Source organism: Cognatishimia sp. WU-CL00825 (assembly GCF_040364665.1).
In the GTDB taxonomy this organism is placed as follows: domain Bacteria; phylum Pseudomonadota; class Alphaproteobacteria; order Rhodobacterales; family Rhodobacteraceae; genus Cognatishimia.
In genome coordinates, this window is the sequence record NZ_BAABWX010000006.1 from 55,590 (window position 1) to 96,908 (window position 41,319).

42 protein-coding genes (1 of these 42 cut by a window edge) are annotated in these 41,319 nt (G+C 54.9%); 16 read left to right on the forward strand and 26 right to left on the reverse strand.

All coding sequences use genetic code 11. From position 1 onward, the window contains the following. The 3 genes in view from ABXG94_RS15935 to ABXG94_RS15945 are tightly spaced (at most 34 nt apart) and all read right to left on the reverse strand, a layout consistent with a single transcriptional unit that may run on beyond the window. Positions 1–173: the beginning of a flagellar biosynthesis protein FlgI gene (locus ABXG94_RS15935; RefSeq protein WP_353535866.1), read on the reverse strand. It extends 328 nt beyond the left edge of the window; the window shows 173 of its 501 coding nt (coding positions 1–173); the start codon lies at positions 171–173; the stop codon falls past the left edge of the window. A 34-nt stretch (positions 174–207) separates the two neighbouring features. Next, positions 208–504 carry a rod-binding protein gene (locus tag ABXG94_RS15940; RefSeq protein ID WP_353535868.1) on the reverse strand — a complete coding sequence of 99 codons (297 nt, stop codon included), beginning with the start codon at positions 502–504 and terminating at the stop codon, positions 208–210. Then, positions 504–1,607: a flagellar basal body P-ring protein FlgI gene (locus tag ABXG94_RS15945; protein WP_502901724.1), complete on the reverse strand. Its 1,104-nt coding sequence runs from the start codon at positions 1,605–1,607 to the stop codon at positions 504–506. The genes ABXG94_RS15940 and ABXG94_RS15945 overlap by 1 nt, the downstream gene beginning before the upstream one ends. 195 nt (positions 1,608–1,802) lie before the next feature. Between ABXG94_RS15945 and ABXG94_RS15950 the strand changes: the two genes are divergently transcribed. Then, positions 1,803–2,552 (forward strand): winged helix-turn-helix domain-containing protein, encoded by a 750-nt coding sequence (locus ABXG94_RS15950; RefSeq protein ID WP_353535870.1) that lies wholly within the window; start codon positions 1,803–1,805, stop codon positions 2,550–2,552. 10 nt (positions 2,553–2,562) lie between these two features. Here the strand turns inward: ABXG94_RS15950 and ABXG94_RS15955 are convergent, their stop codons facing one another. The 4 genes from ABXG94_RS15955 to ABXG94_RS15970 all read right to left on the reverse strand — a co-directional run bounded on the left by ABXG94_RS15955 (position 2,563) and on the right by ABXG94_RS15970 (position 8,390). Continuing rightward, the gene (locus ABXG94_RS15955) at positions 2,563–3,654 is read right to left on the reverse strand and encodes a flagellin (RefSeq protein WP_353535872.1); all 1,092 of its coding nucleotides are present in this window, start codon (positions 3,652–3,654) and stop codon (positions 2,563–2,565) included. A gap of 9 nt (positions 3,655–3,663) precedes the next feature. Next, positions 3,664–5,082 (reverse strand): flagellar hook-associated protein FlgK, encoded by a 1,419-nt coding sequence (gene flgK, locus ABXG94_RS15960; RefSeq protein WP_353535873.1) that lies wholly within the window; start codon positions 5,080–5,082, stop codon positions 3,664–3,666. A 26-nt stretch (positions 5,083–5,108) separates the two neighbouring features. Next, positions 5,109–6,410 (reverse strand): flagellar hook protein FlgE, encoded by a 1,302-nt coding sequence (locus tag ABXG94_RS15965; RefSeq protein ID WP_353535875.1) that lies wholly within the window; start codon positions 6,408–6,410, stop codon positions 5,109–5,111. 147 nt (positions 6,411–6,557) lie between these two features. Then, positions 6,558–8,390 carry a hypothetical protein gene (locus ABXG94_RS15970; protein ID WP_353535876.1) on the reverse strand — a complete coding sequence of 611 codons (1,833 nt, stop codon included), beginning with the start codon at positions 8,388–8,390 and terminating at the stop codon, positions 6,558–6,560. A gap of 139 nt (positions 8,391–8,529) precedes the next feature. On the opposite strand from ABXG94_RS15970, the gene ABXG94_RS15975 reads away from it, so the two are divergent. From ABXG94_RS15975 to ABXG94_RS15995, 5 genes are read left to right on the forward strand one after another with little or no spacing between them, the layout of a single operon-like run. Further along, positions 8,530–9,273, forward strand: a complete 744-nt coding sequence (locus ABXG94_RS15975) for a flagellar hook basal-body protein (RefSeq protein WP_353535878.1) — start codon at positions 8,530–8,532, stop codon at positions 9,271–9,273. 32 nt (positions 9,274–9,305) lie between these two features. After that, complete coding sequence (gene flgG, locus ABXG94_RS15980; RefSeq protein WP_353535880.1) at positions 9,306–10,091, forward strand: flagellar basal-body rod protein FlgG; 786 nt, start codon at positions 9,306–9,308, stop codon at positions 10,089–10,091. Continuing rightward, on the forward strand, positions 10,092–10,775 hold the full coding sequence (gene flgA, locus ABXG94_RS15985) for a flagellar basal body P-ring formation chaperone FlgA (RefSeq protein WP_353535882.1): 684 nt from the start codon (positions 10,092–10,094) through the stop codon (positions 10,773–10,775). It abuts the gene before it with no gap. Further along, positions 10,772–11,563, forward strand: coding sequence for a flagellar basal body L-ring protein FlgH (gene flgH, locus ABXG94_RS15990; protein ID WP_353535884.1), 792 nt, complete (start codon positions 10,772–10,774; stop codon positions 11,561–11,563). The genes flgA and flgH overlap by 4 nt, the downstream gene beginning before the upstream one ends. 9 nt (positions 11,564–11,572) lie before the next feature. Further along, entirely contained in the window at positions 11,573–12,043 is a 471-nt protein-coding gene (locus ABXG94_RS15995) for a flagellar biosynthesis protein FlgH (protein ID WP_353535886.1), read from the forward strand. Positions 12,044–12,045: 2 nt separating this feature from the next. On the opposite strand, the gene ABXG94_RS16000 is transcribed toward ABXG94_RS15995, so the two are convergent. From ABXG94_RS16000 to ABXG94_RS16020, 5 genes are all read right to left on the reverse strand, one after another. Then, positions 12,046–12,717, reverse strand: coding sequence for a flagellar hook assembly protein FlgD (locus ABXG94_RS16000; RefSeq protein ID WP_353535887.1), 672 nt, complete (start codon positions 12,715–12,717; stop codon positions 12,046–12,048). 9 nt (positions 12,718–12,726) lie between these two features. Beyond that, positions 12,727–14,268: a flagellar hook-length control protein FliK gene (locus ABXG94_RS16005; RefSeq protein WP_353535889.1), complete on the reverse strand. Its 1,542-nt coding sequence runs from the start codon at positions 14,266–14,268 to the stop codon at positions 12,727–12,729. A 3-nt stretch (positions 14,269–14,271) separates the two neighbouring features. Then, the gene (locus tag ABXG94_RS16010; RefSeq protein WP_353535891.1) at positions 14,272–14,979 is read right to left on the reverse strand and encodes a sigma-70 family RNA polymerase sigma factor; all 708 of its coding nucleotides are present in this window, start codon (positions 14,977–14,979) and stop codon (positions 14,272–14,274) included. Positions 14,980–15,110: 131 nt separating this feature from the next. Continuing rightward, positions 15,111–15,578, reverse strand: coding sequence for a hypothetical protein (locus ABXG94_RS16015; protein WP_353535893.1), 468 nt, complete (start codon positions 15,576–15,578; stop codon positions 15,111–15,113). Between the two features lie 324 nt (positions 15,579–15,902). Next, on the reverse strand, positions 15,903–16,601 hold the full coding sequence (locus ABXG94_RS16020; protein WP_353535895.1) for a response regulator transcription factor: 699 nt from the start codon (positions 16,599–16,601) through the stop codon (positions 15,903–15,905). 273 nt (positions 16,602–16,874) lie between these two features. Between ABXG94_RS16020 and ABXG94_RS16025 the strand changes: the two genes are divergently transcribed. From ABXG94_RS16025 to ABXG94_RS16035, 3 genes are all read left to right on the forward strand, one after another. After that, positions 16,875–17,069, forward strand: coding sequence for a hypothetical protein (locus ABXG94_RS16025; RefSeq protein ID WP_353535897.1), 195 nt, complete (start codon positions 16,875–16,877; stop codon positions 17,067–17,069). 170 nt (positions 17,070–17,239) lie between these two features. Further along, positions 17,240–17,707, forward strand: coding sequence for a Ros/MucR family transcriptional regulator (locus tag ABXG94_RS16030; protein WP_353535899.1), 468 nt, complete (start codon positions 17,240–17,242; stop codon positions 17,705–17,707). Positions 17,708–17,854: 147 nt separating this feature from the next. After that, a complete protein-coding gene (locus ABXG94_RS16035) occupies positions 17,855–19,162 on the forward strand; it encodes a flagellar motor protein MotB (RefSeq protein ID WP_353535900.1) in 1,308 nt (435 codons plus the stop codon). 25 nt (positions 19,163–19,187) lie between these two features. Here ABXG94_RS16035 and ABXG94_RS16040 read toward each other — a convergent pair whose 3' ends face one another. Then, entirely contained in the window at positions 19,188–20,495 is a 1,308-nt protein-coding gene (locus tag ABXG94_RS16040) for a hypothetical protein (RefSeq protein WP_353535902.1), read from the reverse strand. 230 nt (positions 20,496–20,725) lie between these two features. Between ABXG94_RS16040 and motA the strand changes: the two genes are divergently transcribed. Continuing rightward, the gene (gene motA, locus ABXG94_RS16045; RefSeq protein WP_353535903.1) at positions 20,726–21,592 is read left to right on the forward strand and encodes a flagellar motor stator protein MotA; all 867 of its coding nucleotides are present in this window, start codon (positions 20,726–20,728) and stop codon (positions 21,590–21,592) included. Positions 21,593–21,594: 2 nt separating this feature from the next. Next, entirely contained in the window at positions 21,595–22,032 is a 438-nt protein-coding gene (locus ABXG94_RS16050; RefSeq protein ID WP_353535905.1) for a hypothetical protein, read from the forward strand. Here ABXG94_RS16050 and ABXG94_RS16055 read toward each other — a convergent pair. The 5 genes from ABXG94_RS16055 to ABXG94_RS16075 all read right to left on the reverse strand — a co-directional run bounded on the left by ABXG94_RS16055 (position 22,029) and on the right by ABXG94_RS16075 (position 28,999). Then, positions 22,029–22,424 (reverse strand): response regulator, encoded by a 396-nt coding sequence (locus tag ABXG94_RS16055; RefSeq protein ID WP_353535906.1) that lies wholly within the window; start codon positions 22,422–22,424, stop codon positions 22,029–22,031. The genes ABXG94_RS16050 and ABXG94_RS16055 overlap by 4 nt on opposite strands. 28 nt (positions 22,425–22,452) lie before the next feature. After that, positions 22,453–25,758, reverse strand: coding sequence for a PhnD/SsuA/transferrin family substrate-binding protein (locus tag ABXG94_RS16060; protein WP_353535908.1), 3,306 nt, complete (start codon positions 25,756–25,758; stop codon positions 22,453–22,455). Further along, on the reverse strand, positions 25,748–26,104 hold the full coding sequence (locus ABXG94_RS16065; RefSeq protein WP_353535910.1) for an Hpt domain-containing protein: 357 nt from the start codon (positions 26,102–26,104) through the stop codon (positions 25,748–25,750). The genes ABXG94_RS16060 and ABXG94_RS16065 overlap by 11 nt, the downstream gene beginning before the upstream one ends. Before the next feature lie 205 nt (positions 26,105–26,309). After that, positions 26,310–27,269 carry a response regulator gene (locus ABXG94_RS16070; RefSeq protein ID WP_353535912.1) on the reverse strand — a complete coding sequence of 320 codons (960 nt, stop codon included), beginning with the start codon at positions 27,267–27,269 and terminating at the stop codon, positions 26,310–26,312. A 461-nt stretch (positions 27,270–27,730) separates the two neighbouring features. Continuing rightward, positions 27,731–28,999 carry a replication initiation protein gene (locus ABXG94_RS16075; protein WP_353535913.1) on the reverse strand — a complete coding sequence of 423 codons (1,269 nt, stop codon included), beginning with the start codon at positions 28,997–28,999 and terminating at the stop codon, positions 27,731–27,733. Positions 29,000–29,578: 579 nt separating this feature from the next. On the opposite strand from ABXG94_RS16075, the gene ABXG94_RS16080 reads away from it, so the two are divergent. Then, positions 29,579–30,955, forward strand: coding sequence for an AAA family ATPase (locus tag ABXG94_RS16080; protein WP_353535915.1), 1,377 nt, complete (start codon positions 29,579–29,581; stop codon positions 30,953–30,955). 1 nt (position 30,956) lies between these two features. After that, positions 30,957–32,012, forward strand: a complete 1,056-nt coding sequence (locus ABXG94_RS16085) for a ParB/RepB/Spo0J family partition protein (RefSeq protein WP_353535917.1) — start codon at positions 30,957–30,959, stop codon at positions 32,010–32,012. Between the two features lie 45 nt (positions 32,013–32,057). On the opposite strand, the gene ABXG94_RS16090 is transcribed toward ABXG94_RS16085, so the two are convergent. Genes ABXG94_RS16090 through ABXG94_RS16105 form a run of 4 tightly spaced genes read right to left on the reverse strand, consistent with a single transcriptional unit; the run spans position 32,058 to position 35,788 of the window. Further along, the gene (locus tag ABXG94_RS16090; protein ID WP_353535919.1) at positions 32,058–32,612 is read right to left on the reverse strand and encodes a DUF3833 domain-containing protein; all 555 of its coding nucleotides are present in this window, start codon (positions 32,610–32,612) and stop codon (positions 32,058–32,060) included. Then, entirely contained in the window at positions 32,605–33,762 is a 1,158-nt protein-coding gene (locus tag ABXG94_RS16095; RefSeq protein WP_353535920.1) for a class I SAM-dependent methyltransferase, read from the reverse strand. Before ABXG94_RS16095 ends, ABXG94_RS16090 begins: the two co-directional genes overlap by 8 nt. Then, positions 33,759–34,511: a DUF1365 domain-containing protein gene (locus ABXG94_RS16100; protein ID WP_353535922.1), complete on the reverse strand. Its 753-nt coding sequence runs from the start codon at positions 34,509–34,511 to the stop codon at positions 33,759–33,761. Before ABXG94_RS16100 ends, ABXG94_RS16095 begins: the two co-directional genes overlap by 4 nt. Beyond that, entirely contained in the window at positions 34,508–35,788 is a 1,281-nt protein-coding gene (locus tag ABXG94_RS16105) for an NAD(P)/FAD-dependent oxidoreductase (RefSeq protein WP_353535924.1), read from the reverse strand. Before ABXG94_RS16105 ends, ABXG94_RS16100 begins: the two co-directional genes overlap by 4 nt. A gap of 233 nt (positions 35,789–36,021) precedes the next feature. On the opposite strand from ABXG94_RS16105, the gene ABXG94_RS16110 reads away from it, so the two are divergent. After that, positions 36,022–36,543: a sigma-70 family RNA polymerase sigma factor gene (locus tag ABXG94_RS16110; RefSeq protein WP_353535944.1), complete on the forward strand. Its 522-nt coding sequence runs from the start codon at positions 36,022–36,024 to the stop codon at positions 36,541–36,543. Beyond that, entirely contained in the window at positions 36,540–37,196 is a 657-nt protein-coding gene (locus tag ABXG94_RS16115) for a ChrR family anti-sigma-E factor (RefSeq protein ID WP_353535926.1), read from the forward strand. The genes ABXG94_RS16110 and ABXG94_RS16115 overlap by 4 nt, the downstream gene beginning before the upstream one ends. On the opposite strand, the gene ABXG94_RS16120 is transcribed toward ABXG94_RS16115, so the two are convergent. The 4 genes from ABXG94_RS16120 to gap form a co-directional block, all read right to left on the reverse strand. After that, the gene (locus ABXG94_RS16120; RefSeq protein WP_353535928.1) at positions 37,193–38,050 is read right to left on the reverse strand and encodes an SDR family oxidoreductase; all 858 of its coding nucleotides are present in this window, start codon (positions 38,048–38,050) and stop codon (positions 37,193–37,195) included. The genes ABXG94_RS16115 and ABXG94_RS16120 overlap by 4 nt on opposite strands. 25 nt (positions 38,051–38,075) lie before the next feature. After that, positions 38,076–38,651: a TetR/AcrR family transcriptional regulator gene (locus ABXG94_RS16125; RefSeq protein ID WP_353535930.1), complete on the reverse strand. Its 576-nt coding sequence runs from the start codon at positions 38,649–38,651 to the stop codon at positions 38,076–38,078. A 77-nt stretch (positions 38,652–38,728) separates the two neighbouring features. Then, on the reverse strand, positions 38,729–39,064 hold the full coding sequence (locus ABXG94_RS16130; RefSeq protein ID WP_353535932.1) for a cupin domain-containing protein: 336 nt from the start codon (positions 39,062–39,064) through the stop codon (positions 38,729–38,731). Between the two features lie 137 nt (positions 39,065–39,201). Then, positions 39,202–40,203 carry a type I glyceraldehyde-3-phosphate dehydrogenase gene (gene gap, locus ABXG94_RS16135; protein WP_353535934.1) on the reverse strand — a complete coding sequence of 334 codons (1,002 nt, stop codon included), beginning with the start codon at positions 40,201–40,203 and terminating at the stop codon, positions 39,202–39,204. Between the two features lie 182 nt (positions 40,204–40,385). Between gap and ABXG94_RS16140 the strand changes: the two genes are divergently transcribed. Beyond that, positions 40,386–41,319: LacI family DNA-binding transcriptional regulator (locus ABXG94_RS16140; RefSeq protein WP_353535936.1), on the forward strand; the 934-nt coding region annotated here is incomplete at its 3' end.

The following is a 41,319-nucleotide window of genomic DNA, read 5'->3' on the forward strand; positions in this document are numbered from 1 at the left end:
TTGATGGCGTCGATCTCTTGTTGCAACAGCCCGATGGCATCTGAAAGCTTGGCGGCAAAGGCATCGAGATTTTGCACATCGCGTTCGGTCAGGCCCGCAGACAGCCCACCAGCGGCGGCCGTGGACCGCGCTTTTTGGCGCTCGCCAAACCGAAATTTACGTTCTGCAATCATCGCGCGTCACTCCTGTCGCATCTGGCCTGTCACATCAGGGCTTTTTATAGGCCGCCATCATTTGTTCGATATTGCCGGCCAACCCAAGACCGCCGCGTTCGACCAGGCTTTGGGACAGGGCTTCGGACATAAAGCTGCGCCACATCTGGCTGTCTTTGCCGCCCGACGCAGACCCCATATCGACGGTTTTCATCATCTCATCCACAAATTGCGATAAAAACACTGCCTCGAAATCCTTGGCGGATTGCAGCTCTTTTTCGGTCAACTTGGCGGTTGGCGCGGCTTGCTGCGCAGGTGACCCAATCGCGTTAAGACTTGGGATATCGCTCATCAGATGATCTCCAGATCTGCGTGCAACGCGCCCGAGGACTTGATGGCCTGCAAGATTGAAATCGTCTGGCGGGCCCCCACGCCGATGGCATTCAACCCGTCCACCAGGTCTTGCAGGCTGACATCACCGTCTAGAATGGTGAACTTGCTGTCTTTTTCTTCGACATCCAAATCGGTGTCGGGAATGACAACTGTGGTGCCGCCAATCGAAATCGGGCTGGGCTGGCTGACGTTAAAGCGTTCGCGCACCCGCACGGTCAGCCCGCCTTGGCTGATCGCCACTTGGCCGATACGCACATTTGCCCCAATCACGATGGTGCCTGATTTTTCATCCACCACCACCCGCGCAGTCACGTCTGGCGTCACCGTCAGGTTTTCGATCACCGACATGAATTCGGCCACATTGGCTTTGTTTTCGATGCGGATTTCCACCGTGCCCGGATCAAGCACTTGGGCGAATTGCGCCCCGAGTTCGACATTCACCGCGTCGCGCATCCGGGTGGCGGTGGTGAAATCCGGCACGCGCAGGGCCACACGAAAGTTGGTTAATTCGCTTAGACGAAAGCCCACTTCGCGTTCAACAATGGCGCCGTTGTCAATGCGGGCGATGGTGGGCACGCCTTCGGTGACCGTGGCGGCGTTGCCTTCGGCGCGAAAGCCCGAGACCGCAACCGCGCCCTGGGCCACAGCGTAAACTTCGCCGTCTGCACCTGACAGCGGTGTGACCAATAGGGTGCCGCCGCGCAGGCTGGACGCATCGCCCAACGAAGACACGGTGACATCAATTGGCGCGCCCCGGCGGGCAAAGGGTGGCAATTTTGAGGTGACCATGACAGCGGCCGTGTTGCTGGTTTTCAACAGGTTTGCGTCGATATTAGCCACGCCAAGACGTTCCAGCATGCCGCGCATGGATTCACGGGTGAAGGGGCTGTTGGCCAATTTGTCACCGGTGCCGCCCAAGCCAACCACAAGACCATAGCCAATCAAATGGTTTTCGCGCACGCCTTCGAAGGTGGCGATATCCTTGATCCGCACCTCTGCACTGGCCACTGTCGCACAGGCAAGCGCGCCCAACATCGTCAGCAAGCGCGCACACCATAGCATCAGGCCTTTGGGAAATTTTTGGTACTGCTCCATAGGTCTTTCCTCTTGCCCTGCACTAAGATTAGCCATTTATCTTTGCCTCGTCCACATTAACTCGCATTTAATCTTGGTTATTTTTCTTTTTATTATTGAAACCCTCATTTATCCTTGCTAGCGATAAAGGATAACATGAACAATGTGGGAACGGGGGTAGCGATGCGCGCCTATGTTTTCGAACCACGAGAGAAACGCCGGGCTTCTTTGGCGGCAGAGCTGGAAAATGCCGGCTTGCAACCCCTCTTTGTTGGCGAAGAATTCTTTGAGACGGGGCTTGCGCCTCTGTTGCAGCCTGGCTGTGAACATCGAGCAATCCTGATCGGAGAGTCACCCAACACCCATCAACAAATTCGCGCCGTTCGCAGCGCGAGTTGTGAAAACCCCATGATCGTACTGCGGGATTTCCGAAATTCGCAAGACACCGCTGCGGCGCTGGATCGCGGTGCGGATGATGTGATTGTCAGCCCGATCAAAGGCGGTGAAGTTCTGTCGCGGATCAATTCCGTGGTGCGGCGCTTTCATGGTCATGCCTCTGAAAACGTGGTGGTTGGCGAAGTGACGGCTTATTTTGATGGCCGCGATCCGATTGTGTCGGGCGCGCGTATCAAGCTGAGCAAACGCGAACATTCGATTTTTCAGCACCTTGCGTTGAATTCCAACAAGGTGATTTCCAAGAACGCCATCTATGATGCGGTTTATGGCATGAGCGCGGATCAACCGTTTGACAAGGTGATCGACGTTTACATCTGCAAGCTGCGCAAAAAGATTGCGGCAGCAGCCGAAAGCGGTGCGCAGTATATCGAAACCATCCATGGGCGCGGCTATAAGCTGAGCGCACCGGAAGAGACCGATGTACCACCGGTAAATGGCTTGCGCGCCCGTTTGGGAATGGAAGCACGCGCCAATTAGGCGCGTGTGATTATCTGAGATAATTCAGAATGCTAAGACCTGAAAGGCGGGCTGACACGGTGTAGCTCGCCTGCAATTGCGTTTCCATATTGGACACACGCGTTGCGGCCTCGTAGGGGTCAGCATCTTCGATTGTGGCGATTTGCGTGCGTTGCAAGATCGACAGGTCGGACAGGCGATCGTTGGCACGTTCGACGATTTGTTGATCAAATCCGATAGACGACGAGATATCCAGCATGCCCTGGGTGCCTGCGGCGAGCGCGTCGGTCGCGGTCGTCATCCAAGCGGTATAAGCCGCCTCATCGGTGATCGCGTTCACATCCACAGATGCCAGCATCGACAGGCCTTTTAACAAATCGCGTATACCTTGATCGTTGGCTTGTACGCCATAATCCAATTGCTGCCCTTGACTGACACGCGCGACCACGCGGTTGTTGGGCTGTGCACTTCCGTCCAGCTCTGGCGTGCCATTGTAAAAGGTGGCTTCAAAATTATAGTTTGGATTGCCGCTGTGACTGGACGCAAAGATCTGATCAAGTTCCGCTGCCATCGAAGCCGCCTCGGCGGCGGTTGTGGGGCCGGTGCCGACCACCGCGCTCAACACATCTTCGGGTGACAGGCCCGTGGCAGCATTTGCCTCGGACCAGCGGTTCAACGGTGGGGTATTGCTGGCGGTGCCGCCAAACATAAATTCACCGTTATAGCTGCCATTTAACCCCCCCAATATGGCTTCGATGGCGGCCCGCGCTTGTGTTTGCAACACAAAGGTCGAATTGGATTTTTCATCCTTGCTGAGCAAAGCCGTGGTTGTCACGTCACTGACGGATTCCCGGATGCCATCAATGGAATCCAGCATGGTTTGCAGCTTGTTATCCAGCAACTTGTTGGACAGCATATAGGCCTGGGTGTTGTCTTCTAAAGTGCGCATCGAAAAGGCGATGGCTGCGCGGGATCCCATGTCGCCAAACAGATCGGCGCGCTTGCCGGTGGCCAGTTCGTGACCCGCCCTTTGCAGGGCAATTTGCGCCGTGCTGACATTGCTGCGCTGAGACTGATTAAGCTGCATCGTCGACATGCGGGTGATATTGGCCAACCAGGTCATACGCGCCTCCTAAACAGCGGCCAGCAGCGTATCGAGCATCTCTGCCACCGCTGTCAGCATCTTTGAATTTGCCGCAAAACTTTGTTCGATCAACAGCAGCCGTTGCATTTCTTCGTCAATATTCACGCCTTCGACGTTTAAACGCGAGGCCTGCACCACTTCGGCAGCGGATTTCGCGGCATTATAGCTGCGTTCAGCGCGCGAGGTTTCCGTGCCCTGGCTGGTGACCATTTCAGACATATATTGCCCAAGGGTCACATCCGGATGAATGCCGGTCGCCGGATCTGCGCCCAGGGCTCCGCCAAGCGCATCAATAAAGGATTGAATTTGCGTTGAATCCGAAGCCGCTCCGGGGGCGGTTGCCCCAAGCCCATCGCGGATCAACCACGGGCTGCCCCCTGCCCCGGCATGCACCGCGTCATTCACCCGCAAGCGCGAGGCAAGACCATCCAAGTTCGCCGCATCAAAGGCAAAACCATTGTCGGTAAACAAACCCGCCTGACCCGCGGCCAAGGTGCTGTCTGCGGCCTCAAAGGATTGGATCAACCCGCGGGCAAATTCATCCAGCTGCAGCTGAAATTTCGGCACTGTGTCGCGTTTAAGCGTCGTAAGACCCGCTAGACTGCCATGTTGAATGCCGCGCACACCGTCTTTGTTGGGGGTGATTTCATTGTCCCCGGCCATGATGGTGCCATCGCCAGCCTCAAAGGTCACATCATGAACCCGGTCGCCTTCAAGCAGTGCGGCGCCGCCCGTGGTGTAAACATTGACCCAGCCATCGGCGTTATAGGTCACGCGGATGTCTGCAATGCCCGAGATCTGATCCAGCACCTGATCGACCTGATCATGATAACCTGCGGCTTCCAGACTGCCCGGCTCAAAATCACTCAGCCGTTGATTATAATCATGCAGTTTATAAAGCGACTCGTTGAGGTCCGCGATTTCATAGCGGATTTCCATATCCAGATCATTGCGCACCCCAGCCAAACGATTGCTGGTTTCCCGGATCGAATTGGCCAGATCTTCGGCGGCAAACACCGCCCCTTGTTGCGCGCCCATCGACGAGGGCAGGTTGACCAAGGTGGTCAGCGAGGAATTGAATTCTGAAAACTTGCCATTCAGCGAGGACTCTGAGGATGGATCCCCCAAAAACACCGTATAATCACGCAGCCCCTCGTGCAGAGCCTGATATTCGGCCATTTTGGAGTTTTCATTGCGCGACATGCGCACCAAAGCGGCGTCTACTTCGCGGCGGATTTCGCCGATGTGAACGCCGCCGGTCCCCAGCGCGCTGCTGACCAGAATTGCTTCGCGGCGCACATAGCCCGGGGTCATCGCATTGGCGACGTTGCCCGATGTGACGCGCGCCATGCCCTGAGTTGCGCTTAAACCAGATGCAGCGGCATAAAGGGACCCCGAAAGGCTCATGTGATGCGCCTCTTACTTACGTTCCACTATCGTTTCAGACGGGTGGTTTCATCCATCATGTCATCCACGGTGGTGATGACTTTGGCGTTGGTCGAAAAGGCCCGTTGTACCCGGATAAGGTCGGTCATTTCCTCGGCCACGTCCACATTAGAACCTTCGAGCGCGCCAGCGTTGATGGCCCCGGTAGAGCCAGAATTGGCCTCGTCAGCGACAAATGTGCCAGAGTTGCCAGACAGGGTATAGGCGTTGCCTTTCATCTCGATCAAACCATTCGGGTTGGCGACAGTGCCCACCGGAATTTGATACAGCGCGCGGCGCATACCGTTGTCAAAGACGCCAAAAAGCGTGCCTTTTTCATCAATTTCCGTACGGATCAATTCGCCTACGCTGGAACCATCCCGGTCAAAGGACTGCGAAAAGTCACCTGCAAATTGCGTGATGCCGTCAAAAGTGCCCGGCGCGCCAACGTCAATAGTCATGGTTTGCGGCGAGGTACCGTTATTGAGCGTAATAGTGGCCTGACCTGTGGTCGCATCAAAGGAAAACGCGGCGGGTGCCGTGGCAACAGAGGTGATATTTGTATAGGCCGCGGGTGCGCCAGACAGCGAACCTGAATCGGTGAAATCAACCGTCATGGAGCCAAGCGGATTGCCCTCTTGGTCATTGATAGTCACATCCCATTGATTGGCCGTCGAGGTCGGCTGCCAGCTGAATTCGATGCGCTGGGATTCCCCCAGGCCGGTGAAAATCTCGGACGAGGTTTCAAACGGCGCACCGGGCGTTGCAAGACCTGTGTCTTGTGAGGGCAAGTTGCCCAAGACGGTCATTTCGGAAGTTTGGTCTGCGGAGAGGCTGATGTTGCCGATGTTTACAGTTTGCATCGAGCTAAAGGAACTGCGGTCGATATTACCAAGTGAGCCATCGACGTCATAAGGAAAACCCGAAAGATAAAATCCGGCGGCGTTTACCAAATTGCCGTCTTTGTCCGGCAAAAACGCGCCCGCGCGGGTCAACATATAATTGGTTTGAACGGTTTCATTTGGATTGGCCGAGACCACGAAGAACCCATTGCCACTGATCGCCATATCGGTGGCTTTGTTAGTGGAAATCAAACCACCAGATCGGTTCATGTCCAACTCGTCCACCGCAGTGACCGACAAAACGCCAGATCCATTGCCGCTGGAGGCGGTGGTTGTGACCATGTGGGCAAAGCCACGACGATAGCCGATGGTGTTTGCGTTTGCGATGTTTTCTGAAATTCCGCCGACAGCGTGAGAGTTTGCCTGTAGGCCACTCACCCCGGTCTGAAGCGCACTAGAAATGCTCATAACAACTGCCTCATTATTATTTTTATGGGTTACCCCGTATCCATGACATACACGAAACTATTTTAAGGAGAGTTAAAGAATTCATTAAAAATGCAAAGATAGTCAAATTTATTCTTAGATTTAGCTAAGATAACACAGTTTTAACCATCAAAGCCCCTGACCGGACAGGCGATCCAAGGATTGATTAAGGCTTTCTATCCTTTGATCAGCGCCCTGACGGGTCAATGGAAAGACATCTGCGGGTTGGGTTAAAAAGCTTTGGGCGATGCGCAGCCAGTCTTGCGACTCTGTTAGCGTGGGGAAGGCACGCACCACCTTTTGCGAGGTGATCATGTCGCCGGAGCGGTGAGAGGCAATCAGCAGATAGGTGGCATCATCCACGTCAAAATTTCCGGGGAATTCAGCCCATAACCGATTGTAGAATATCGCAGATTGCGCCCATTCCTGTTCTTGCCAAAGCGCCTTGCCCACATCGCGCAAATTCCCCGGCCCCGGTGATTTGACATGGGTGCTGAGCAGACCTTTGCTGTCGCCAAGCCGCGCCATGACATCCGCTTTGATGCGGTTCACCTTGTCGCGCAACTCTGCGTCATCTGGGGCATCCAAGGCCAACAGCAGGTCGCGAGATTTGTGCAATTGCCCGCCCTTGGCATAGGCCTCGGCCAGCTTTAGCGTCACGGCAAATTCGGCCTGCACATCCTTGGTTGCTGGATCGAAAATCGCCAGATCGCGGTGCAGATCCAGCGCGCGTTGATATTCCTTGGCCGCCATGGTTGTGCCGCCAATCGACAGCATATAGTCGCCCATGTTTTCGACGTAGCCGGGAAAGGCCGCATAGTAACGAAAGGCCGGAACCAACTGATAATGCACGCTTAACCAACGCGATAAAGGCAGCTCGCCCCGCACGCCTTTGGCATAGACCTCTTCCAGCTCCTCGGCGGCCAGCTGCTCTGCTTTGGCGGCAGCGTCGCTGTTTGGAAACCGCATCATGATTTTGCCGTTGGTTTTCAGCGCCCCGATGCTTTCGCGATTAGACTGATAGACCTGCGCCAACTTTTGCAACGCGATCAATTCCAACCGATCCCCACGCCAGGCGTCCGCGCCAAATTCCAACACGTCTTGCGCCGCCAACAGCGCGCCGCGTCCGCCATCGTCCAGCGCCATATCCGCCAAGGCCAACCGGCCCCGCACCGCATATTTGTCCCAACCCTTGGCCGCCTCAAAGTAAGATTCAAGCGCGGTGCTGGCATTTTTGCGCACCTCGGCCGCGCGGCCCCGCAAATAATAGCCCGCCGTGCCTTCGGACAGTTCCGGGAAATCTTGCAACAAGCGCAGCGACTGGCGTGCCACCGCGTGATTGCCCACCTCGATCATCGCCTCGGTCAGCAGCGGCAACACCACGCGCGCCACCGGGCGGGTTTGATAGATCAACCCCAGCAACCCAGCTTCGAGATTGTTGGTGAGAAGTGCGGCATCTGCATCAGCAATGCCCTGCATCGCAGCCCAAAACGCTTGATCCGGGCGATTGGGATTGGCCAAAGCCGAGGCCTCAAAATCCTCGATCGGAATTCCCGACAATAGATTTCGGGCATCTTGAAGCGCCTGAAGCCGCCGTTCCTGGCCCAGACCCGTCGGGGTGATGGCATCCAGAACCGACCCAGCCTCGTACATCATCATTTGCCCCAAATAGAGCTCGGCGGTGTCCATCAGGATCATCGCGGTTTCTGGCCCGTGCGAGGAGGACAACGTATCGATATGCGCTGTCAGGTTTTCGTAAAACCGCTCTTCGGGCCAGCGCCGCAAATCCAAATCCCACAACTGCTGCACGCCGCGCCGTGGGGCGGTGATTTCCTGCTTCTTTGGCTGCGCGGCAACCTCGGCTTTGGGGCTTTCCTCTTTTGGGGCCGACGCGCCGTTGATCGCGGTTGCCCAAACAACCAGCGCAGCAGCAAAGACCGAAGAGCCCCAAACCTTATTCATCTTTTCTTATCTATCCTTGATAAGCGGCAATTAAACCTTGTTTTAATCTTTATATTGATGGATAGTTTAACAAGCAATAAGCAAGATTTTCCTAATTCGCGCGATCTATTCTTGAGGATCGTCTCAACGAGGCTCTGGCATGGGAACCACAAATTACGTCTCCCTTTCGCTCGCAACTGCGCTGCAGCGCAGCTTGGACATTGCAGCGCATAATATGGCCAACGCCTCGACCGCCGGATACAAAGCCACCCACCCGCTGATGGAAGCGGTGGATCCCACAAATTCCGGCGACGCGACCCAAGCCGTAAACTATGTGCGCGACAAGGGGGTCTATGTGGACGCCACCCAAGGCGCGTTGGTGCCCACGGGCAATCCGCTGGATGTTGCAGTTTCTGGCACCGCATGGCTGGGGTTTGAGGCCGAGGGCGGACAGGCCGCATATGGACGCGATGGCCGGCTGGCTGTGGACAACGAAGGCCGCTTGGTGACCATGTCTGGTGCCGCCATTGTCGATGTTAGCGGCGCACCGATCACCATTCCAAGCGACGCAGGCCCGTCGATCACCATCGCATCAGATGGCACGATTACCGACCGTCAAGGGGCCACGATTGGCCGCATCGGCATGTTTGACGTGCCGCAAATCGACAAAATGACCGCGCTTGGCAACGGGCTGTTTGTGCCCGCCGCCGATGCTGGGGCCGCCCAACCCAGTGAAAATAGCAAGATCGCGCAGGGCTATACCGAGCAGAGCAATGTAAAACCCGTCGTCGAAATGATCCACTTAATGGATATTCAGCGCGCCTACGAACGCGCCGTCAAAATGATGGACGATGAAAACGACCTGACAAAACAGGCGATCCAGCGGCTTGGCCGTGTGGTGTGACCTGAACAGCAGGCAAGCAGGAGAATGAGGCAATGAAGGCACTAGGTATCGCCGCAACCGGCATGTTGGCCCAGCAGACCAACGTTGATGTCATCGCGAACAACATCGCCAACGCAAACACCACCGGCTTTAAAAGCGGACGGGCTGCGTTTCAGGACCTGATCTATCAATCGGTGCTGCAAGAAGGCGCGTTGACCTCAACCGATGGCACCGCCCGTCCGGTGGGGCTGAATGTGGGTCTTGGGGTGCAGGGCGCTGGCGTTGTGCGCTTGAACACCCAAGGGGGTCTCATTCAAACCGCCAACCAGCTGGATCTGGCCATCGAGGGCAACGGCTATTTTGTGGTCAACCGCCCGGATGGCACGCTAGCCTATACCCGTTCAGGTAATTTCAACCTGTCCGCCGAGGGCCAAATCGTGACCCTGGATGGCTACGAAGTTGATCCCGGCGTGAACGTGCCATCAGGCACCCGCGAAATCGCGATCAACGCCCAGGGCGTGGTCATGGCCTATGTCGATAATGAAACCACGCCGGTGGAACTGGGTCAGCTGAGCATGGCGACCTTTTTGAACGACGCCGGCATGAAGCCCATCGGCAACAACCTGCTCGAAGAAACCACCGCTTCGGGCGAGGCCACAACCGTTACCCCCGGCGATCCGGGTGTGGGGGTCATTCGTCAGGGACATCTGGAAAATTCCAACGTGAATATCATCCAGCAGATCACCGATCTGATTTCGGCTCAGCGGGCCTATGAGATGAACTCCAAATCCATCGAAACCGCAGATCAAATGCTGCAAACAGCCAATCAGATCAAATAGATGATGCAGCGGGCGCTTCATAAACTCCTAGCAGCGGTTGTCGCCACAACCCTGACCTGCGTCACCGCAGGCAGTGCCTTTGCGGCCCAGATCACCGATCTGATTGCCGAACGGGCCACGCAGGAATATGGCCCCGCCATGCCGGCAAATGGCAGGTTTTCGATCCGCATGGACCAGAGCCTGCCCGATAGTGGGGAATACATCCAGGAATTCTGGATTGATCGGGACACCGGCCAGTTTATCGCCAATATCATCACCGATCGCGGCGGCATTCAGCGGGTTTGGGGGCTGGCGGTGCTGACGGTGCCGGTGCCGGTTGTCAATCGCCGCATCATGCCCAATGAAATCATCGCAGCCACGGATGTGGAGACCATCGAAATGCCCTGGGCGCGGGTGCACGCATTTGCGGTGACCGAAGTCGCCCAATTGCAAGGCATGCAAGTGCGGCGCATGTTGTCGCCGGGTCGGCCGGTGCATCATCAATCGGTGATCCCGCCGATTGTCGTCTCGCGCGGGCAACGTGTAACGATCGAATTGCAGCATGGTCCGCTTAAGCTTTCGGCCATCGGCAAAGCCATTGGCGACGCCCACAAAGGACAGGAAGTCCGAGTTGTGAACCTTGCAAGTAACAAAACCATCATAGCCATCGCCCTTTCTGACGGCGTTGTGGAGGCCCAATTTTGACCCTTCGATCCGCATTTTTGTCCCGTAAAAAAGCGCGCTTTGTCACGCTGATTGCCACCGCGGCCCTCGTTGGGTTGGCCGGGTGTACCGAGAAATACAAAGAGCACCGTAATCCGCAATTCAGCGAAATGGATGCCGCCCCCATTGCCGAGGTCAACCGCATCAGCGTGCCAATGCCCGCAACAGAACCGCACCGCCGCGCGAAACGCGCCGAAGCCAGCAGCCTGTGGAGCCGTGGCACCAGCAGTTTCTTTGACGATCAACGCGCCCAAATGGTGGGCGATATTCTGACGGTGGTCATCAACATCAAAGATGACGCGCAACTGCGCAATCAGTCGGAACGCTCGCGCACCAGCACCCAGGACGTCAACGATCCTGTGTTCTTTGGCTATGGCGGCAAGATTGACCGCATTTTGCCCGGCATCGCCGCTGCGGACCTGCCCACCGGGGGCAATATTGTAGATCTTGGCAATACATCTACCTCGGGTGGTGAAGGCTCTATTCGCCGCAACGAAGCCATCAACCTGCGGGTGGCGGCGCTGATCGTAAAAGAACTGCCAAACGGCAATTTCGTGATCGCGGGCCGCCAAGAGGTCAAGGTGAACCAAGAACTGCGCGAATTGCGGGTTGCGGGCATCATCCGGCCACAAGACATTGGCACCTCCAACACCGTTGCCTATGACAAAATCGCCGAGGCCCGCATTGCCTATGGCGGACGCGGTCAGCTGAGTGTAGTGCAGCAACCGCGCTATGGCGAAGACTTCTTGGATGTCATCCTGCCCTATTGATGGCCTGAAATGAAAAAGATTTTGATCATACTCCTCGGGCCCCTCTTGCTGGGCCCGGCTGGGTTTTTTCTGGGGAAAATGCTGGCACCGCCGCCCGTCGTCCCAGAGCCAGTCCCGATCGAAGCCCATGCGACTGCCAACGAAATCCTCTATAAAATGCCCCTTGGCAAGTTCACCATTCAGGTGATGCAGCCCAAGGATATCCTGCATATTATGATCGATTTTGACGTCTATATCGCTGGCGCATCAGAGTTTGAGCGGCTGAACGGCTCTAATGGGCGCACGCGGCTGCGCGACGCCACCATTTCCATCGTGTCAGACATGGCAGAAACCACACTGTGGATTGCACATGGCGAAGAAAAGAATTTGGATTATGCGGTGCTGGCCGAAGATATCACCCGTAAATTGCACCGCCAATTCGGAGCCATCCGCACCGCGAAAATCAATCTATTCTATTCCGCGCGCTCGTCGCGCAAATAGACTTAGCTGGCGGCCAAGATCGCTTCGGCTGGCAAGGTCTCATCCCCATCAAGCTTGAAGTAATTTTGCCCCTCGGTAAACAACACCTCTTGGACCACCGCCTTGCGATAGGTAAAGGCTGTGATCGGGTCGCCATCGCCATTTACGGCCTTGATGGTAAAGGTGTATTTTCCGTCCAAAACCGGGTTGCCGCTGTCGTCCAATCCATCCCAGGTCAGCTGTTGCAGCTCTGTTGAATCCGAGGACAGACCGGTGATTGTGCGCACCACCCTCTCTGTGGTGGGGTCATAAATTTCTGCGGTCACCGTGGCTGCGCCATCGCCCACATTATAGTAAGAGTTGGTCTCACCCGCCGCCAAATGCACCTGGTCCGATGACACGGTCACTTCGCGGCCAATCATGGCAGCGCCCGACACCGACAACAAAGACGCCATTTGGCTGCCCAGATTTTCCAGATTGCTATTGGTTTTCACCGATTGTTCAACCTGGCTTAGCTGCGCCAATTGCGACACAAACTGCGTGCTGTCCATCGGTTCAAGCGGATCCTGATGTTGCACCTGAGCGGTCAACAAGGTCAGAAACCGTGTGTAATCCTCGCCCAATTGCGACAGCGAAGAGGTGCTGTTGTTGGTCGAAGCAGCTGTGCTGCCTGATGTGATTGGTGCCAAACCCATGCCGCGTCCTTACGTCATCAAATCCAATTGCCCGCCGCCAATTTTTGCGGTCTGGGATGTGTCTTCTATCTCGTCGGTGGCCTCAAGCGCGCCATCGCTAAATTCATTGCCCCCCGACCCAGAGCCGTTTTCGCCCTGATCTGGATTCTTCGAATATTCCTGAAACTCAACCGAACCCTGACCAACATCCGCGATCACTTGCGCCAGCAGGTCGCGCTCTTCGCGCAAGCTGTTTAAAACATGAGCATTTTCTGCCCGAACCACCACAGCCAAAGAGCCATCTGCGCGGGTTTTCAACTCGACTTCGATGCTGCCAAGTCCGCGTGGTGTCAGCTCGACCTTGGTCACGCCCTCTTGCAAATCAACAGCGCGCACCTGCTGGATAAGTGCGCTGGCAAACCGCGGCGATTGCGCCTCGGGGCTGCGCGCCTGAGCTGTCGCCTGCGCCGAAGTGCTGTCCAGAGTTTGGGCCGCATCAATGCGCAACGCCGGTGTGTCACTCAGCGGTGTCGCCAGCAATTCGCGCGGCACTTCGATGGCCCCGCCCACCATTTTCTCTAGGGCGGCAAATGCGGTTGATTGCGCCTTGGCGCTGGGGGCAAACAAAGCTGCCATCATACGATCTGACAAGGGTTTGATATCTGACGGCAGGCTTTGCGGCGCGATATTTGGCAGCACCACATCCTCTAATGACGGGCTTTGTGTTGGTTGCGCTGCGGACAAAACCAAAGAGGCCGCGTTGGTTGCTAGATTTTGCGTGCCTGTCACGGGTGCTTGGGCACCCGTTGATTGCCCAAACACGATGGGGGCCTGCGCACTGTTGGCGGCTTTTTTCGGGGCACCCAAGTGGGTTGCTGCGTCCTTTGCCTGCCCCGCAACACCGGCAGGCTGTTGCGTCAGGCCTTGTGTGACAGCAGCTTGTTTTGCACCATCTACATTTGGACCCATATTGGCATTCAAAGCCATATTCTGCATAAATTCAACGACTTGAGACCGCACACGCAAAGTGACTTCGACAAGTGCGGCCAGCACGTCGGGCACCGTTGCCACGGCATCATTGACCAGGACGTTCAAGTCAATGTCCGTTGCTGTTGTCGCCTGCCCGACAAGAGCCGTTGAATCGGCTGTAAACGCCGCCAACTTCTCTTGCAGCTCGGTCATAAACGCGCCGCCGGTCAGTGTGTCTAACTGCTCCAGCACCGCGGCCAAATCCTGAAACGTGCTGCTGATAACTTCGGCTGGCTCCACGGGTTGACCATCGGTTTGCGCCAAACTCTCAAGCCGCGTGATGATATCGCCCAGGTTTTGCAGAGCCTCTTGCAAGGCCTTTGCAGTCACCGGGTTTGCCAGTGCCAGATCGCCCCTTTGGAGGCTGGTTTGTTGGCCAACCTGCCCTAATATCATCGCCGCAAAGCCCTGCGCGCCCGCATTCAAAACTGCGGCGTTATCCGTGGATGCCGCAGGTGCCAGCGCGGCCATTGCAGATGATTTTCCCGGTGCGCTCGCCGTGCCCAAAAGCGCCATCACCGGATTATTTGATGCTGTTTGCATAGCCTAACCCGCCATCGCTGTGGTGACGCCGCGCGACAGCAAGGCGAATTTCATACGTGACATGGCGCGCCGTTCAATTTGCCGCAATCGCGCCCGTCCAACACCCAATCGTTTGGCAATATCGTCGACCGATTCTGGCACCCGGCGCAGGTTGCGTGAAATCACGATATCTTGTTCGACATCGCCCAGCTCTTTTAGCGCCTCCAGCATGACGCGACGCATTTCCGCGTTGCCTGATTCAGCAATCGCATGCTCTTCGGGGGTTGGCGCATCTGAACGCAAGGACTCGTCGAGTTCGCCATCAAGCGCCTCGACCACACCGGGCATAAAGGCCAAGGCCTCAGAGCTCAGGCTTGCTTCTATTTCACGTCCCTTGGGCACATCAACAATGTGCTTAAGCCGCGTATTGGCCTTGCGCACATAATTTAACACCCACCAATGCGCATAGGTCGAGAACCGCACCTGCTTGGCGGGTTCAAATCGATCTGCGGCGTGGATTAAACCAATCATGCCTTCGGCGACCAAATCGTCGTGATGATCGGGGTTTGAATTCAGGCGTCGCGCGCAAGAATGAATTTGACGGGCGTGCGAAGTGATCAACACCTGCAACGACGCCCGATCCTTTTTGATTTGCCATTGCTGGATCAAATCGCGCTCCTGCTCTGCCTCCAATAACGGCGCGTCAAGCGCCGCTGAATACGAAATTGCCATGTACTGCCTCGCGAAATCTATGTTTCGTTAAGGATTACAAGACCACAGTCGCAAGGATGAGCAAAGATAAATCTGATTAACAGAAGATTAAATCAACTGCGCGTTGCACTTTAATGACAAGAAGAAACGGATTATTGCATGCGCGATGCGCTGGGGTGGGAAATATGCCCGGTTGCCGCAAAAGATGTCGTGAAATCAAGCGCTGTGCTGTCACCAGCGCGGCGGTTTACATCAGAAATCTGAATAGACTGTCCTTGCTTGGTCATTTGCAGAATGACGTTCCCAAGCAATTCCCCAAGGCGATTGCCCGAATAGTCCTTGGCGTCGGAAAAACCCTGCGGTTGCACCAGGACCAATGCGCCATAAGGCACATCCAAACCCAGTTCCTCGGCCAGCACATCCCCCAAAGAGATGCCCGGCAGAACCTCGGCACTTTCCATCATGGCAATGGGTTGGGACAGGTCGCGTTTAGAGGTCAGGGTGATCACCGGCAGGTCCATGACCGATTCCATCAGCCCGGTTAAGGGTGAAACCAGTGCTGGCTGCTCCAGAGCGACATCGCCACTCCATATCTGCCCGATCAACTTTGTGTGTCCCACTATATATTCCCCTAGGCCATATATATGTATGCAGACTAGATTAGATTGTTTCCAATCAAAGGAGAATTACCTCTTTGTAAAGATGTGGGCACTCGCCCAAAAGTCGAGATTTGGTGTCAAAGCGAGATTTAGAGCAGGTCTAAGTTGTAGTTCACCCCAAAAACTCTCGGATTTATTCTTATTCCTAAAGAACCTGACAACATTTTGCGGGATGAAAAAAGTTATCCACAACCAGTTGTATGCGCACCGATAGTTGACACAAGCTGAAAGAGAGCTGTGGATATTTACAATTCTCTTCTTGACAGGGAATCTCGACGCAATCACTCAACCCAAGAGGTTCTGGTAGCCCTCTGCGTCCACCGTCAGCACATAGCCGGCGGATCGCACGGTATTCACCGTCACATGCGCGCCAAACACCGATGTCAATTTCTTGCGGATATTGGCGACATGCACGTCAAACTTGCGATCTCCATAGTCCCAGGGTCGTTGGTCCATCGCATAACTTAACGTGTCCCGGGTCACCACCTCGCCATTGTTGCTGATCAGAATATGGGCAATTTGCGCCTCGACCGTGGTCAAACCGGCGCGGCTGGCAATATAAGCTTCGGAATCCCAATGCGAGCTGTCACGCAACAGGGCTTCGTCAGCCGCGTCTGACATAATACCAATCCGGGCGCGCAACCGCAGCGCCAGCTCTCGCAGTGTAAAAGGCGCGCGGATCACGTCATCTGCCCCCGCCAAAAATGCTGTCTCTGCTTCGCAGGGCGAAGATTGGCGGTCAATCACAAGGATAAAAATTCCGCCGATCTCTTGCAGCCGCGCAATCAAATCGTCGCGATCAGCCAGCTTGCCCAAAATCGCCACTCTGGGCCGTGCGCCTGCCTCTAACGCAGTCACCGCATTGTCGCCACTGACCAAAACCTCGGCGGAAAAACCGCAGATCACGTCAAACAAATGGCGCAACGACAGCGCCATTCCGGGGTCTGTATCCACGATCATCACAAAGGGAGAACTGGGCGTCATCACGGGCATCATCCTAGTTTGCGACTCAGGGTTTACCAAATCCCTCAAATAATGGGCAGCCTTTGCAGGGCTATTTCCAAGGAATCGCGACAAAATCACCGCGCAGAGGATCAAGAACAGCCAAAAAACGCCCGCAGAACAGGCATGAATAACCCAGCTTTAACCATTTTTTCTATTTGCGCCGTTTTTTTGGCAAAAATTTAACCCAAAGAACAATATTGTAGATGTGAGGTCGCAGAATGCACCCGAAAAACTCAGAATGGAGTGACAGCTATGGCAGGGACTCTGGCTATGAACGTTGGCGCATGTGCCGCTACGTTTGCCGTCGCGCGTATTAATGCGTTGTTGGCGTCCACGGACACCGACCGCTTTACAAAAGAAATCCTTCAATCAACCCGCCGCGTACTTTCTGCTGATGCAAGTGCATCACAAGTGTATGCCGCCGAGGTGAAGGCCCCCTTGATGTAAGCCGCCGCGCGCAGATCAATGTGCAACCTGACGCACAGCGAAACGCCAAAGAGACTCAACCCTTGGTTTTATTTAGGTTTTTCAAGGCCTAAGCACCATGAACAAACGTGACTATTCTTGACACATTCAAGAAGTGCTCTATATAGTCCGCGACGAACAGGGACCTAGCCATGCCGATTAAAGAACACATGGACAGCTATAAAAACGACCCCAAAGACAATGTTGCAACTATTGTTGCGGCCTATGCGCAGCGTTCAGATGTCTCTATTGACGACATCATGGCGTTGACCAAACAGCTTTTGCCGGTTTTTCAGACCCAAACCGCTGTGATAACAGAGGCCCCGATCACAATTGCCAGCAAACCCGCGATGGCCCCGGCCATACCGCTGGAAAACGCGGTGACTGACGACAAAGTATTCTGCCTGTGCTGCGGACGCGGCTTTACCATGCTTAAGCGGCACCTGAATGCCGAGCACGGTCTAAGCGAAGACGAATACCGCCAGGTTTTTGGCCTGCCGGAAAGCATGCCCCTTGTGGCCCCCAATTATTCCGAGCGCAAAGCGGCCTATGCCAAGCAAGTTGGGCTTGGAAAATACAGCCGCGACGCTGATCTTCCGGACGCGCCGCACGCTGGATAAAACAATCCCTCGCAATTTGCCTTATTGTTGACTTAATCGTGCCCTGCTGCGGGCACGGTTTAGGTCAATACATTGCCTTGACCCAATGTGTGCAGAAGCGCGCTTTGGCAAAAAGCCGGATCAACCGGCGACAAAGAGGCAAGAAACATGGCATCCGATGCAACGGTAAATATCATCCGGAAAATCGAAGTGGTCGAAGGCCACGGGCACCACGGTGGTGCTTGGAAAGTGGCTTACGCGGACTTTATGACCGCGATGATGGCTTTCTTTTTGCTCATGTGGATCCTGTCCTCTTCAGATGAACAAAAACTGCGCGGCATTGCCGAGTATTTCACCAATGCCACCCTGCCCGGCGGCAGCGGCGTCTTGGACGGCGCGACTTTAGGCCCTCCTGGCACATTGACCGCTTCTAATGGGGCGACCGTGGCCCGCGGTTCCGAATTTGGCGAGGTCGACGACCCGTCGCCCGCAAAATGGGAAGTGATGGACACGACCCCTACCGGCGATCCAAAAGAAACCGTGCGCGGCACCCACGAAGGCCATCATGAAAACCCGGCAGCCGGTGCGCCAAGCGCTGAATTCAACGCAGAAATTGGTCAGGACGAAAGTGCAGCGGCGCAAGCCGGTGCCCAAGCCCAAGCTGGCATGGCAGAAAACGGCGAAATGACCCAGGCCGCAGATGGCGCTGGCGGCATGGCCGCGGGTAATGCCAGCACCGATCAGGCCAATATGACCCAAATGGCCGCTGGCAACGTGACAAACACCAACCCGGACCACACTGCAGACGAAGAACGTTTTGCCGAGATGAAAGCCGAAATTTTGCAGGCGATGCAAGCCAGTCAGGATCTGGCACCGCTGCAAAAGAACCTAATTTTCGAAAAGACACCAGCCGGGCTGCGCATTCAGATCATCGACCAAAAGGGCCAGCCAATGTTTTCCAGCGGCAGTGCCAAGATGAACGATGCCACGCAAAAGCTGATGGCGCTTGTGGGTGAATCTTTGCAAAAGCTGCCCAATAATATGGTGATTTCTGGCCACACAGACGCGGTGCCTTTCTCTAATAAAAAGGCTTATGACAACTGGGATCTGTCGTCAGATCGTGCCAATGCCATGCGCCGGGTTTTGCTGAAAACCGGTGTTGCCCAAGATCGCATCACCCGCGTGTCTGGCATGGCAGCCACCCAATTGCTGAAACCTGACACACCCAAAGACCCAACCAATCGCCGCATCGAAGTTTTGCTGGCCTATGAAGCTGCGGATAAACCCAAGCCAAAAATGGCGAAACCAGCGATGACTCAAACGACGCAAGCCGCTGTTGCGCCAGCACCGATGAAAACCGCAGAAGCACCGATTGCCAAACCAACACCAAGCGTGGCCGAACAGGTTGTGCCTGTCGAAACGGTTACGGTTTTGGATGAAGCGGTGTTTGAAAACCTGCGCAGCGCGCTGCGCTAGGCAATCATTCCAGATCTACGCGGGCCTAGCCCAAACTCTCTGATTGCATGGACAAGCGGAACTGCTTCCAGTCAATCGGAGAGTTTTGCGTTTTCTGCTCCAACACATCAGACGGCTGCGCGCCGAGGATCAAGAAAATCGCCCCAGCGGTAATGGCCGTCAAAGCAAACAAGCGCAGCCCGCGCCCCAGTACCGAAGGGCGTTTCTTTTTGGCGACAACAGCGCTCTCTGTCTTGGCACTGGCAAAGGCAACCGGCTTTGCTGGCACCTCTTCCAAAGTGTTTTGATGCGGCGCGGCTGACTCTGTCAGACCCACAAAAACATAGCCGTTTTCAGTGCTGATTTGCACATCGCCCAGGGCGGCCAACAGCACATTGCGCAGGGCATTCGGCAACAACGTCTCTGCAATGCGCATATTGCCCGGCGCGGTTTGGCGCTGGCCGGTCAAACGCACCGCAAGCAACTGACGGTCATCACGCAAGAACAGCGATTGGGCATCCGTCACCTCTGTCACCGCTCCAGCGCCATTGCTGATTTCAAAAAAGCCGTTTTCGTACCGCATCACATAGGGGGCTGGCGCGTCCGGCGTTTGCTCCAGCTGTTGCAAATCAGAGGCCGATAAAAAGCCCGCCCCAAGCGCGCCCACTGCGCTCTGGTCTATGTCATCCATGTCCTGCGTCGGCTCTTGGGCGGTTTCTTGTGCTGGTGGTTTGGCTTTGGCCGCCTCTTTCACCAGGGCCACAAGCCCCTGCCCCGCCAACTGCAACGCAGCGGCTTCTGGCGCGCGCGCGGCTTCGCGCGCAAAATCAAAATGCAAATTGCGCAGCGAGGTCTTTTTGACAACCTGCGGCGTTTCCGGTTGGCGGCAAGATGCAAATTGCAAAGAACTTGGTGCCTGGGCTTTGGGGTCTGGGGCGTCCTGCGGCTCTGCAATATCCAGATCCATGGCATCCACGCCCATAAAGGTGGCCGGGTTCAGCCCCTCTTCCATCGCATAGGAAAAATTCACCGCATAATCATGCGCGTCTTCGGCAATATCCGGGGTTTCCTTGAGCAACATTTCCAAGCTGCGCTCGTCAGAATATTTCATCTGCCGCGAGGGAAATCCGGAAACCGGTGGATGAATGCTGATCTCTTCGGGGCGCAGACCCAGGTGTTTGCGCAGCCGCTGCGGAAACACGCCAGCCTCTTCCTGGCGAAACAACATCAGCTGGCATTCACCGCTGGGCATCAAGCAAACCGCCAGCCGCATATCTGCGGGCCAATCGCGATGCAGCAGACGCAGTTCTTCTGCCTCTAACATCACCGTCATAACTTGCTCTGTGCCAAACATGCGCTTTCCCCAAAAAGCATCTTTATTCTTTAACCCATTCTTTACCAATCAATGGAGAGTTGTCAATTATTCATAGCTATCCTTTTGGTTGTAAGGTTAATTTTGGGTCTTTTCCGCCTCGGAATGGTCGAATGTGCTTTTAATTCTTGCTCCAACCCCACTATTCATGGCAAAAATAAGGCAATTCGCCTGTTCGATCCGCCACCTGGCCTGAAAGATAGATAGATACCATGAATATCATTGTTGGCTTTATCCTTGTTATGGCGCTTGTTTTTGGCGGCTTTTTGCTGTCGGGCGGCGAAATGGGGCCCATTTTGCACGCGCTGCCGTTTGAGGGCATGATGATCGGCGGGGCCTCGCTTGGGGCCTTTGTGGCGGCCAACTCTTTTGGCGATTTGGGCGCAACGATCAAAGGGCTGATCAAATCACTAAAGGGCCCCAAGTGGAAACAAAGCGATTACATCGATTTGTTGAACCTGATGTTCGGCCTGACAAAGATCTATCAACGCGATGGCATTCTGGCGCTGGACGAACATATCGAAAACCCGCATGAAAGCTCTATCTTTTCAAAATTCCCCAAAATCCAGCACGACCACCACGCGATTGATCTGATCACCGACAGTTTTCGCATGTTGGCCTTGCAATTTGATGACCCCTATCAAACCGAAGACGTGATCAACAAAAAGCTTAAGAAACATCACCACGAAGTGCTGGTGCCCGCACATGCTTTGCAAGTTGTGGCTGACGGCCTGCCTGCGATCGGGATTGTTGCCGCGGTTTTGGGGGTTATCAAAACCATGGGCTCGATTGACAAGCCACCCGCTGTTTTGGGTGAAATGATTGGCGGCGCGTTGGTTGGGACCTTTCTTGGGGTTTTTCTAGCCTATTGTTTTGTGGCACCCCTGTCTGGCCGAATGAACGTGATCGAAGAACAGGATGGCGCGTTTTATAACGTGATCCGCGATATCTTTATTGCGCTTTTGCAAGAACATTCGCCCACTATCTGCGTCGAAATCGGGCGCGGCAATATCCCCAGCACGCTGCAGCCGTCTTTCTATGAAATGGAAGAGGCGCGTCAGGAAATCACCGAGGCTTAATCATGGATCGAAATCGTCGGATCGAAGCCCTCAGCGTGATTCAGCGAATTAAGGAACATGAACTGGATGGGCACGCGGCGCAGATGGGCCAAATTCGCGTCCAACAGGCGCAGTTGCAGACTGAAATGAGCGACCTGCAACATCGCGTTGACACCGAAGCGCATATCAACACGCCCGAAGCCGCCCCCTTTTTGGCCGGATTTTTGCAAGCCATCGAAACCCGCCGGGCTTTCTTGCAGCAAGAGCTGCAAAAACTGGATGAAAAAGCCGCCCTGATCGAAGGACGGCTGTTTGAAACCTATACCGAGGCCCGCACCAACGAGGCGGTTTTAGACAAAAGTCTGCTTGAGAAGCGTAAAGAAGCAGATTTGGCCGAAACAACGTCGCTCGAAGAGGTCGCGCGCAACCGTTATTTGCGGCAAATGGCCAACAAGCCCTAAGCCGCGTTCGCCAATCCCTGTGCCCAAAGCTCGCGAATTTGCGTGGCCAAAGTGGTCGGATCAAACGGTTTGGCAATCAGCCCTAATTCATAGGGGCCCATCAGACTGCCCTTGTCGCTTTCGCCCACTTTCGCAGTCATATAGATCGCCGGAATGGTTTCGTAACCGGGAATTTTACGAATGGCTTCGATGGTTTCCGGGCCGGTCATGCCAGGCATCTGCACGTCACACAACAGCAAATCAGGCGCGAAACCTTCGACAATATCCAGCGCCACAGAGCCAAGCTCGGCCTGCGCGACCTGAAAGCCGCCAATCAGCTCCAGCGCCATATTCGCGATTTCGCGGATGTCGTCTTCATCTTCGACGTGTAAGATTTTGTTCAAATCACTCATAGTTTTGCCTCTCTAACTCTCATTTCATTCATCCACCGCGCGCGCGGCGGCGTGATTTGCCGCGGCCACCACCGGATGGGCGGGCGAATTTCGACACCACGCCACGTTCCGATTCCGGGGCCGCTTCTTTTGTTACGATTAGGATCACCGGCACTGATTCCGGCAGACGGCCACCGCTAAGGGGCACAATGGTCATGCAGCTTGCGGTACCTGTTTTGTCAAAATGCATTATCGCGTCAAATTGCTCTTCTTCGCTCAGCGCCAGCGCCTGTGGCACATCCTGCGTTGCGGCAAAACTGGCTTCTTCGGAATCCAGCTTTGGCAAGTCACTTGCGCCAACACCCATCAGTTTGAAAGACACGTTTTGCCCCCCACCAAAGGCCGGAATATTGGCAAGCCAGCTGGAATACATATTTGCCTTCAGGCCGTTTAACACCAATGGATCGGACATATTGCCATCCAGCGATTTGGTCTGCAGAACCGCCACATTGCGATTGGACAGTTTTTCACGTTCCACCAAACCGCTGACCAAGGCGCGACCGCCGTCGCTCAGCCAGTCAAAGATCGAAGATTGGCCAACAACGCCCTTGCCGCTGACCACCTGACTTACCGTGATACTGCCTTTTTCCATCTCAACATCAAAGCCACCGCCGCGCAGGTGTTCCAGCAAGACCGGCAACCCATCGTCGCCGTCGTCAACCGCAACGGCCGCAACTGGTGCTGCTTCGCTTACACCTGATCCACTAAAGGCCACCTCTTCGTCCAGCGCCGGCATTGGCACCACTTCTTCGTTCACAATGCGCGGCAGATCGACAAAGAATTCGGTGCCCATGCCAACTTCACTGGCAAAGAAAATCGCGCCCTTGTGGCTTTCCACAATCAATTTCACAATCGACAGGCCCAATCCGGTGCCCTGTTGGGTACGGGTGTCACCCATATCAGCCTGGGTGAATTTCTCAAAAATCGTCGCATGGGCGGCCTTGGGAATGCCGCAGCCAAAGTCGCGGATCGAAAAGCGCAAACGTCCACGGTGGATGATCACCGAGACAATGATCTCGCCGCCTTCCGAGAACTTCGCCGCGTTTGACATCACATTGTCCATGACCTGGGTCAGGCGATCTTTGTCACCCATCACCATAAAGCCATCGCCGTCATCCTCGACGTGCAGCCGCATGGTTGCCTTGAATTTCTCGGCGTAAAATTTGTTGGACTCCATGGCTTTGTCCACCACATCCATCAAATTGATGGGCGCCATCTTAAAGTCCATCTTGCCGGCTTCGATCTTCTCCATATCCAGAATGTCGTTGATCAGGTTCACCAAACGATCGCAGTTGTTGCTGGCCATGCTGACCATCTTGTTCATTTGATCCGGCATTTCGCCAATGGCCCCGGACAACGCCAGACCAAGTGCGCCTTTCATCGAAGTCAGCGGCGTGCGCAATTCATGACTGACCGTGGCGACAAATTCGTTTTTGGCTTTTTCGGCCACCTTGCGCGAGGTGATATCGCGATAAATCGCAATGAAGCGCGGTTCATCGTTTTCAGGCTGCACATATTCCAAACTGACCTCATAAGGCGTGCCATCACCAGCGGTCACTTCCCAGGTCATGCGGCGTTGCGGGCCTTCCATCAATGCTTCGCAACGTAAATTCAAAGCGTGCACATCGCTTTCCGTCAGAATATCTTTGACCGTGCGACCCTTCCAGGTACCACCGACGCGCTCTTCGATCAGGCGTTTGGTGGCGGTTTTGTTGCAATAAAGCAGATCCAAAGTCATTGGCCGCAGCACCACAACCTGATCTTCGATCAGTTCCAGACTGTCATGGAAACTGTCGTCAGAAATACCCTTGCGGGTCTGGGTCATATCCGTGGCAACCACGGCGATTTCGCTCAGCTCGTCGCCCGCGCCCGACACCGGAATAACCGTACATTGCACCCAGGCCACCGAGCCATCCGCACGTAAGATTTTCAACGGCCCATCCCAGGGCGCGCCCACATCCACAGCTTTCATGATGTCGTCTTGCAAAATCTCTTGCTCGCGCTCTGGCAACAGGTCTGCCAGCGGCGTGTTCAACAAGCTGTCACGTTCACGATCCGTAGTTTCACAAAAACTATCGTTCACATGCGAAATGCGTCCATTGGTGTTTAGCATCAGGAACACGGTATGTTCCTCGACCGCACTGCGATAGAAAATCTTGCTGCGCATTTCCGATTGCAGCACATCTTTCTGGCTTTCTGCCAACAGCATGCTACGGCGCAGTTGCAACACCAGAAACAACAGCGACAGTATAATAAAGGCCGTCAGCCCCAGAATGGTCCACTTGTAGGTCTGATAAATCCGTGCTGTGGCCTGCATCAGATAGTTTTCATAGGGGCGCACGCGCAGAGAAATCAACAGATCATGCACCGCATTATAATTTTGCGGGGCCTGCCAAACTGTTGCCCCGGCGCTCAGGGATTCTGGGCTATCAGCCTGCACATTCAACAGCGCGTTGATCACCAGCGCCAAAGCATCTTCGGGCACGCCCGGCATAGCAGATAACACCCACTCGGGATAAAGCGGCGTTGACACCCAAAACGGATGGTCCACGGCGGAATTCAAAGACAGCGGCGTGAAATCATCCAGATTTATGGCACCGCTTTGCGCCAGTTCTTCCAGCACACCCGCCCGCACCACGCCCGCATCAACCAGACCAGATTGCACCGCATAGATCACTTCGCGTTGGTTGCCGCCGGAAAACACCACTTCGCCCAGCAGGTCACTTGGCTCTAGTCGACGACGGCGAAATTCCTGGGCCGCCAACCACCAACCGCTGAAATCACTGGCAGAGACCGCCATCAGGCTTGCCCCCTGCAGCTGACCCAGTTGGCGCAGGTTGGAATCAGAGCGCGCAAAAACCACCGCGCCGATTTTGTCATAGGTTCGGCCCTGCCACATACGCGCCTGCGACAGCACCGCGCGTGCGCCGCTTTCCACTTCGGCAGCCACAAACAGCGCCGGATTGGTCAGCGCAAAATCAACACTGCCCGCCGTGATTTCAGCAGACAGGGTTTCAACCGTATGGGGGCGTACATTAAACCGATAGGGAACTTCTTGAAATTCCGCTTCGCTGTTTAGAAAATCAATGGTTGGGCGCCAGGCCTCTAGGGCGCGTGTCGCGCCTTCGGTTGCCAAAATGCCAATCGTAAAGGTTTGTGTGGCCCGGCTATTTTGTGCCCAGGCCCCAGACCCTTGCGCCACAATCAACAAGGTCACTGCCAGTTGCAGAACCCAAGTACCAAGCCATCGACCAAGGGCTTTAAGCCCAACGCCTAGGGTTGCCCTATGTGCCATCCACACTTTGCTCCATCTCATCGAGAAGCGCGTTGAGGAGTTCGTCGACAAAGTCGGTGTTGAGGGGGCGCGGTCCGTCAATCACGGTATCGACATGCTGTTCCAGCTGCGCGGCTAAAGATCCCATACGGGGATAGCCCATGCTGCCACAGATACCGTGTAATTTATGTGCGGATGCGCGAATTTCCATGCAGGCGGATTCTTCCGTTGCTGGATCTTCAAGTTGTTCAAGTAGGCCACAAAAGCCTTCGATGCGATCTTCTAACGACGCCACAAAACGTTCGCGAATACGCGCAAGACCGGCCTCTAGCACGGCAGCTTTGCTGGCATCCATTCCCTGCATCATGGTTCTGCTCTCACCCAAACATCTTTTCCTCAACGCTCTTCAGGCGCTGATTGTTTCTTGCCGTTCCACAATTACCATAAAACTGGGCAACAATGTGGCAAAAACGCTCAAAGAGATTAAAGATTGGTTAATGAATTCGGCACTTTAGGCCGGTTAATTTGCAAATGGTGCGGCCCTGACACGGGCGCACACTGCTTTTCAAAGATTACGCAGCAAAGGCTGACCGTCCAGAGCCTTGACGCTGCGTGCCGCCCGCCACTTCGTTCAGCTTTTCAACTGCCCGATCCAAGAAGCGCAAATCACCGCGTTTCTCAAACAATTTGGGGGCTGCAATCTCGCCGATTGTGGCGGTAAAGCCGGTGGCCACTTCTTCGCAATAGACCAGATCAGGATCGTTTAGCATCATGACAAATTCATCATGCATGCTGTCGGCCGTTGGCAATTTGCTTTTGGCACCCACACAAACAAATACGCCGTTGCCGATATAAGACAGAAACGCCTGTGCGCCGACCAGAACATCAGAGATCACTTCGGCCACATCGGTCACCACATAGGTGAATTCTTCGATGTCAGATCCTGAATGCACCATTTCCAACTCGGGAATGCGCAGGGCAAAGGCCCCCATGGCAAATTGCTTTTGCTCCAGCATCAGCATCACATAATTATCAAGTGCAGCACTTTTTACCACGCCGCGCACTTCTTTCACAGTCACCGGATCTTTGAACGGCGGCTTAGGCGCGGCGGCGGCGGTTGGGGCCGCGGCGCTGGCCTGTTGTGCTTTGCGCGATTCAGATTGCAGACGATCTGCAAGACGAATGCGCGTCATCAGTTCGGTGGTATCAAACGGCTTGGTGACGTAATCGGTTGCCCCCGCCATAAAGGCCCGGTCAACGTATTCTTTATTATTCATCGCCGTAATCATAATGACCGGCGTATTGCGATAGTGCTCCATTTGGCGCACGTGCTGGCACAATTCGGTGCCATCCATACCTGGCATCTGAATGTCAAACATGAACCCGTCAAACGGCGTCGGCGACGCAGCGATCTTTTGCAACGCATCTTCGCCGCTCTCAGCCAAGGTCACATCCGTGTACCCATGCGCCTCAAGGGTCGCGGACAAAATCTCACGGATCAGTTCGTCATCATCGACGGCAAGGATCTTCATCGTCTTCTCCAGTCGCAATGCCGTGCAAATCGACGGCGCTACGGATGCTTCTGCATCCAAAATTCATCAGGTTTCGATCATACCAGCAGATGGTGGCCCGTTTGGCGTGATCGTCAGAGGCATCTCAAGTCTCATTGTTGAAGTTATCCGGACAATTGTGGCGCAAATTGGGCGATCTCTTGGATTGAGTGCATCATTCTTGCCTTGTTTTAACCGGTTGTTAACCCTGATATTCAGAGCACCTTAATTTAAGGTTAATTTTCAACGCCTTACAGAAATATCTAGGGAATTTAATTTGGTTGAAAATATTAAACCCAAAGTTGAATCTTTCTTTCAAAATAACCGAAAATCACCCCGACCAAGCGCAGCCTTTGGTTGATTCTCTGCAACCACCTCTGCTGTCACGCTAGATTTGCCGTCAAAACTCGGCCATCGTTTCGCTTTTCGAAACAAAGACCAACTCAGCCATCCGCGTCAAATAAACCAGGCACCAGGGTTTCCCAGAACTCAAATATCGCATTGGCATTCAAGGCGGAATTCCAACCATGGGCGCGAAATTCCTCGCGGTCCAGCTCTTGGCTTAAGGAGGCGCCAAACAGGCGTTTGTCCGCATCCCGTTGCGTGGGATTTCGCCGCGCCACCACATCCGCCACAATCGCAAATTTGCGCCCGCGTTCCGCCCGCGCCAGACGTCGCGCGCCTTGCTCTGCGTCCTCGGCCTCGGCCCGCGCTTGCCGGTCGGCGGCCACTTGTTTTGCCGCCTCCGAAGCCGGGGCCACGCTGGCGGCCTCAACCGGTTTGTAATCCGCCTTGAGCGCCGCTGCCAAATAACCAACCTTGGATTTTACCCCATCTTGCTGCGCCATATAGGACAGTTTTTCCGTCACATATGCGGCCCCGTGTTCCGCAATCCACTGCCGCGCCAAACGGTCAGAAATGCCCTGCGCGATCAGTGCCTTATAGACTGGCAGATTGCGCGTCCCGTCGCTGTCATCAATCTGAAACATCGCCAGCTGTGGGTTTTCTTTGATCAGAAACCGAATATCGGTCACCGCCCTGCCCTTCTTCTGAAACTCTGGCGTGATCTCGATATCAGAGCTCTTATTCACCTCGGCCACCGCCGGTTTGATAATCTTGGCGTTCAGATGTTTAAAGCTCTCGTAATAGCTCGACCCCTTCACCCCCATCAGCTTGCGAAACGTCTCAAGACTCCACCAACCGGTGCTGCCGGTGCGCACAAAACGATAGCAATTTTCATACAGTGCCAGCCCATGCCCCGAGCTGAAATTGCGCTGAATATGCACATTGATCAGCGCATAGATTTTGGGGTCATGTAGTTTCTGCGCCAAGGCCGGCGAATAGGCATATTCACAGACACCGTTTTTCAACTTGGCATAAGACAGCAGCGAACTGACGCCCCACTCCTGTTTGCCGTCCTCATCCAGCATGTCCCATTCGGCAACGGTTTCGGCCAAGGCGCGCAAACTGCCGCGCAGCGTGTCAAAATCGTTGGAATTATAACCGACCATCATCGCCAGCGTGCGCGCATCGATCGAATGGCTTTGTGCCGAGGTCAGAGCATCATAGGCATTCAGTAAAAGCACATTGGACAATTTGCGCTGCAACAGGCTGAGCTTGCCACTGATATGAATGGCCGCAACGTTCTTTTTAACCGTTTCGCGACGCAAGGCGCCCGCAAGGGTATCCATATCAATCTCGGTCTGGGCCATGATTCTCTGCTGCTTTTGGTTGCGCTTATGTCTGACACATAAGGTACCCGTACTCAAGAATTAGCTGGGTTCTTTACGCCGTCCTGTAAACGGGTCCCCAAAGAATCAGATTGACTCGCGGGCCTCGAATCACATCGGATACAGCCATCCCGACACCCATGAAGATGCCGTTTATACCCCGTTCTGAGGTCAAATTGCCGCTTAATCGCCACAATTCATCCCTGAAATTGCCACACCGAGAATCGGCACCCCTAATCCCGTCCTTGGGTACCTATGATCCTGTATTAGGGTTCCTTTGATCCCGGAATCGGGTGCCCTTTGTCCCGATCTCTGGTCCCCAAACATATCTAATACTTTGTAATTGAACGGTAATTAGTACCTAAATATCTTAAAGACCTAAAACTAAATAAACTCTTTGTTGGGTGTATTTTCTCTTCAGAATTAGGTTTCGCCGCGAAACCTCATCAGAATTCTTCACAAAATCTGTTTCATTGCTTTGCAATGCTAGCCGGGTTCCAAAATGTACGCTAGTTTGCAGTATATCCTGAAAACAGGCGCACATATGACGAGGCACAGTAAGTGAACAAAGCTTCCACACCTCCCCTGCCCCCTTATCTAAACCTAGATCCCGAGGCAGCGGCCAAGAAGTTACCCGATCCTATCGACACCACACGATTCGCAAAAGCCGCGGCTTTTTGCGGCAAAGGCCGCGAAGATATGGCCCGACGGGGCTATGCGCCCGATGGGGAAAAACGGCTTAGAAAATTCTCGACCTGGGAAATCACCAAATATCTGATCCCGGTCGCGCCAGCCCATTTGCGGCGTGTGCTTAAGGCCAATCCTGATTTGCCACAGGGCGAAGGTGTGGGGGGGTCAAAGTGGTTCACCCTCGAAGAGGTCCTGACCCTGCGCAAGCATTTTGCAAACGAGGGCGTCAGCACTAAAGAATACCTGCCCTATCGCCCCGAAGGCCAACCGGCCAAAGTGGTGGCCGTGGCCAATTTCAAAGGCGGCGTGGGCAAAACCTCGACCGCTGCGCATCTTGCCATGTCTGCGGCTTTAGACGGCTATAAGGTTCTGGTGATCGACTTGGATTCCCAGGGCTCGATGACATCCATTTTGGGCGGCAAGGTGCCGGACGAATGGTCAACAGTGTTCCCGCTTTTGGCCAAGGATTACGCCAAAGCCGTGGTCGCGGAAAACCAGGTGCGCAACGCCGGCGGCCAGCCAGAGATTCCGTTGGACGAGACCCTGCAAGAAGCCTTGAAAGTTTCGTCGCGCGACGTGATTCAAAACACCCATTGGCCCAATATCGATTTGATTGGTGCTCAGCTCAATCTTTACTGGGCAGAATTTCAAATCCCGGTCTGGCGCATGGGTCTGCGCAATTGGCCGCTGTGGGACGGCTTGACAAATTTCCTAGAAGACGAGGGCATTTTAGAGGATTACGACGTGGTCTTTCTGGATACGCCCCCTGCCCTTGGCTATCTGACGATCAACGGATTGGCCGCCGCTGATATTCTGCTGGTGCCGCTTGGGGCGTCGTTCTTGGAATTTGACAGCACGGGTCGGTTTTTTGACATGCTTTACTCGACCTTTGCCAGCATCGAAGACGGCGAAAACTCTGCGGCCCGTGCGGCGGGTTTACCGGAGCTTAAGTTTGAATGGGATGTGGTACGGGCGATTGTGACGCGCTTTGACGCCAGCCAACAAACCGATATGGCGAATGTGATCCAGGCGTATTTTGGTGACTTTATGAACGCTTACCGCCAAGATTACACAGCGCTGGTGGGTCAGGCGGGCGAGCAGGTGAATGGCATATACGAGGCGGATTATCGCGACTTTAACCGCGATACATATGTGCGGGGCCGCGAAACTTTTGACCGCACCTATGCCGAGTTCAAAGAGTTGCTGATTGGCAGCTGGTGGCGTGACGCAAATATGGAGGAAAGCTAAGATGGCAAGACGCAGACGGCTGGTGGCCCCAGATCAAAGCGAACTTGAAAAGCTTGACGAAGGTTTCGCTGCGAAACCTCCGCTGGGTCAATCCATGACCCCGCCTATTGCGCAGGTCGCGGGCGAAGCGGCGGTTTTGGCGGGGATGGCGAATGTAACTGACCGGGTCGCAGCTGCCAAAGATGCCGCTGACGCCAAAGACTGGCGCGCGGCCTATCAAGATGGTCGGGTGGTGCAGCAGATTTCGGTCGATGACATCGAGCTGAATTTTTTGAGCCGCGATCGGGTGTTCAACGATGTGGAAGAGCGCAAAGAGCTGATCGGGTCGATCATGACACACGGGCTGCGCACGCCGATCGAAGTCACCCCAACCAAGGACGGATACGGGCTGATTTCGGGAAACCGCCGCCTCACGGTGTTTCGCATGTTGGCTTTGAAAGACCCGGAATTTTCAAAGATTCCTGCTTTTGTGCGCACCCATAAAGATCGGGCGCAGGCCTATCTAAGCATGGTGGAAGAAAACGAGATCCGTGCCAATCTTTCACATTATGAACGCGGCCGTATTTCAGTTTTGGCGACTCAGCAGGGCGTCTATGGCTCTGTTTCGGAAGCGGTTAATCATTTGTTTGGTCAGGCCTCCAAGGCGAAACGGTCTAAGGTACGCAGTTTCGCTGCGGTACACGAAGCGCTTGGCGATCTTTTAGGGTTTCCGCTTGATCTGACAGAGCGCACGGGCTTGCGTATTGCCGCGGCGCTGCGAAGTGGCGGACAGGCCAAGCTTCGGTCCGCTTTGGCGGGATTTGACCCAAAGTCAGCGGCGCAAGAGTTGAAACGTTTGGAAACCGCATTAAGCGCGCTGGAGAATACAGAGAAAGATCCGACCCGTGGCGGGCGGCCATCAGAAGTTACCAAACTGCCGAAAGTGACTTTGCCGGGTGGTGGAGATTTGCGCGCGCAGGTGTCGGCGCAGGGCTTAAAGATTGACGTAAAGGGTCGTGAAGTGAGTTCCGAAACCGCGCGGGAAATTTTGGCAAAAATAGCAAAAATGCTACACTAAAGCACAGGGGGAGGTTTCGCTGCGAAACCTCGCTTTGGGGTCGTGTTATTGACCTGCGAGGGCCGTGGCGTGATAGGCCACCGGCTGCGCTGGCCGGATAGTCGCCACCAATTCCGCAACCTTGATGCCAAATTTGCGCATTTGTGACCGGTTCAGAATGGTGCCGTTGTCCAGCAAATACATCCAATCCACCACATTCAAGACATGGCCGCCGGCATCCTCTGAAAGGCGCAGCCGATAGGTCATGCGCGCGGTGGCACCTTCGATTTGCCCATGCGCCTGCCCAATGATGTCAGGGGCCGTGGCGGTAAAGGCTCCGTTTTCCTTTAGTTGCAAGGCCCAAGCGCGGTGCTGGGTTGTGCCACTGGCAAAGGTGAAATCTTCGGTCAGGCGCGCGGTGGGTCCGGTCCAATCCCCGCGCATGTCGGCCACAAACCGAGACACAACCCGGCCAGTTGGACCATATATCAGACCTTCTGAAATCAGGTCGCCATCCAGTTGCTGTGGCAAAAAGAAATCAGGGCCGCTGCCAACGTAGTCTGATGGGCGTTGCGCGGCGAAACCGATGCGGGGCAGAATTTTTGAAAACGATCTAAGCATGGCTAAGTTCTACCTGAACAACATTGGTGTGGTTGACCGAAAAGGACGCGGCGCAGATTTCCAAATAGAACTGCCAGTTGCGCAGGAAGGGCTGGTCATAGCCCAGACCCAGAATGCGCTCGCTTTTGTCATGGAGTCGCTGCGCCCAAATCCGACAGGTTTGCGCATAGTCCTGACCAAAGGCAAAGTTGTCTTTCACCACCAAACCCGCCTGACGGGCCTGATCGGCGATGATGGCATCTGACAGCAACATGCCACCCGGAAAGGTGTATTGCCGGATGTAATCAGAACCTCGGCGATAGATATCAAAATAGGAATCCTGCACGGTGATGGCCTGAACAACTGCCCGTCCGCCTTGGGCGAGGCGGGCTTTGAGCATGTTGAAATAGCTGGGCCAATACCGTTCCCCAACCGCTTCGATCATTTCGATGGAAACAATATTATCAAAGGTGCCCTCGATGGCGCGGTAATCTTCCAGACGTATGTCAGCGCGCCCGTCCAAGCGGGCTTCGGCGAAACCCTTTTGACTGGGCGATATGGTCAAACCGGTGACATGGCGGCCTTGCTCGACGGCGCATTCGGCAAATCCACCCCAGCCACAGCCAACCTCTAGCACGGTTTCGCCGGGGGACAGCCGTGTTAGAACGCGATTGTATTTGGCGGCCTGCGCGCGCTCTAAATCAGTCTCTGTTCCGCTAAATAGAGCCGAAGAATAGGTCATGCTGGGATCAAGCCAAAGTTGATAGAATTCATTGCCAACGTCATAGTGCGCCCGAATGTTGCGCGAGGCCCCACGCACCGAATTCGCGCGCAACAAACGGTCAACAAATCTGAATTTCAGCCGGTTCCACGCGGTTGGATTGGCAAAGTCCGAAAATGTGTCGAGGTTTCGCAGCGCAACTTTGACCAGCTGTTCGATAGACGAGGTTTCCCAAAGGCCCGCCACATAGGTTTCACCCATGCCCACATCGCCGCGCGCGGCCATTGCCGCCACAACAGACCAATCACGAATATCCATGTCAGCTTCGGGGCCATCGGTGCCAAAGCTATGGCGCTCGCCATCTGGGGTGGTGAGATGCAATCGACCAACGGTCATTTGGCTGCAGGCGTCAAAGAATTCTCGTTTAACGGCGTCGGTCAAAATGGTCATCCTGAGATCTCCTTTTCAGGCGGGGCAGGGCGGGTTTTATATGGAGCGCCTCTGAGTTTGAGACGCAGCGCTTGCCAATATATTAGCGCGATTGTGCGCAAAGGCCCAAATGGTCTGCGCAAGGCGGCTGAAATGATTGCGCGATTTGTCAGCGGCTGTCGCGGTCCTATCAGATTTGCAAACAGAGTCTCAGAGCCGTTGCACATTTGTATTTTAATGCAAATTTTGTCGTCTAAGATATTGAATTTAAAAGAGTATTCACCATTCACCTCTTGAAAAGGTGATACATGCATCAGTTTTGCTGCCTTTAGGGTGTTTTCGGGTGAAATAGGCTCTGTTTTTGGGGTCTTGCAAAGGTAGGAATGGCGATCCCCAAAGGTGTTATTGACCTCGGCGATCACCGCCATAAGCTTGTCACCGTCATAGGCCAGCCAAAAACTGATGGGGTTGAAAACATAGCCCAAGAATCGGGGCTGGGTCAGTAGCAGCACCCGTATATTGCCAAGGCCGATGCTGGCAAACTGTTGGCGTGCCCAGACCACGCCCGTGCCGTGTTTTGGAGCGCCGCCATGGTTTTTGTCATGGACCGAGGCCAGATTGAACCGGTTGCGCGAAAATAATAGGGGTGTGCTGCGGTGCTCTGGGTCAATCAACACATAATCGATGCTGTAGGTAAAGCTGCGGCTGAGTGTGCCACCGCGGGTGTGGGTGGTTTTGGCCGGGATATGTTGCGGGCGGGCAGGGGTCATGCGGTCACCCGGTTTAGGGATTTGCTGACCCGCACCGCGCTGGCAAACCCGTCTTCGTGAAACCCGTGCCGCAGATAGGCCCCGGCAAACCAGGTGTTGTTGTCGCCCTGAATGTTGGCGAGTCTGGTCTGGGCTTGCAGCGCTTTGCGGTCAAACACCGGGTGCCGAAAGGTCTTTTCATCGTAGATTTTTGTGGGGTCGACATCGCGCACCGGGTTCAGCGAAACAAACATCGGGTCATTTTCCGGAATGTTTTGCAGCCGGTTCATCCAATAGGTCACGCCGATCGCGGGCCTGTGGTCGACGCCATCGGCCTTATAGACCCAACTGGACCAACAAGCCCGGCGTTTGGGCATTTGTGCGGTGTCGTGGTGCAAAATCATGTGGTTGTCTTGATAGCGCAGGTCGCCAAGAGCTGAGCGCTCTGTCTGAGTTGGGTTTTTCAGCAAGCGCAGGGCGTCGTCGCTGTGACAGGCCATAATCACGTGATCAAAATGTTCCGGGGCCGCACCAAGGGATTTGACTGAAACGCCGCTGTCGAGCCGATTTACCGCCTCTACGGGCGATTTTTGCCGCAGGGTGACCCCCTGGGCCAGCAAGCGGTCGGCAAGACGGCGGATATATTCGATGCTGCCGCCGTCCACTGTCCACCATTGATGTTGGCCGGTGGCGCTGAGCAGGGCATGGTTGCGAAAGAACCGCACCAGTGACCGGGCAGGGAAGCTTTGGATTTCTTCGGGGGGCGTGGACCAGATCGCGCCGCAAATCGGCATCAGGTAATAGCGTTTGAACCAAGACCCTAACTGCATTTCATCCAGCAATTCGCCGATGGTGGTGCTGTCAGATTTGGCCAGCTGTTCGGCCCCGTTGTTAAACCGCATGATGTCGCGCACCATGCGATAGAAGGCCGGGCGCATCAGATTGCGTCGCTGTCCGATCAGAGCGGGCAGGTCGCGCAGGCCATATTCCACCTGGCCATTGTCGATGGTGGCCCCAAAGCTCATATCGCTTTTGACCACCGGCACGTCCAGATCATTGAACATGCGGGTCAGGTGCGGGTAATTCACATAGTTAAAGACAATAAAGCCGGTATCAACGGGCTGGTTTTGATGTTTGCCAGCAATCACGGTGCGGGCATGGCCGCCCAGCTGCGGATTTGTTTCATACAGAGTCACATTGTGCTGATCCGCCAGCAAGTAAGCTGCGGCCATGCCGGAAATGCCACCCCCCACAATCGCGATGCGTTTTCCAAGGGTCGGGGACGTATCAAATGACATGGGTTCTCCAGCTGTGTTTATGAAGTTACGCGGAAAATTGAGGATTGGATCAAAAAAATTCTGCGAAAAGTGATCCAAGTCTCGACCGGACGCGTAACAGGGCTATGCTGACCCTAGAAACAACCCAGACTGACGCGTTTGAAATGGCTGTGCTTGCACAGCGCGCCGCCTATAAAAAACGGGACACTGTGATCGATAAGGCACCGCCAGAATATACGGATCAGACCGCCTGGATGATGGCGGTCAAACAAGATCGAGATCGCGCGGCCTTTGGGCGCTTGTTTGATTTTTATGCGCCGCGGCTCAAGGGGTTTGTGATGCGATCCGGGGTCTCGGCGGCACAGGCCGAGGATATTGTGCAAGAGGTGATGCTGACGGTCTGGCGCAAATCTGCGCTGTTTGATCCGCAGCGCGCCCAGGTTTCAAGTTGGATCTATCAGATCGCAAGAAATCGAAAGATTGATGTGCAGCGCAAGGAGAACCGCCCAGTGCCAGAAGAGCTGGTGCTGGACGGAGAGGCTCAGGAAGACGCGGGCCAGGTTGTGGCTCTTGAGCAGGAAACACAGACATTACGTGCCGCTTTGGCCAAGCTGAAACCCGGACAACGCGAGATGGTGGAAAAGGCCTATTTGGGGGAATTGTCGCACAGCGAAATTCACGCTGAAACCGGGCTGCCCTTGGGCACCATCAAATCGCGGATTCGTCTGGGGCTGGAAAAGCTGCGACACGAGCTAAAAGAATTGAGACACTCATGAGCACGATAACACATCATGTCACAGAGCCGGTGCTGATGGCCTATGCCGCTGGCACCTTGGAAACCCCTTATGCGGTGGTTGTGGCCACTCATATTTCGATGTGCGACGAGTGTCGCGCGCGATTGGCGGCGCATGAGCATGTTGGGGGCGTGGTTTTGGATCAAGGTGGATCAGAGCCGCTTTCCGGGGATCTGAAAGCGCGGGTTTTTGCTGGATTAGACGCAGAGCCTGCAGCCCCCGAGCCAGAAGTGCGCCCCGACATCCCCTATGGGCGGTCAGGGATCTTTCCCGCACCGGTTATGACAGCACTGAAAGGCAAGCCGCCAAAATGGAAACGGTTGGGCTTTGGGGTGCGTCAGTCGATATTGCACGCGTCACAGCAAGGATCTGTGCGGCTGCTATATATTCCGGGTGGGCAGGCGGTGCCCGATCACAGCCATCGCGGGCTGGAATTGACCCTGGTTTTGCAGGGCGCGTTTGAGGATGAGACCGGACGGTTTGGCGTGGGGGATCTGGAAAGTGCCGATGATGATCTGGATCACGCGCCCACGGCGGTCAAAGGCGCCGCCTGTATCTGTCTTGCGGCCACCGGCGCACCGCTGAGGTTTAACTCTTTGGTGCCCCGGATCTTCCAGCCGATATTTCGGATTTAACCTGCAAGAAACTGGTCAAAAACCTGTTTGGTCAGCTTGGTGCCATCTGGGTCAAGGCCGGTTTTGAGGCGGCAAAAGTCTTCGCCCCAGTTTGATGTGCGGCAACGCAGGGGCGGATTTTCAGCCTCGACAGCCTGCATGACCACATCAGACACTTGGTCTGGGGTCTGATAGATGTCTTCTGCCTGACGGCTTTGTGCGCCCCCGATGTATTTTTCCAGAATGGGGCGGTATTCGTCGTCTAACATGCCGCCGGTGCTTTGCAATTGCTGCAGCACATTATTGGCGAATTCAGTGGCGATGCCGCCGGGTTCGACGATGGAAATATTGATGCCAAAGTTGGGCGTTATGTAGCAGGCAATGGCTTCCATAAATCCTTCGACGGCAAATTTGGCCCCGCAATAGATCTCGTTAAACGGCTGACCAACAAGGCCACCCACGGACGAGATGGTGATGATGTGGCCGCTGCGTTGCTGGCGCATATGCGGCATGACCGCTTTGGTACAGCGCGCAACGCCTGTGAAATTCACATCCATCACCCATTGAATTTCCGCTTCGGAGGCCTGTTCGACGGTACGCACAAAGCCTGCACCGGCATTGTTGATCAACACGTCAATGCGGCCTTCGTTTTCGATCACATGGGCCACGGCATCGGTGACGCTGGAGTTGTCTTGCACGTCAAGTTGCAGCACGTCTATGGACACTCCAGCTTGGGCCGCCGCTGTGTCCAGCGCTGTGCGTTTTTCCAGATTGCGCATGGTGGCATAGACTTTGTGTCCTGCCTGTGCGGCTTGCACAGACATGGTGATGCCAAGACCGGTGGAGGTGCCGGTGATCAATATAACTTTCGACATTTTGAAGTCCTTGTGGAGGAGGGGGTTAGAGGCCTCCAAGACTGCGCCAGACCATGTCAAAGGTCTGATCTGCTTCGTCTTGGGGGATGCGGGTGCCGGCCAAGGCATGTTTGCGCGCCAAATGCAGGGCAGGGCCGATCAGAATATTGATGGCCACCCCAAGCGACGGCGGAGAGATGACATTTTGATCAATGGCGCTGCGAATGACGCTTTCAACTTCGGTTTGCATTGGGGCAATTTCGGTCTTTTGCGTTTGGGTCAGCACCTGCGCGGCCCCTGTGGTTTCTAGAAACAGGAATGCGTGCGGGTCTTGGTGCTGAAAGGTCAACAATGCGTGCCACATGCCAGACACGGCCTGTTTGGCTGAAACACCACGGGTGGGGGCCATCAGTTTGGCATGAAAATCACGTTTGATGTGCAAGTAGACCTGCTGAAGCATGTCTTCCTTGGACTCATAATGCAGATACAGCGTGCCGGCTGAAATCTGTGCTGTTTTCGCCACCGTCGCCATATTGGCGCTGCCGATGCCCTGGGTCGCAACCGTGGTTGTAACGGCTTTGATGATGCGTTCTGCGATGGCTTCTTTGGTCGGGCGTTTCATCTGCGAATCCAGTAATGAATATTCATTACTGTAATTAGGTAAGACTTACAGGGCTTTCAAGACGCAATCGACCTAATCTAGGATTTGATGGGGTAACGATCGGCTTCTTCAAAGACGTCTATGGCTTTGGTGCCCGCCGCAATCCTGGCCGCATGCTCCACGCCTGCCTCGATTGCATAGTGGTCACCTGGCCGATAGGTCTTGGTTTCGCCAAGCATGGTAAGTTCGATACTGCCTTCGATCACTGTGCCCCATTGCGCCAAATGCGCGTGGGCGGGGATTTCGACGTCTTGAAAAAAGGTGAAAAACACCGTGAGCCCAGCGTCAGAGCGGATGGCGCGCGATTGAACGACGTCTTCGGAGAAGGGCAGATCTAGAGCGGGTAATTTGGCAATGAAATCTGGAAAATTCATGGGTTACCTTTGCAATATGATTTTGGGGTCCGCGACAGAGTGCGCCAAGTGCAGCCCTAAGGCAAAGAAAATCACCAAGCAGCAAAAAGCCCGCAACACGTGCTGCGGGCTGATGCAATTGGGTTTGCAGGGCTGGTTTACAGCAAGGCTGCCATGGCGCGACCTGTGTCGACCATACGGCATGAAAAGCCCCATTCGTTGTCATACCAGCTGACGATACGCACGAGACCTTCGGAGGTGACCGAGGTTTGAGGGGCCGCAAAGGTTGACGAATGCGCGTCGTGGTTAAAATCGATGGATACCAGCGGGCGCTCTTCGTAGCCGAGCACGCCCTTAAGCGGGCCAGCGGCGGCTTCTTTGACTGCTGCATTGATCGCATCAACAGTCGCTGGTTTTTCCGGCATAAAACTAAGATCAACCAAAGAGACATTGGCGGTTGGCACACGAATAGCAGAACCTTCGAGACGGCCTTTGAGGTGTGGCAGAACCAAGGAAATGGCTTTGGCGGCACCGGTCGAGGTTGGGATCATAGACATGGCCGCAGCGCGGGCGCGGTACAGATCGCTGTGTGCCGCATCATGGGTTGGCTGATCGCCGGTATAGGCGTGGATTGTGGTCATGTAGCCGGTTTTGATGCCAAATGCGTCATCCAGAACCTTAGCAACCGGGGCCAGGCAGTTGGTGGTGCATGAGGCGTTGGATACGATGATGTCATCGGCTGTCAGGTCTTGGTGGTTCACACCAAACACAACGGTGCGGTCAACCTCTTTGCCCGGTGCAGAAATCAGAACACGCTTTGAGCCGTTTTTCAGATGCTTGGCGGCGCCATCACGGGTGGTGAAAATACCGGTGCACTCATAGGCAATATCAACGCCATCCCATGGCAGTTCTTCGGGATTGCGAATTGCGGTCAGCTTGATGTCTTGGTTGCCGACAAGGATGCGGTCGCCTTCGACTTTGACGTCGGCTTTCAAACGGCCATGCACAGAGTCAAACTGTAGCAAATGCGCCAGCGTTTCCGCCGGGGCCAGATCGTTGATGCCAATGACGTTCACATCTTGCACGTCATTTTCAATGATGGCGCGCAGGACGTTGCGACCGATACGGCCAAATCCGTTGATTGCGATATTCAGGGTCATCCTGGTCTCCAATATTTCAAATTCTGTGGCTCGCGACTCAATTTGCGAGCGTTAGCGATAACATTTGCGCTACCGTTAACGCTAACGAAAAATTTTTGCAAGCTGAATCCTGCGTCCTGGAAAGTTGGGCGGACATTGGAAAGGGCCTTGCAGTTCTTGATCAGACCCGTGACGATGCGCGCATGACAAAGCGGCTGAATCTTAAAGATGTGGCAGAACGTGTGGGCGTCAGTGAAATGACCGCCAGCCGTGCCCTGCGTGGTGCGCCGGATGTGTCTGAAAAGACTCGGCTGAAAGTCGAAGAAGCGGCGCGCACGATGGGTTATGTGCCAAATCGCATCGCCGGGTCGCTGGCTTCGCGCTCGGTGAATTTGGTGGCCGTGGTGGTGCCGTCGTTAAACAGCTATGTGTTTCCAGAGGTTTTGTCGGGCATTTCGTCGGTGCTGAAATCCACGCCGCTTAAACCGGTGGTCGGCGTGTCTGGCTATGATCTGGCCGAAGAAGAAAGCGTGATCCGCGAAATGCTGAGCTGGCGGCCATCAGGTCTGGTTGTAGCAGGGCTGGAACATTCAGAAACCACACGCAACATGCTGCGCAGTGCCGATTGCCCCGTGGTCGAAGTCATGGACACCGACGGCACGCCGGTGGGCCATTGCGTCGGGATCTCTCATTTAGAGGCGGGCCGAGAAATGGCGCGGCAGATGATGGCGCGGGGCTATCGCAAAATCGGTTTTATCGGCACCAAAATGCCACAGGATTTTCGGGCGTTGAAACGTCTGGAAGGGTTTTCAGAAGCGCTGGCGGAGGCGGGGCTGAGCTTGGCTGATCAGGAATTGTATAGTGGGGATTCCTCTATTCAAAACGGTCGGGCGTTGACCGAAGCGATGCTGGAGCGCGCGCCCGATATCGACGCCATCTATTATTCCAGCGATGTGATGTCGGTGGGGGGCTATATGCATTGTCTGGCAAATGGGCTGTCGATCCCGTCGGATTTGGCTTTGGCCGGGTTTAACAACCTGCAGATCCTAGAGGGCTTGCCGCTGTCTCTGGCCACCACCGATGCCTGTCGCCATGAAATTGGCCAGCGTGCTGCGGAAATCATTCTGTCAGAAAACC

Coding starts and splice junctions, on each gene's coding strand:
- ABXG94_RS15955 (WP_353535872.1), bottom strand. CDS start 3,654: ATGACCTGGTTGGCCAATATCACCCGCATGTCGACGATGCAGCTTAAT.
- ABXG94_RS16010 (WP_353535891.1), bottom strand. CDS start 14,979: ATGGCAATTTCGTATTCAGCGGCGCTTGACGCGCCGTTATTGGAGGCA.
- ABXG94_RS16030 (WP_353535899.1), top strand. CDS start 17,240: ATGCCGATTAAAGAACACATGGACAGCTATAAAAACGACCCCAAAGAC.
- ABXG94_RS16085 (WP_353535917.1), top strand. CDS start 30,957: ATGGCAAGACGCAGACGGCTGGTGGCCCCAGATCAAAGCGAACTTGAA.
- ABXG94_RS16025 (WP_353535897.1), top strand. CDS start 16,875: ATGGCAGGGACTCTGGCTATGAACGTTGGCGCATGTGCCGCTACGTTT.
- flgG (WP_353535880.1), top strand. CDS start 9,306: ATGAAGGCACTAGGTATCGCCGCAACCGGCATGTTGGCCCAGCAGACC.
- ABXG94_RS16070 (WP_353535912.1), bottom strand. CDS start 27,269: ATGAAGATCCTTGCCGTCGATGATGACGAACTGATCCGTGAGATTTTG.
- ABXG94_RS16055 (WP_353535906.1), bottom strand. CDS start 22,424: ATGAGTGATTTGAACAAAATCTTACACGTCGAAGATGAAGACGACATC.
- ABXG94_RS16130 (WP_353535932.1), bottom strand. CDS start 39,064: ATGAATTTTCCAGATTTCATTGCCAAATTACCCGCTCTAGATCTGCCC.
- flgK (WP_353535873.1), bottom strand. CDS start 5,082: ATGAGCCTTTCGGGGTCCCTTTATGCCGCTGCATCTGGTTTAAGCGCA.
- ABXG94_RS16115 (WP_353535926.1), top strand. CDS start 36,540: ATGAGCACGATAACACATCATGTCACAGAGCCGGTGCTGATGGCCTAT.
- ABXG94_RS15975 (WP_353535878.1), top strand. CDS start 8,530: ATGGGAACCACAAATTACGTCTCCCTTTCGCTCGCAACTGCGCTGCAG.
- ABXG94_RS16020 (WP_353535895.1), bottom strand. CDS start 16,601: ATGACGCCCAGTTCTCCCTTTGTGATGATCGTGGATACAGACCCCGGA.
- ABXG94_RS16005 (WP_353535889.1), bottom strand. CDS start 14,268: ATGCAAACAGCATCAAATAATCCGGTGATGGCGCTTTTGGGCACGGCG.
- gap (WP_353535934.1), bottom strand. CDS start 40,203: ATGACCCTGAATATCGCAATCAACGGATTTGGCCGTATCGGTCGCAAC.
- ABXG94_RS16065 (WP_353535910.1), bottom strand. CDS start 26,104: ATGATGCAGGGAATGGATGCCAGCAAAGCTGCCGTGCTAGAGGCCGGT.
- ABXG94_RS15965 (WP_353535875.1), bottom strand. CDS start 6,410: ATGAGCATTTCTAGTGCGCTTCAGACCGGGGTGAGTGGCCTACAGGCA.
- ABXG94_RS15995 (WP_353535886.1), top strand. CDS start 11,573: ATGAAAAAGATTTTGATCATACTCCTCGGGCCCCTCTTGCTGGGCCCG.
- ABXG94_RS16040 (WP_353535902.1), bottom strand. CDS start 20,495: ATGTTTGGCACAGAGCAAGTTATGACGGTGATGTTAGAGGCAGAAGAA.
- ABXG94_RS15940 (WP_353535868.1), bottom strand. CDS start 504: ATGAGCGATATCCCAAGTCTTAACGCGATTGGGTCACCTGCGCAGCAA.
- ABXG94_RS16035 (WP_353535900.1), top strand. CDS start 17,855: ATGGCATCCGATGCAACGGTAAATATCATCCGGAAAATCGAAGTGGTC.
- ABXG94_RS16060 (WP_353535908.1), bottom strand. CDS start 25,758: ATGGCACATAGGGCAACCCTAGGCGTTGGGCTTAAAGCCCTTGGTCGA.
- ABXG94_RS16050 (WP_353535905.1), top strand. CDS start 21,595: ATGGATCGAAATCGTCGGATCGAAGCCCTCAGCGTGATTCAGCGAATT.
- ABXG94_RS16100 (WP_353535922.1), bottom strand. CDS start 34,511: ATGACCCCTGCCCGCCCGCAACATATCCCGGCCAAAACCACCCACACC.
- ABXG94_RS15945 (WP_502901724.1), bottom strand. CDS start 1,607: ATGCTATGGTGTGCGCGCTTGCTGACGATGTTGGGCGCGCTTGCCTGT.
- ABXG94_RS16075 (WP_353535913.1), bottom strand. CDS start 28,999: ATGGCCCAGACCGAGATTGATATGGATACCCTTGCGGGCGCCTTGCGT.
- ABXG94_RS16090 (WP_353535919.1), bottom strand. CDS start 32,612: ATGCTTAGATCGTTTTCAAAAATTCTGCCCCGCATCGGTTTCGCCGCG.
- ABXG94_RS16105 (WP_353535924.1), bottom strand. CDS start 35,788: ATGTCATTTGATACGTCCCCGACCCTTGGAAAACGCATCGCGATTGTG.
- ABXG94_RS15950 (WP_353535870.1), top strand. CDS start 1,803: ATGCGCGCCTATGTTTTCGAACCACGAGAGAAACGCCGGGCTTCTTTG.
- ABXG94_RS15970 (WP_353535876.1), bottom strand. CDS start 8,390: ATGAATAAGGTTTGGGGCTCTTCGGTCTTTGCTGCTGCGCTGGTTGTT.
- flgA (WP_353535882.1), top strand. CDS start 10,092: ATGATGCAGCGGGCGCTTCATAAACTCCTAGCAGCGGTTGTCGCCACA.
- ABXG94_RS16095 (WP_353535920.1), bottom strand. CDS start 33,762: ATGACCATTTTGACCGACGCCGTTAAACGAGAATTCTTTGACGCCTGC.
- ABXG94_RS16000 (WP_353535887.1), bottom strand. CDS start 12,717: ATGGGTTTGGCACCAATCACATCAGGCAGCACAGCTGCTTCGACCAAC.
- ABXG94_RS16120 (WP_353535928.1), bottom strand. CDS start 38,050: ATGTCGAAAGTTATATTGATCACCGGCACCTCCACCGGTCTTGGCATC.
- ABXG94_RS16110 (WP_353535944.1), top strand. CDS start 36,022: ATGATGGCGGTCAAACAAGATCGAGATCGCGCGGCCTTTGGGCGCTTG.
- motA (WP_353535903.1), top strand. CDS start 20,726: ATGAATATCATTGTTGGCTTTATCCTTGTTATGGCGCTTGTTTTTGGC.
- ABXG94_RS16125 (WP_353535930.1), bottom strand. CDS start 38,651: ATGAAACGCCCGACCAAAGAAGCCATCGCAGAACGCATCATCAAAGCC.